This is a genomic window from Gordonia ajococcus, assembly GCF_012974285.1.
GTDB lineage: Bacteria > Actinomycetota > Actinomycetes > Mycobacteriales > Mycobacteriaceae > Gordonia > Gordonia amicalis.
Map to the genome: position 1 here is coordinate 3,278,527 of NZ_CP052884.1, position 57,671 is coordinate 3,336,197.

The following is a 57,671-nucleotide window of genomic DNA, read 5'->3' on the forward strand; positions in this document are numbered from 1 at the left end:
ACGGACGGGTGGGTATACCCGCGGAGCCACTCGTCGCCCCGCACCCGTGCGCAAGACCGGGCGAGATCACGGCAGCAGCACGGCCCGCCACCTGACCAGGGAGCAGTCATGACATCTCGCCACCCATCCCGGCGCCGGCGCCGGCGCACCTCTCGCCTCACCCGGATCGCCGCCGGCGCATCGGCCGCCGCCGTGGCGCTCGGTCTCGCCACCGCCGTCGGCCCCGCCCCCGCCTCGGCCGCGCCGCTCTGTCCGGGAGCCGCTCCCGCACGGCTCGTCGGCGTCGTGCCGGGTGCCGCACTCGAAGGCCTGACGGTCGACGCCAGTGGACGCCTCTACACCACCGATCTCGTCTCGGGGCGCGTGTATCGGCTGTCCGGGCCGGGTGCACCGGCGGTGCCGATCGCCCGCGTGCCCGGTGGGAGCGGGGCGGGTGCACTCGCCTGGACGCCCGACGGGACCCTGCTCGTCGGGTACGGCGCCGATCCGCGCGTGTTCGTCGGCGATGCGCTGCGGCACGCGTCCATCGGCCGTCTGGACGTCAACACACGCGCATTCCGTCCGTGGGTGACCGGCCTGTCCGCGGCGAACGGGATGGATGTGTCCGCGCGTGGAAACGTCTACGCCACCAATGATTTCGGCAACCTCATCGGACGCGTCTCACCCGGCGGTGCCGTGAACGCCGCGTGGGGCGCCCTGCCGAGCGCCAACGGCGCGGTCCTGAGCCGCGACGACCGTTGGCTCTACGTCTCGCGGACATTCGTGAACCCGGGCGTCAGCCGGATCTCCACCGCCGACCCGCGGAACGTGCAGAGTCTGCTCGGCGTCGGTACACCGTCGACTCCCGATGGGCTGACCCTCGATTCCCGGGACCGGCCGGTCGTGCCGTTCAACGCGACCGGCGAGATCGTCCGGATCACCTCTCCCGGACGTCACTGCGTGCTGGCGACCGGTCTGTCGACCTCGAGCGTTCTCTCGTACGGTCGCGGCGACCGCGGGTTCTCCGCCGGGCGCCTGTACCGGGCCGGATTCGACGGACGGATCTACGAGATCCCGGGCGGATTCGATCGGGGCGCGACCGCCGCATTCCCCGCCAGGTAGCGCTCGCCCCACCACACCGCGAGGACTGCCACCGCCGTCGCCCACGCAGTGGCCTGTAACGATCCGAGGATCAGCAGGGTCACGACGGCGGTGGCGATGCCGGCGAGGACGGCGTGAGCCTTGTGGGCGGGCCACTCGATGCCGAAGACGTCGATCGTGCGCGGCGCGCGCCGAACCGGACGGTGCACGTTGATGCCGATCATCGTGGTCATCTGCGAACACTCCCCTCTACGGCTGGGCGCTACTGGACGTGGCGTCGAGTATAGCGCCACAGCGAAGAGAAATGTTCGGTGGACCGAAATCCTGGTGACGGGGACCCTGTCGGTGTTCTGGTCGGGCGGTTTCGACGCGGTGGCTCGCTTCGCTCGCTACCGGCTCAACCAGCAGGACACGCCTCGCCGCCAGCGCTCCTCTGGCTCAACCAGCAGGACACGCCTCGCCGCCAGCGCTCGCTACCGGCTCAACCAGCAGGGAGCGGCTTCACCAGCAGAACACGGCTCGACCAGCAGGTCAGCCCAGGCAGCTCGGTCCCAGCAGCGCTTTCAGGTCGCCCATCAAGGCCGAACTCGGCGCCACACGTAGGGACTCGGTCAGCTTGAGCTGCGTCTGTCGTTTGTCGCTGACGAGCGTCACATGCACGTCCGCCATCCCCGGATGGCGCGTGAGTACCTGCTTGAGCGCCTGGACCCGATCAGGGGTGCAGAGTCGCGCGGACAGTGTCAGTGCGACCGGTTTGGTGGCTCCCGCGGTCTCCAGATCGGGAACGGCCAGGTCGTTGGCGCTGATCATCATGCTGTCCTCACGCAGGTTGACCCGGGCCTTGATCAGCACGATGTTGTCGGCCACGATGTCCATCCCGTACGCCACGTACGCGCGCGGGAAGAAGTAGACCTCGACGCCACCGACCATGTCCTCGAGGGTGACCGCGGCCCACGGCTCCCCCTTCTTGTTCACCCGGCGCGTCACCGACGAGATGATGCCGCCGATGGTGATCTGGGCACCGTCGGAGATGTTGCCTTCCAGCAGCGACGTGATCGAGGTGTCGGTGTGCGCGGCGATGGCGTGTTCGACGCCGGCCAGCGGGTGCCCGGAGACGTAGAGACCCAGCATCTCCCGCTCGATCGCGAGCTTGTGCTTGGTGTCCCACTCCTCCTCGGGCACCTTGACCGCGAAGACCTCGGCCAGTCCGGGATCCGCGGCGTCGTCCCCTCCGCCGAACAGGTCGAACTGACCGATCGCCTCGGCCTTCTTGGTGCCGATGACCGATTCGACGGCCTCGGCGTGCACGAGGAACAGCCCCTTGCGCGGGTGGCCGAGCGAGTCGAACGCGCCGGCCTTGATCAGCGATTCCGTCACCTTCTTGTTGCAGGCGGTGACGTCGATCTTGCCGAGGTAGTCGGAGAAGCTGGTGAACTTCCCCTTCTCCTCACGGGCGTTGATGATCGAGCCGACCACGCCCGAACCGACGTTGCGGATCGCGGCGAGACCGAAGCGGATGTCGGCGCCGACGGCCGCGAAGTTGCGCTGCGACTCGTTGACGTCCGGCGGCAGAACCGTGATGCCCAGCTTGCGGCAGTCGGCGAGGTAGATGGCCGCCTTGTCCTTGTCGTCGCCGACGGAGGTGAGCAGACCGGCCATGTACTCGGCGGGATAGTTCGCCTTGAGGTAGGCGGTCCAGAACGAGACGAGGCCGTAGCCGGCGGCGTGCGACTTGTTGAACGCGTAACCGGCGAACGGCAACACCGTGTCCCACAGCGCGGTGATCGCCGCCTGCGAGAATCCGTTGTTGCGCATGCCCTCCGCGAAGCCGTCGTAGGCCTCGTCGAGGATCTCCTTCTTCTTCTTGCCCATCGCGCGACGGAGCAGGTCTGCCTGTCCGAGCGAGTAGCCGGCGACCTTCTGCGCGATCTGCATGATCTGCTCTTGGTAGACGATCAGACCGTAGGTCTCGGAGAGGATCTCCTTGAGCGGTTCCTCGAGCTCCGGGTGGATCGGCCGGATCTCCTGGAGACCGTTCTTGCGCTTGGCGTAGTCGGTGTGTGCGTTCACACCCATCGGACCGGGCCGGTACAGCGCGAGGACGGCCACGATGTCCTCGAACCCGGTCGGCTGCATCATCTTCAGGAGTTCGCGCATGGCCGCGCCGTCGAGCTGGAACACGCCGAGCGTGTCACCGCGGGCGAGCAGTTCGTAGGTCTTCTCGTCCTCGAGCGGCAACGAGTCGAGGTCGAGGTCGATCCCGCGGTTGAGTTTGATGTTCTCCAGGGCGTCACCGATGACGGTGAGGTTGCGCAGACCCAGGAAGTCCATCTTCAGCAGTCCGATGGCCTCACACGACGGGTAGTCCCAGCCGGTGATGATCGCGCCGTCCTGGGCGCGCTTCCACACCGGGATCGCGTCGGTCAGCGGCTCCGAGGACATGATCACCGCACAGGCGTGCACGCCCGCATTGCGGATCAGGCCCTCGAGGCCGAGCGCGGTGTCGTAGATCTTCTTGACGTCCGGGTCGGTCTCGATGAGCGTGCGGACCTCGGCGGCCTCGCCGTAGCGCTCGTGTTCGGGGTTGGTGATGCCCCAGACCGGGATGTCCTTGGCCATGATGGGCGGCGGCAGCGCCTTGGTGATGCGGTCGGCGATCGCGAACCCCGGCTGGCCGAACTGGACTCGCGCGGAGTCCTTGATCGCGGCCTTCGTCTTGATCGTTCCGAAGGTGATGACCTGGGCGACCTTGTCGCTTCCCCATCGCTCCGTCGCGTAGCGCACCATCTCGCCTCGACGACGGTCGTCGAAGTCGATGTCGATATCGGGCATCGACACGCGTTCGGGGTTGAGGAATCGCTCGAACAGCAGTCCGTGCGGGATCGGGTCGATGTTGGTGATACCCAGCGCCCAGGCGACCAGCGAGCCGGCCGCCGAACCGCGGCCCGGGCCGACTCGGATGCCGACCTCGAGGGCGTGGCGGATCAGGTCGCCGACCACGAGGAAGTAGGCGGGGAAGCCCATCTGGATGATGACGTCGAGCTCGTAGTTGGCCCGGTCGAGGTATTCCTGCGGCACCTCGGTACCGGCGAAACGACGCTCCTGGAGTCCCTTCGCGACCTCCTTGCGCAAGAAGGTCTGCTGGGTCTCGCCGTCGGGCACCGGGAAGACCGGCATGCGGTCGCGGTGGGTGAAGACATCTTTGTAGGACTCGACGCGCTCACCGATCTCGAGCGTGTTGTCGCAGGCGCCCGGGACCACCGAGTCCCACTGCTCGCGCATCTCCGCGGCCGACTTCAGGTAGTAGCCGTCGCCGTCGAACTTGAAGCGGGTCGGGTCGGACAGCGTCTTGCCGGTCTGCACGCACAGCAGCGCCTCGTGGGCGGCGGCGTGTTCCTTGGTGACGTAGTGGCAGTCGTTGGTGACGATCGGCTTGATGCCGAGCTTGCGGCCGATGTCGAGGAGACCGTCGCGCACGCGGCGCTCGATCTCGAGTCCGTGCTCCATCAGCTCGAGATAGAAGTTCTCCTTGCCGAAGATCTCCTGCCACTTCGCCGCGGCTTCGAGGGCTTCACGGTCATGCCCCAGACGCAGACGGGTCTGCACCTCACCGGACGGGCAGCCGGTGGTCGCGATGATGCCCTCGGCGTACTGGGCGATCACGTCGGCGTCCATACGCGCCCACTTGCCGAGCTGACCCTCGATGGAGGCGAGCGAGGACAGCTTGAACAGGTTGCGCAGGCCGGTCGCGTTCTCCGCGACCATCGTCATGTGCGTGTACGCGCCCGAACCGGAGACGTCGTCGCTCTTCTGCTCACGCGTGCCCCACTGGACGCGTTTGGTGTCGAACCTCGAACCCGGCGCGATGTAGGCCTCGATGCCGATGATCGGCTTGATGTCGTTCTTGATCGCGGTGTTGTAGAACTCGCTGGCGCCGAACATGTTTCCGTGGTCGGTCATGCCGATGGCGGTCATGCCCAGCCGCTTGGCCTCGGCGAACAACGGTGACACCTTGGCCGCACCGTCGAGCATCGAGTACTCGGTGTGGTTGTGCAGGTGAACAAACGAGTCCGTCACTGTGCCTCTTCTGTGCTCGCTGGTTGCTGTCTCGCGGGGATCATGCGCACGCTGATCTCGTGCCGCCGGTCGCCGAGTCCGGGTCTACTCTAGGCGCGCCCACCGACACCTCCTGGGAGGCACTCCGGGCGGTGACGAATGGGACAGCTGTGACAGCATGGCCGCCTCGCGCACACCCCGATCCACGTCGGGCTACAGCGCAACGAGAAACACGACGACGATCAGGATCAGCAGCACGGCCGCCACCCCTGCCAGCACCAGGGGCAGGCGGTTCGGGCTCGACGACGGACGCGGACCGCCGGACGACATCGGCCCGCCTGGGAACGGTGCACCACCCGGCGGCCGTCCCATCGGTCCCGACCCCGCGGCGCGGAGATGGTCGTTGGTCTGGCGGTGCGGACCGGACGGTGGGTGCTGCCACACGGCGGGATCGGCTCCGGTGGCCGGACGCGGTGGTGCCGGCCGGTCTCGCGGCTGCCTGTCCCCGGACGGGCGTTCACCGGCACGCCGATCCGGGTTCGGCCGGGGTGCGGCCCGCCGCGTCGCCTCCCCGCCGGGCGGGGCGGGCGGAGGTCCGCCGCGGTACGGACGTCCCGGCGCCGGCGGCGGAACCGCGCGACGTGTGGCCGGCATCGGCCCGGGTTGGTTTCGCGAGGCCTGATGGTTCCCGCCGGCCGGGCGCGGCGAGAGTCCGCGCACGGTGACGGCCTCGGCGTCGGGAACCGACGGTCGAGGCACGTGCCGGAGACTCGCCGTCAGTGCGTCGGCGAACTCGCGGCAGTTCGCGAACCGCTCCTCGGGTGTCTTCGCCATCGCCCTGGTGATCACCGCGTCGACCCCGGTGGGCAACCCGGCGACGAGTTCGGATGCCCGCGGCACCGGGTCCTTGAGGTGTGCGCCGATGACCGCGCCGGTGTCGCGGTCGTCGAACGGCACCCGGCCGGTGAGCAGGTGGAAGGTCGAGGCCGCCAGCGAGTACTGATCGCTACGACCGTCCAGCGTCCGTCCCATCAGCTGTTCCGGTGAGGCGTAGGACAGGGTGGCCAGCACGGTGCCGACCGAGGTGAGGGCCTCGGTCTCGTCGGAGATCTTGGCGACGCCGAAGTCGGTGAGCAACACCCGCTGTTCCTCGACCGTCGAGTCCTCGTCGACCTCGGCGAGCAGGATGTTCCCGGGTTTGACGTCGCGGTGGGTGAGACCCCGGCGGTTGGCGTGGTCGATGCCGCGGGCGACCTGCGACGCGATGTGCGCGACCCGCGACGGTGTGAATCTCCCGATGTCGGCGAGCTCACGGGCACAGTCGGTGCCCGGCACGTACTGCATCGCGATCCACAGCACATCCGACCGACCGGTCTCGGACGCGGTGGGGACCGTCGCCCGGCCGCGATTGAAGACGGTCACGATGTTCGGGTGGTCCAGGGTGGCCGCGACCTCGGCCTCGCGGAGGAATCGGCGCCGGAAGTTGTTGTCGGTCAAGCCTGCCGAGTCCTTCAGCACCTTCAGTGCGTCATACCTGGGGAGCTCCGGGTGCCGGGCGAGGAAGACAGCGCCCATGCCGCCGCTGCCGAGGAGTCGCTCGACGCGGTACCCGGCGATCACCGTTCCAGGCTCGAACACTCTCTCAATCTAGGCGAGTTCACCGACGATGTCGCCGGTTGACGGCCGAACGAATGCAACGCCTCCGGCGAGGCCCGACCCGATGCTCAGGTGGCGCGCAGGACGTCGAGTGCGTGCTGGAGGTCCTCTGGATAGTCCGAGGTGAACTCGACCGTGCGACCGTCCGCGGGATGCGCGAAACGCAGCGTCCGCGCATGCAGCCACTGTCGTTCGAGACCGAGCCTGCGGGCCAGGACCGGGTCCGCACCGTAGGTCGGGTCGCCGCAGCACGGATGGTGCAGCGCCGCGAAGTGGACGCGGATCTGATGCGTACGGCCGGTTTCGAGGTGGACGTCGAGCAACGACGCCGCCGCGAACATCTCGAGGGTGTCGTAGTGGGTGATGCTCGGCTTGCCGTTCGCGGTCACGGCGAACTTCCAGTCGTTGCCCCGATGCCGGCCGATCGGCGCGTCGATGGTGCCCGACGGCGGGTCGAGATGTCCTTGGACGAGGGCGTGGTAGCCCTTGTAAACGGTCCGCTGCTTGAACGCCCGCTTGAGCAGCGTGTAGGCGCGTTCGGAGACGGCGACCACCATGACGCCGGAGGTTCCGACGTCGAGGCGGTGGACGATCCCCTGCCGCTCGTGCGCGCCGGAGGTCGAGATCCGGAACCCGGCGGCGGCCAGCGCGCCGATCACGGTGGGACCACTCCAGCCGAGCGATGGATGCGCGGCCACTCCGACCGGCTTGTCGACGACCACGATGTCGGAATCGTGGTAGATCACCTCGAGGTCCTCCACCGGCGTCGGCTCGACCCGCAGCGGTTCCTCGGGTTCGGGCAGCGTGACGTGCAGCAGGGTGCCCGCGGCGAGCTTGTGTGACTTGCCGACGACGATCCCGTCGACGAGGACGTCGCCGTCCTCGGCCAGGGTGGCCACGACGTTGCGCGACAGTCCCAGCATGCGGGAGACGCCCGCGTCGACGCGCATGCCGTCGAGTCCGTCGGGTACCGGTACGACGCGTGATTCACGCATGGGTACTGCCCCCGTCCTCGTTGCCGTCGGTCTTGTCGGTGCTGCCGGTGTCGTCGGGATGCCGGTCACGCCGGGCCGCCCACCCGGTGCGGCTGCCGTCGTAGTCGAAGCCCAGGGCCGACAGGGCCACCAGCAGGATCGCCCCGCAGACCACGGCGGAGTCGGCCACGTTGAAGACCGGCCACCAGCCCACCGAGACGAAGTCGACGACGTGGCCCTGAAGCGGCTCCGGTGCGCGGAAGATGCGGTCGATGAGGTTGCCGATCGCGCCGCCGAGCACGAGCGCGAGACCGATCGCCCATCCCCACGAGTTCAGTCGACTGCTGTAGCGGATGATGACGGCCACGACGATCAGTGCGATGACGGTCAGGACCCAGGTGTATCCCGAGGCCAGCGAGAAGGCGGCGCCGCTGTTGCGCACGAGTCGCAGCGTGACGACGTCGCCGATGATCTCGATCGGGCGCTGCGGATCGAGGGTGGCGACGGCGATGGTCTTGGTCAGCAGATCGAGCCCGATGACGACGAGCGCGACGCCGAGGAGCGCTGCGGTCACCTTGGAGAAGCGTCGTCCGGGGGTCGCGTCGTCCGATCGGACCTGATCGCGGTCGGCGTCCGGAGAGCGGGCGCCGCGCGGATCCGCGTTGCCGGAATCCGTCAGGGGTTGGTCATCCACAGCCTCATTGTCCACGACCGGTCGAATACGCTGGCTACCCGTGTCCTCGCATCGTCGTTTGTTCCGGTCCGTTGTCTCCGCGTGCGCAGTCGTCACGGCGGTGTCCGTGCTGGTCGCGGGGTGCTCGTCGGACTCCGACGACGACACCGGCACAGGTTCGGCGACCTCGGCCGGCTGTGTGAACGAATCACCCTCCCGGGCAGCCGGAGCGGCGCCGGTGCCGATCTCGCCGGCCACGGTCACGCTGGTCGACGCAGGTGAAGGCGAGCGCCGGGTCGCCTCCCCCGCTCCTGACACCTCCTCCACACAGTCGGTGACCTTGGTGACGACCTCCGAGGTCGCCTCGCCGGGGTCGGCGGACGCCGAGACCGTCGAGACACCGCTGACCGCGCGGTTCTCCTGCACCGACAGGTCGGAGGTGGAACTCGAGCTGGGCACCGTGACCTCGCCGGATGCGTCCCTCAACGGACAACTGCCGGCGATGGCCGGGACGAAGGCCGGACTGACGACGGGTCCCGGGCTCGCACCCGTCGCGTTGCGTCTCGCCCCGCCGGAGCAGGCGGGCGAGGAAGCGCGCCTGGCGGTCGAACAGTCCCTGGTGACGGCGCTGAACACCTCGATCGCACTGCCGACCGAACCGATCGCGGTGGGCGCCAGGTGGCGCACCGAACGCGTCATCTCGGCGGCCGCGACGGTCACGCAGACGATCGACGCACGACTCTCGGCCTGGGACGGCAACCGTCTCACCATCCAGTTCTCCGCGGAGGAGACCCCGGTCAACTCGGTGTTCGCCATCCCGGGCGGCAACGACACGCTCACGATCAGCCGGTTCAGTTCCGAAGGCGGTGGAACCGTGGAAGTCGACCTCACGCGCGGGCTCCCGGTCGGCGGCGAGCTGACCTACACCGGTGCGCGCGAACTCGTCGGGGCGGACCCGTCGCGTCCCCTGGTACAGAAAACCGGGTTGACCGTCACCTGGCGGTGAGGGACAACCCGGTTTCCCCGGGGTCAGCCGAGAGGCCGCCTGCCTAGCTCGCAGGCTTGCACATGGCGCTCTGGACCTGGTACAGGCCGAGCAGGTTGCACACGGTCTCGTTGGACAGCTTCCAGCGGCCGTCGTCGTAGACGATGGTCGACTCGGCGTTGGTCGGCGGGTTGCCTGCGGTCTCGATGCGGACCTTGACGCGGGCCTTCTTCGGGCCGGAGCTGATGACCGGGTTCACCAGGACCCAGTCCACGTCCGAGTTCTCCGCACGGGCCTTGACCAGCTCGTCGAAGATGGCCGGATCCTTCTCCGAACCCTGGACGAGGACGATCTTCTCGTCACGGGGGACCTTCGGGTCCACGGCGGTGGCGACGAGCTCGTTGAGGGCGGCGATCGACGGCGGCTTGTCACCGTTGGTGATCGCGGAGCCGGTGTCACCGCCGGCGGCGGCGTCGGCGGTGCTGGTCAGGGTCGGGGCGGGCGGTGCGTCGCTGTCGTCACCACCGCAGGCGGCGACGCCGGTCATCAATGCGGCCGCGATCATGGTCGCGCCAAGAAACTTCCGATACTTCAACGATCTCCCTCACTATGTCTGTGGACGTGGGCGCGCCGGGGCGCTTTCCCGTGGTTCGCCGATGGGGTCTGCCGGGCGAGCCCGGCGACAGCCCACACCACTATGCCAAACGCAGCCGCGACATCCGGGTTCCACGCCGTGGGCGACGACGCTCGACGGCTCCTGGAGATGCCAGCGGGCTCGACGCGGTCACGGTGCTTGACGGCCCGGCGACGTGCCGTGAGGCTTGACGTCCATGACCGCTAATCCGCCGCCCGCCCGGTCGACCGTGCTGCTCACCACCGGTGGCACCATCGCCGCCCAGACCACCGCCGACGGTGCCGTGCCCGCGCTCGGTGCCGACGACCTGTTGTCGGCGACCGGGGACACCGGCGCGGGCACCGTTCGCAGCGTCGACCTGATGTCGGTGGACAGTTCGGCGATGACCGTCGCCGACCAGTTCGCGGTGGTGCGGTCCATCGCCGAGGCGCTCGCCGACCCCGAGGTCGACGGCGTGGTGGTGACCCACGGCACCGACACGATGGAGGAGACGGCCTTCCTGGCGGATCTCTACTGCCTCGACGAGCGGCCGGTCGTCTTCACCGGCGCGCAGTTGCCGGCCGACCACCCCCACGCGGACGGTCCCCGGAACCTCGGCGCGGCCCTGGCGGCGGTCCGCGACCCGGAGTCGCGCGGTCGCGGCGTCCTCGTGGTCGCCGGCGGCCGCGTCCTGCCGGCCCGCGGGCTGTTCAAGGTGTCGACGACCGACACCGCCGCCTTCGATTCGGTGCGCACCGACCTGCCGCGTCCGGTGCTGACCGACGAGATCCCCATCGGCCGGACCGCGCGAGTCGACACCTTCGCGCTGTATCCCGGCGTGTCGCCCGGGCTGATCGCGGCCGCGGTCGCGCAGAACGCCGCCGGCATCGTGCTCGCCGCGACGGGTTCGGGCAACACCCATCCGGACATCACCGCCGAGGTCGTGCTCGCGGTCGCGCACGGGGTGACCGTCGTGGTGACGAGTCGGGTGCCGTACGGCGAGGTGTCGGCGACCTACGGCGGTGGGGGCGGCGCCGTCGACCTGCATCGTGCGGGCGCGATCGTGTCACCGTGGCTGCGTGCGCCGCAGGCCCGGATGGCGCTGATCGCGCTGCTGACGGCACGCTCGAGCCCCGAGGCCATCGCCGAGTTCTTCTCCGCGTCCGGGACGTGACGCCGCACGAGTGGCCGGCGCGGCGATCACTCCTCGTCGCCGGCGAGATCCCATTCGAGGCTGTCGAGCGGGTCGGCGAGGCGTAGGTCGGGGTCGTCGACGCCGAAGGTGCGCGTCCGTCCGGGCCCGGTGGTCCGTGTCTCGAAGCGGACGGTGACGACGCCGTGCCCACTCCCCTGCACCCACCCGTGACCGAACTCGGGGTGTTCCACATCGGCGCCGGGAGCGAACGGCGCCCGGCTCAGCGGATTGCCGCCGGGAGCGAATCGCACGGGTTCGGGTGATTCGGTGTCGGCGGTGGGATCGTGAACCGTCTCCGACACCTCGACGACGTCACCGGATTCCGGTGACGATCCCGGGGCGGATCCCGCCGACGCGGTGTCGTGGTGCGTCGTCTCGTCGGGCGAGGTGTCGAGGTCGTCGAACAGTGCGTACTGCTGCACCGCCGTGAGACCCGAGAAGCCCACGCCCACAAGCCGTATCGACCCGACCGTCCGCGGGTCGAGAGCGAGGCGCTGGGCGGTGCGCTCGAGGTCGTCGAGATCGGTCGTGGCCGCGGCGGTGGTCGCCGACCGGGTGAGGATCGACATGTCGGAACGTTTGAGCTTCAACACCACCGTGCGCGCGCCGCGCCCGTCCTTGAGCAGCCGACGATGCGCGTCGGCGGCGGCTTTTCGTATCGCCTTGCGCAGTTCGTCGAGGTCGACGATGTCGGTGGCGAAGGTCGACTCGGCGCTGATCTGTTTGGCCGAGGCACGCTCGGCCACCGGTCGGTCGTCGACCCCCTGGGCGAGACGGTGCAGTGCCGGTCCGACCGTGGCGCCGAGTACCGAGGCGACCTCGATCGGCGACATCGCGGCGAGGTCGCCGATGGTGTCGATTCCCAGACGTGCGAGGCGATCCCCCGAGACCGGACCGATCCCCCACAGTTTGCGCACCGGCAGTTCGTGCAGGAAATCGATCTCCCCAGACGGCGGGATCACCATCACGCCATCGGGTTTCGCCATTCCCGACGCGATCTTGGCGAGTTGCTTTCCGCTGCCGAGCCCGACCGAGGCGGCGAGTCCGCATTCGGTGCGGATGCGGGTACGCAACATCTCCGCGAACTCCCGCGCATGCGCGACCGTCGCCCCGGCGAGTTCGGCCGGTTCCGCGAACGCCTCGTCGAAAGAGAGCGTTTCGATCACCGGAACCGCTTCGCGAACAATGCGGAACACCCGCTTGCTGACCTTGCCGTAGACCGCGCCGCGCGGGGGTACGACGACGCCGGTCGGGCCGATGAGGCGTCGGGCCTGATGCATCGGCATCGCCGACCTGGCTCCGAACACCCGTGCTTCGTAGCTCGCCCCGGCCACCACTCCCCGGCCACCGGAACCGCCCACGAGGACCGGGCGGCCACGCAAAGTGGGCCGGGTGAGCTGTTCGACCGAGGCGAAGAACGCATCCATGTCGAGATGCATCACCCAACGGGCCCCGCGCTCGGAGTCGTCGCCCGCCGGCGCGGCACCCGACTGCCCGCCGGACATCCACCGCTCGGGAACCGATGAACCGTCGGCGATCGTCGAGTCGGGATCCGGGCGCACCACTCGTCCGAGTCTAGTGAGCAGGACGGATGACGAAGACGGGGATCGAACCTGCATGGCGCGCGAGGTCGTCGTCGGACGGCTTGGTGCCGAGCCCCTCGGGCAGGAACCGGCCGACCTCCCAGCCCCACTTGCGCAGATACTCGCCGATGATCGGCGGACGCCGGTCCGCGTCGACCTCGGTCAGGGCGACGACGGTCCGCCGGCGGCCCCGGCTGAGTTCGGCCGTTCCGGCGGCGCGCACGTTGCGAACCCACTGGGTGTTGCCGCGCGGCGAGACGAGGTACTCGCCGCCGTCGAATCGCAGGACGTTCACCGGGACGCGCTGCGGATCACCGCTGCGGCGACCGACGACGGTGAGGTTCTGGGCACCGGCCAGGTTGACGCCGTGGTCGGCGAGCCAGCGGACGGTGCGGTTGACGACGTTGTCGAAGCCCTCGGGGGCGCGGTAGTGGGTGGTCGAGGTCATGGTGTCGACGCCTTTCATGGTGGCCGGAAGAATTCGAGAGCACCGCTCTCGTTTCAAGTGTGCACCCGGACGCGGTAGAAATCAAGAGCACTGCTCTCGAATTGTGGAAGGATCGTCGCATGGCGACCGGACGAAGCCGCGCGGAGAACCGCGCGATGATGACCGACGAGATCCGCAGACTCGGACGCGAGCATCTCGCCACCCACGGCGCAGCGGGTCTGTCACTGCGGGCGATCGCCCGCGAGATGGGTGTCGTGTCGTCGGCGGTCTACCGATACGTCCCCAGTCGCGACGACCTGCTGACGATGCTGCTCGTCGAGGCCTACAACGACGTCGGCGATGCGATCGACGCGGCGGTCGAGACGGTCGACCCCACCCGCCGCCGGGAGCGACTGCTCGCCGCGGCCGAGGCCGCCCGGGACTGGGCACTCGCCGACCCCGCCCGCTGGGCACTGCTCTACGGCAGTCCGGTCCCGGGCTACACCGCACCCGGCGACCAGACCATCGAGCCGGGTACGCGCATCCCCGCCCTGCTCCTGCGCGAGTGCGCGGCCGCCTACTCCGAGGGTCTCATCCGGGACGACCTACCTACTCCCGCAATCGAAGTCACCGATGACATGGCCGCCATCCGCGACGAGTTCGGCATCGACACCCCGGTCCGCGTGCTGGCGGCGTCGACCACCCTGTGGGCGGTCCTGGTCGGCGCCATCAGCCTGGAGACCTTCGGCCAGTACGGCACGGACACCTTCGCCCATCCGCGTGCGCTCTTCCGGTCCCAGATCGAACTGACGCTGTCGATGCTGTTCACGTGACAGCGCACGGCCGGTCAGTCGTGCGGTGGTTCGCCGGTGACGAAGTGGTCGGCATGGTTGAGCCCTTCCCGGACGAGGCGTGCGAGGTGTCCGTCGTGAAGGCGGTAGACGATCCGGCGGCCGTCTCTGCGGGTCTCGACGAGGCCCGTGAAGCGCAGCTTGGCGAGGTGCTGGCTGACCGCGGTGCGCGATGCATCGCAGGCTTCGGCGAGCGCGGAGACGTCGGCTTCGCCGTGACTGAGTTGCCACAGGATGTGGAGCCGAGTGGAATCGGCGAGCATCCGGAATGTCCGGGTGGCCGCGTCGAGCCTCTCGGCATCCGGTGGTGTGCGGTGGTCGAGACTAGGCCTCGTCGACGTGAGCGAAGGGGCGGGATCGGCGCCTTCCGTGCCACTGCCCATTCGTGTTCACCTTTCCACACCGGCCATGATGGGCCTCGGGTAAGTAGCCGGCCAGAGTCGTGTGGCCGCCATCGCTGAAAGTGTAGCCAGGGCTGCCAGGATGATGGCGGCAGTGAGCTGGGACACCTGCGCCCCCACCCAGCCGGCAAGCGGGTAGGTGACGAGAAAACACGCATGCGACAGCGAGAACTGCGCGGTGAACACCGCGGGCCTGTTCGACTCGGTGGAGTAGTCGCGCAGCAGACGGGCCGTCGGGGTGCTGATGGCCGACGTCGCCGCGCCGATCACCGTCCACGCAGTGATCAGCCAGACCCATCCGACGACCGGGGACACCGAGGTGGCGAGCAGGATCGCCGTACACACCAGACCGACGACGACGAGCAGCGCGCCGGTCATCATCACGCGCCGATCCGACATCCGTCCGAGAAGTCTCGGCATCGCCAATGCGACGAGCATCGACCCACCGCCGTACGCTGCCAACGCCATGGCGACACCGGCATTGACCCCGCCGAGCAGCGATCGGACATAGACGACGGTGTTGACGACCACCAGGCCGGTCGCGGTGGCGACCACCATATTCAGTGCGAGCAGGCCCCGGAGAGGTGCGTGGCCGACCATCACCCGGGCTCCCTTGGTGATCCGCGTACGTAGTCGCTCGTTCTCGGCGGCCGCGGTGATGCGCGGAAGTCGGGTGGAGATGACCAGCGCCGCGGATACGAGGAACCCGAGCGCCGTGGCGACGAAGAGTTGGTTGTAGGAGATGACCAGCAGCAGTGCGCCGGCGATCGCGGGGCTGGTCAGCGACTCGAGGTCATACGCCAGCCGCGAGAGCGACAGGCCCTTGGTGTAGTCGTCGGTGTGGGTGAGCACGGACGGGATCACGGCCTGGAAGGTAGGAGTGAAGGTCGCCGAGGCGGCCTGCAACACGAAGATGAGCACATAGATCTGCCACGTCGAACCGATGAACGGCAGCATCAGCGCGATCACGGCCCGCACCGCATCGGCCGAGACCATCACCGCTCGCCGCGGCAGACGCTCGGTCACCGCCGTGATCACCGGCGCGACGACGACATAGGCGACCATCTTGATCGCCAGTGCGGTGCCCAGCACCGCCCCGGCGTCCTCGCCGGCGATGTCGTAGGCGAGCAGCCCCAGCGCAATGGTCAACAGCCCCGTCCCCACCAGGGCCACCACCTGAGCGGTGAACAGCCTTCGGTAGACCGGATGGGCCAGGACATCCCACACAGCGTCTCCTCATTCCGCCTGACTACACGATGCAGCCATCCTACATGTGCGCAACTGCGCACATGTAGGTGCATGAGTCGGTCGCGTCAGCGGGCGATCGTGCGCGGCTCCTCCACCCCGACCAGCTTGTCGGGATTGCGCATCGCGTAGATCTGCTCGATCACACCGTCCACGATGTGGAACGTGAAGGCGCCCTGTAGTTTCCCGTCGAAGTACACCAGCATGCCCGGCTCGTGATTGAACACGGCGACCTCGACCCGGTAGTCGTCGATCGTCGCCCCGAGCCGCGCGAAGCCGGTGAGCAGGCGTGCCACCGGCAGGGCGCCCCGGACCGGCCGTTTGACCGCGGTGGCCTTGCCGTCGCTGTCGGCCGTGAACACGACGTCGGGAGACAGCAGCGCCATGAGGGACTCGACCTCCCCGGACTGCGCGGCGGCAAGGAACTCCTCGACGACCGCGCCGGCACGTTGCGCATCGACCGGTTCGAAACGGGGCCGCCGCGACTCGACATGCGACCGTGCCCGATGCGCGATCTGGCGAACCGCAGCCGAGGACTTCGAGACCATCGTCCCGATCTCGGTGTAGGAGAAACCGAACACCTCACGCAGGACGAACACCGCACGCTCGTCGGGGTTCAGGGACTCCAGCACCACCAGCATCGCCGTGGACACCGACTCGGCCAGTACGACGTCGTCGGCGAGATCGCGGTCGTCGAGCAGGATCGGCTCTGGAAGCCACGGGCCGACGTACTCCTCCCGACGCCGCGAGCGGGAACGCAGGGCGTTGAGTGCCTGGCGCGTGACGATCTTCGCGAGGTAGGCCTTCGGGTCGGTGACATCGGCGTCGTCGACCTCGGCCCACCTCAGGTAGCTCTCCTGCAGGACGTCGTCCGCGTCGGCCGCGGACCCGACGATCTCGTAGGCGACCGTGAACAGCAGCGGCCGAAGTTCCGCGAAACGTGTTGCTCGACGGTCGGATTCGCTGCTGTTCACCATCGTGCCTCTCATCGGAGGGCCGGTTCGGTCGTCGTGGTCAGGTCGCCGCCGCGGAACCACCGGAACGCACCGGGGTGGGTGGCCTCATGACGGATGTTCCACACCGTACCGCGGCACACCAACTCCTTGGTCCAGGCCGCGAGACGACCGGTCACCACTGCACGCGCCGGCGAATCGTCGCGACGCGTGAACTGTAGGGTGGCCGCGCGGCGGCCGATGCTGGCGCACTGCGCGACGAAACCCTGGTCGACGGGATTCGGCTGCTCACCGGCGATCCGGGCGAGCACCGCTTCGGCCGCCTGAGCACCCAGCGGCTCGGCGGCCTGGCAGCTCATCCTCAGGGGCATGCCCTCGACCGCGACCGCGTCACCGGCGCCGACGATCCGATCGTCGTCGATGCCGGCCAGGGTCGCGTCGGTGCGCAGGCGGCCGATCTCGTCGGTCGCCAGGCCGCTGTCGGCCGCCAGTTCCGGGGCCTCGAAGCCGGTGGCGAGAATCGTTGCCGCGCTCGGCAGTACGTTTCGTTCGCCGTCGATGTCGACGGTGACGGTCCGCTCGCCGATCTCGACCACGCGGCCCGTGTCCACGACGTCGACGCCGAGTCGGATCAGCTGCTTCTCCGTGGCGCTCCGGGCCCGCTCCCCCACCGATGACGCGATCCCCCTGCCGCCCACCAGACGCACGTCGTGGCCGCGTTCGGCGAGTTCGGCGGCGACCTCGATCCCGGTGAGTCCCCCACCGACGACGGTGATCATCTCGTGTGCGCCGAGACCTTCCACGCGTTCGCGAATCCGTTGTGCGCTCGCCCAATCGGCGATGAACAGGGCATGCTCCGCCCCGGGGATCTCCGGGGTTCGGTGCCGGGTACCGATCGCATAGATCAGGTGGTCGTAGTCGAGGTGCGCGCCCGACGCGAGATGCACACGGCGCGCACCGGCGTCGATACGGGTAGCGGTGTCGACGACGACGCGGATGTCGTCGGCCAGCACGTCGTCGAAGCCGACCAGCGGATCACCGGTTCCCGAGACGAACTGGTGCAACCGGATGCGCTGCACGAAGAACGGTTGCGGGTTCACGACCGTGACGGCGACGGCGGGGTTGCGCCGGAGCCGGTTGGCCGCCATCGCGCCGGCATAGCCCGCGCCGAGGACGACCACGTGCGTCCGTGCGACTACCTGGATTTCCTGCGTGGTGTCGGTGGTGCTCATGGTTCTGCCTTCCGTCGGTGTTCGAGGTGGTCATCCTCGAGACACCGACGGCGGCAGAAATGTGACAGCTACCGCGAAATCGGTGGTAAGCCGGCCTTCGCGACGTCGGCGGTGACCCCGTCACCGAGTTCGACGGACCCCGGCGCGCCCTCCGCGGTGACGTCGAACTCCACGGCGAGAACCTCACCGGCGATGAGTCCGGCGTGGGTCTGCGCCCACTCGAGACGCTCGGCGGGGACGACGAGGCGCACCGTGATGCGATCGGAGACGTCGAGGTCGAGGTTGCGGCGCGCGTCCTGCAGCTCGCGCACACGGTCCTTCGCCCAGCCCTCGGCCTCCAGCTCGGGGGTCACCGCGGTGTCGAGGACGACCAGTCCCCGACCACCGGGCAGCTCCGCGGTGGAATCGGGTTCGACGGCCACGAGCTTCCTGGTGAACTCACCGTCGTGCAGCTCGATGCCGTCGGCGACGACGACCTCGGAACCGTCGGCCCCGGCCTGCACCGACCAGTTGCCCGACTTCACCGCCTTGATGGCGCGCTGCACGTCCTTGCCCAGACGCGGCCCGGCCGCGCGGGCGTTGACCGCGATCTCATAGCGCCCGTACTCGCTGGCGTCGGTGGCGAGCGTGACCGCCTTGACGTTCATCTCGTCCTTGACCAGGTCGACGTAGGGCTCGAGCGCGGCGGCGGTCGGCGACGCGACGGTCAGACCGGGCAGCGGGAGACGCACACGCAGCTTGTTGGCCTTGCGCACGCTCGACGCGACCGAACAGACCGCCTGCACCTCGTCCATCGCGGCGACCAGGTCGGCGTCGGCGGGCAGCTCGTCGGCGGTCGGCCAGTCGGTCAGGTGGACCGACCGTTCGCCGGTGAGCCCGCGCCAGATGGCCTCGGTCGCCAGCGGCAGCAGGGGCGACGCGAGGCGGGAGGCCACTTCGAGCACCGTGTACAGGGTGTCGAAGGCGTCGGTGTCCTCGTCCTGACCGGCCCAGAACCGTGCCCGCGAACGACGCACGTACCAGTTGGTCAGCGCCTCGACGAACTCGCGGAAGGCGTCGCATGCACCCGCGATGTCGTAGACGTCGAGCGCCTCGGTCATCGCGTCCCGGGTGGTCGCGAGCTTCGCCAGGATGTACCGGTCGAGGACGTGCCGGGAGTCGGTCCGCCACGTCGCCGGACGCTCCGCGTACAGCTGCAGGAAGCTGTAGGCGTTCCACAACGGCAGCAGCGCCTGACGCACACCCTCCCGGATGCCGCGCTCGGTCACCACCAGGTTGCCACCGCGCAGGATCGGCGACGCCATCAGGAACCAGCGCATGGCGTCGGAGCCGTCGCGGTCGAAGACCTCGTTGACATCCGGGTAGTTGCGCTTGGACTTGGACATCTTCTGGCCGTCGTCGCCCAGCACGATGCCGTGCGCGGCAACGGTTTTGAATGCCGGGCGGTCGAAGAGGGCCGTCGCCAGCACGTGCATGGTGTAGAACCAGCCGCGCGTCTGTCCGTTGTATTCGACGATGAAGTCGCCCGGGTTGTGCGGCGGGGCGCCTGCCGAGTCCCCACCGTCGAACCAGTCGCGGTTCTCGAACGGGTAGTGCACCTGGGCATACGGCATCGAACCGGACTCGAACCAGCAGTCGAGCACCTCGGGCACACGGCGCATGGTCGACCGCCCGGTCGGATCGTCCGGGTTCGGCCGGGTCAGCTCGTCGATGTGAGGCCGGTGCAGGTTGTCCGGGCGCACGCCGAAGTCGCGCTCGAGTTCGTCGAGCGAACCGTAGACGTCGGTGCGCGGGTACTCCGGGTTGTCGGAGATCCACACGGGCAGCGGCGCACCCCAGTAGCGGTTGCGGCTGATGTTCCAGTCGCGCGCACCCTCAAGCCACTTGCCGAACTGGCCGTCACGGATGTGTTCGGGCACCCAGGTGATCTGCTTGTTCAGCTCCACCATGCGGTCGCGGAACTGGGTGACGGCCACGAACCACGACGGCACCGCCATGTAGATCAGCGGCTGTCCCGACCGCCACGAGTGCGGGTAGGAGTGCTCGATGGTCTCGTGTCGCAGGATGCGGCCGGCCGCCTTGAGGTCCTTGATGATGACCGGGTTGGCGTCGAAGACCATCTGGCCCTCGTACGGCGGGACCTGCGCGGTGAAACGGCCGCCCGGGTCGAGCGGCTGCACGACCTCGATGCCGTTGGCGGTCGCGAGTTCCATGTCCTCTTCACCGAACGCGGGCGCGAGGTGCACGACGCCGGTGCCGCTCTCGGTGGTCACGTAGTCGCCGACCAACACCCGGTGCGCGTTCGGGTGTCCGACGAAGAAGTCGAAGGGCGGTGTGTAGGAGAGGTTCTCGAGATCCTTGCCCAGATGGGTGCCGACCACCTCGGGTTCGGCGATCTCCTTGGCGTACGCGCCCAGCAGCGCCTCGGCCAGCAGGTACTGACGGCCGTCGGCGGCCTTGACGTGGACGTAGGTGACCTCGGGGTTGACCGCGATCGCGAGGTTCGAGGGCAGCGTCCAGGGCGTCGTGGTCCAGATCAGTGCGTTGACACCGTCGAGCGAGGCCAGCGGACCCTCGGGCACCGACAGCGGCATCAGAACGGTCACCGCCGGGTCCTGACGCATCCGGTAGGCGTCGTCGAGCTTGGACTCCTGGTTCGACAACGGCGTCTGCTCGTACCAGCTGTAGGGCAGCACGCGGTAGCCCTGGTAGATCAGGCCCTTGTCGTAGAGCGCCTTGAACGCCCACATGACCGACTCCATGAAGTCGAGGTCGAGCGTCTTGTAGTCGTTGTCGAAGTCCACCCAGCGCGCCTGGCGGGTGACGTAGTCGCGCCACTCGCCGGTGTAGCGGAGAACCGAGTCACGACAGTACTCGTTGAACTTCGCCATGCCCATCTTCTCGATCTCCGACTTGTCGGTGATCCCGAGCTGCCGCTCGGCCTCGAGTTCGGCGGGCAGACCGTGTGTATCCCAACCGAATCGGCGATCGACCTTCTTGCCACGCATGGTCTGGTACCGCGGTACCACATCCTTGACGTAGCCGGTCAGCAGATGGCCGTAGTGGGGCAGGCCGTTGGCGAAGGGCGGGCCGTCGTAGAAGACGAACTCCTCGGCGTCGGCACGGTTGTCGATGGAGGCGGCGAAGGTCGAGTCGTCGTCCCAGTATTTCAGGACGTTCTGCTCCACGGACGGGAAATCGGGGGCGCTTCGCCCCGTCCCACCCGTCATGTCGACTTTGGGGTACACACGCCCGGTCGCATTCGCGCCCGTCTCGTTGGCGTTGGTCACGGCTCGTCTCCTCGTGCCTGGTGATGTCGCTCCTCGGCACGGGGACGCACACCGTCAGGTCTGCGCGGTACCACCCCGCTTGCGCCGGAACTCCGGCGCCACTCATCGGATCGCGCGGGTCACCCCGTACGGTCCTGTGGCTGTAACGGGCCACGCCCGCCCGGTTCTACTGAGCGCCTCACGGTGCCGTTCTTCCGGGTGCTCCCCGGTGATGGCCGGATCAACGCGTCAACCAGTGTAACGACGCACCGCCCGAACGGGCGAATCGCCTATCGCCGTCCGGGCGGTGCATCGTCGCGAGAATCAGATCCTCGTATGAACAAGATCAGTCGATCGGCGGACGCCAGTTCGGGTCGAGCGGATCGAAGTCCGGCGCGCGTCGCCGTCCCGGCCTCGGTTCAGGGGATTCGGTCTGTTCCCCCGGCGGCCGTTCGCCGGCCTGTGCCGGATCGGATCGCGGGGAGTCCTGCCCCCACCCCGGCAACTGTCCGGAAGGCCCCTGCCCGTACTGCGGCTGGGGACCCGAAGTCGGCGCCCCGTACTGCGGAGGACGTGGACCGGGCTGGGACGGACCGGACCGGAAGGGACCGGATTGCGGCGAGCGGGGAGCCTGGGGTGGCCGGCCCCCGGACTGCTGCGGACCCGCCGTCCGCTGGGGCGCACGCGGCGGCGGCCCCGATGGCGCCCGGCCAGGGGCCGCCTGTCCACCCGGCGTCGGACCCGGTGACGGCGTCGGGCCGGAGTCGGCTGCGGGGCCGACGGGCTCGCCGACCGACCGCAGGTAGTCCTCGAGGTTGCCCTCGCGACGTTCCGGCGCCGGACGACTCTCGGGTGACGCCGGCCGAGAAGCCGACGGTCCCGACGGTTCGGCCATCCCGGGTTCGAAGGACGGAGGCTCGTAGGCAGCCTTTTCGCGATCGGCGTTGTCGTCGGTCTCGTCCTCGCGTCCGACTCCCGGGACCATGTCTTCCAGAGATCGCGCGGCGTCCCGGTTACGACCCGAGAACACATCGACGAGCAGGAAGGCCAGGCCGAGGAGACAGATGACGATGCAGGCAACGGCAAGCCACACGGTCCCGGTGATGAGACCGAGGATGAGCAGCACGAACCCGATGAGGGTCGCGCCCAGGGCCAAGCTCAGCACATCACCAGCCTAGGGTGCATGACCGGCGCGCGGTCAGCTCGGCGAGTAGCTGCTGAAACCGCCGCTGCCCGGGTCGTTCGAGAACGACTGATCGGGACGACCACCCTCGACCGGTGCCGCGCTGCCGCGCTGCTGCAGCTCCTCGAGCTGCGATTCGAGGTAGGTCTTCAGGCGGGTGCGATACTCACGCTCGAACGTCTTGAGCTGCTCGATCCGACCCTCGAGCACACCACGCTGCTGGTTGATCGTGCCCATGATCTCGCTGTGCTTGCGCTCGGCATCGCTCTGCAGTGCGTCCGCACGCTCCTGCGCTTGCCGCAGCTGCGCCTCGGAACGGGTCTGCGCGTCGGCCAGGATGGCCTCCGAACGCTGACGCGCGTCGGCAAGCATGGCATCGGACTTGCTCTGCGCCTCCGAAACCATCGTGTCGGCGCGGGTCTGCGCATCGGCCAGCATCGCGTCGGCATCGGCGCGTGCGCTGCCGGTCAGGCGATCCGCGGTGTCCTGCGCCAGCGCGAGGACGCGGGCGGCGCGGACGTTGGCGTCGTCGTTGGCGGCAGGCGCGGCGGGCTGCTGGACGGGAGCGGGCTGCTCCTGCACCGGCGGCTTGGCGAACATCTGGGTCCGCTCTTCGGCGGGGGCGGCGCCGGCTCCCGACCGGGCGTCGGCGAGCTCACCCTCGAGCTCCTCGACGCGCTGCTTCAGGTCGGTGTTCTCTTCGATCAGCCGGGCGAGCTCGGCCTCGACGAAATCGAGGAACTGATCGACCTCATCCTCGTTGTAGCCGCGCTTACCGATAGGCGGTTTGCTGAACGCGACGTTGTGCACATCAGCTGGAGTCAGCCGCATGTCGGTTCCCCTCGTGTCTGTGGTGGAGCTTGTGTTCAATTGGCGTGCCGTCCAACCCGGATCGCGCGACGTGAGTCGTTCGACCAATACAGGTTGTCACTAACTATTCATACCAGTCAAAAATAGTAACTGGCGTCCAATCCTGTCACATGCGAACCGTAGGTTGCACCCTTGATCTTCGGCCGGATCGAAACTGTCCGATTCGGCAGGGACATCTGAAGACGACCACCAACGGTAGTTCATCGCCGTACCTCAAGGTACTCGGGTCGGAGGGGTGCCGGGGGCCGAGCCGCGGGCGGACTAGGAGCGGGTGAGAACCAGTGCGGCGGCCAGCGACTCGGCGACCGCGTCGGCGCGGAGACCATTGACGACATTCATGGCGATGATGACGACGAGCATGACGATCATCAGCGACAGATCCAGGCGGATCGGACCCAGCGGGATCGGCGGCAGGATGCGGCGCAACGCCTTGATCGGCGGATCGGTCAGGGTGAACACCGTCTCGATGATCACCACCGCCACCCCGGTGGGTCGCCACTCACGGGCGAACGTCCGCACCAACTCGACGACGAGCCGACCCAGGAGAAGCAACCAGAAAACCAACAGGACGTAGTACAGGACGCCCAACAAAATCGCAGCCACGCGTCAAGATTGCCTGAAGAGCACCGAACGATGCGAACCGAGGGCGCCCACCTGCATCAGGCGTGGTTGTAGAAGCCGGTCTCGGCGATCTTGCGCCGATCCTCGGGCGACACGTCCACGTCGGCCGGCGACAGCAGGAAGACCTTGGTCGCGACCTTGTCGAACGAACCGCGGAGCGCGAAGGCCAGGCCCGCGGCGAAGTCGACGAGACGCTTGGCGTCGTCGTTGGTCATGTCGACGAGGTCCATGATGACCGGGTTGCCGTCGCGGAAGCGCTCACCGATCGTGCGGGCCTCGCCGTAGTCCGAGGGACGCAGGGTGGTGATCTTCTGCAGCGGGCCGTCGGCGAAGACACGCTCGAGTTCCCGGTGCTCGGCACTCATCGGTCGCGACGAGGCGGCACGCAGGGCGGCACTCGACGAACGCTGCAGCGGCTCGAGGCGAGCTGCCGAACGCATCGGCGCCTCGGGGGCGGGTCGCGGTCCGGCGTAGGCGAATTCGGGGGCGAAGTCGCCGGCGAGTTCGTATCCGCCGTCGAAACGACGGTCGTCGTAGGCCATCTCGTCGCGGTAGCCGGCGTCGCGGAAACCGACATCGCGGAGCGACGGCTCGTAGCCGGGGTCGTAGGAGGAGTCGCCGTAGTAGTCGTCACGGTAGGCGCGCTCACGCGACGGGACACGCAGCGCCGAGCCCGACTCCTCGAGGTAGTCGTCCTCGTACTCGCTGGGCGGCACCATGCCGAAATACGCCTTGAACTTCTGCATCGTGGTCATTGTCGGCCTCTCTGTCGTGCGACGCCGGTGTGTGCAACCCCGCCGGATGGTGCATCTGATGTCACTGAGCTTGTTGAGATGTCTGTGTCACTTGGTTCTGGTGTTACCAATGTGATTACTGAGAGAGTAGCGGCCGCTCGCCCATGATCGCGGTTCCGACACGCACGCATGTCGACCCGGCTTCAATCGCATCTTCCATGTCACCGGACATTCCCGCGGACAGTTCGACGGCGTCGGCGTACTGCTCGCGAAAAGCGTTGTGGATACGGGCGGATTCGGCCATCCAGTGCTTCCGCTCGCCACTGAGCGGAGCGATGACCATGAGGCCGCGCAGCGTCAGCGCATCGTCGTTCGACACCTGTTCGGCGAGTGCCGGAAGACCGACCTCGACGACTCCACCACGCTGCGGGTCTCCGTCGAGACTCACCTGGAGCAGCACGCCGAGAGGCTCGGCCCGCTCCCCTTCGTCGAGCGCGGCGCGCGCGGCCCGACCGAGGGCGTCGACCACCTTCGGACGGTCCACCGAGTGCACCGCACGCGCCCAGCGCGCGATACTACGGGCCTTTTTCGACTGGACCGTGCCGATCATGTCGAACACCGGTACGTCGGCCACATCGGCCGGACTCCAGTCGGCGAGCACCTCGGCGACCTTCCGCCCGGCCTCGGGTTCACGGGACTCGCCGAACAATCGGACCCCCAGCGTCAGCAACCGCCGGACGTCGTCGGCCGGGAAGTACTTGGTGACGACCATGAGCGCACACGAACCCGCCGGACGGCCCGCGGATGCGACGGCTGCGTCGAGTCGCCCGCGCACCGCGTCGAGACGCCCGGAGAGCTCGGCGGTGCGTGCGTCATCGAGAGAGTCGTTCATGTCCCCCATCATTCTCCGCGCGGAGCACCGGGGGCCTACTCCCCGTCCGGCGCACTCTCGTCCATCCAGATCACCGATGCCAGGCGGCCGGTCGGCGCGCCACGCCGGTGGCTGAAGAGGCTCGTATCCGAGATCGTGCAGCGCGGGTCCACCGCGACCCCGGCGACCCCGGCCTCGAGGAGCTGGCGGCGCAGGCCCGCCCGGAGGTCGAGGCCCGTGGTGCCCTTCTTGGTGCGACTGGCACTTCCGGGCAGATGCTTTTCGACGTCGGCCTGCATCGCCGGGGGCACCTCGTACTGCTCACCGGAGGCCGCCGGCCCGAGGAACGCACCGATCGACTCGACGCGCGCACCGAGTTCGACCATCACCTTCAGGGTCTCGCGCACGATGCCGACGCGAGCGCCCATGCGGCCGGCGTGGACGCCGGCGATCACCCCGGCCTCGTCGTCGCTGAGGAGCACCGGCACGCAGTCGGCCGACAGCACCGCGAGCGCGAGACCCGGCGTGGTGGTCACGAGCGCGTCGGTCGCGGGGACCGGCTCGTCGACGGGTCCCTCGACCACGGTCACATTCCGGCTGTGGATCTGTTCCATCCAGACGACCGACGATGCGGGCAACCCGATCTGCTCGGCCAGACGATTCCGGTTGGCGGCCACCGCCGCCGGGTCGTCTCCGACGTGGTCACCGAGATTGAACGAGTCATACGGTGCCACCGAGACGCCGCCGGCACGCGTGGTGACCACACGACGAACCCGCATGCGGGTCAGCGCTTCATGAAGGACGGCACGTCGACGTCGTCGTCGTCGAGGTGCACGGTGTTGCGACGCGGGGGCTCCGGCTCACGCTCGCCACCGAAGGGGTCACCCGAGCCCTTCGGCATGTCGCCGAAGAGCGGGTCGTTCTTCGGCGGCGCCGAGACCGCACCGGCCTGTCCCTGGCCGACGGCCGTGCGACCGGACGCGGCCGGGACGTCGGAACGCTTCTTCGGGGTGCCGCCGTCGAATCCGGCGGCGATGACGGTGACGCGGACCTCGTCGCCGAGGTTGTCGTCGATCACGGTGCCGAAGATGATGTTGGCGTCCTCGTGGGCCGCCTCCTGGACCTGGGTCGCCGCGTTGTGGATCTCGAACAGTCCGAGGTCGCTGCCGCCGGCGATCGAGATCAGCACGCCCCGGGCGCCTTCCATCGACGCCTCGAGCAGCGGCGAGTTGATGGCCGACTCCGCCGCCTTCTTGGCGCGGTCCTCGCCGCGGGCGGAACCGATACCCATCAGCGCGCTGCCGGCGTCACTCATGACGCCCTTCACGTCGGCGAAGTCGACGTTGATCAGACCCGGGGTGGTGATGAGATCGGTGATGCCCTGGACACCGTTGAGGAGCACCTCGTCGGCGCTGCGGAACGCGTCCATGAGGCTCACCTGGGCGTCGCCGAGCTGCAGCAGGCGGTCGTTCGGGATGACGATGAGCGTGTCGCAGGATTCACGCAGGGCGGTGATGCCCGCCTCGGCCTGTCCCCCGCGACGCTTGCCCTCGAAGGAGAACGGGCGGGTGACCACACCGACGGTGAGCGCGCCGAGTTTGCGGGCGATCTGCGCGACGACCGGAGCACCGCCGGTACCGGTGCCGCCACCCTCACCCGCGGTCACGAAGACCATGTCCGCACCCTTGAGGAGTTCCTCGATCTCGTCGCGGGCGTCCTCGGCGGCGCGTCGGCCGACCTCCGGGTCGGCGCCGGCACCCAGGCCACGGGTGGAGTCGCGACCGACGTCGAGCTTGACGTCGGCGTCGCTCATCAGCAGGGCCTGCGCGTCGGTGTTGATCGCGATGAACTCGACTCCCTTGAGCCCCTGCTCGATCATGCGGTTGACGGCATTCACGCCGCCGCCGCCGATGCCGACGACCTTGATGACGGCCAGGTAGTTGTGCGGTGGCGTCATGCGCTCGCCTTCCTCGTAATGGATCGTGCTCTGTGTTTCGGGTGCTGATTTCTCAGCACCAGGTGCTGGCAAAACCCTAAACCTGAACCATAGATTTAGAGTTATGTCAAGTAGTTCGTTGTGGAGATGACGCTAGGCATCGCGGGCCCCGGTATCCACAACAGCGCCCGGCGTGTCGGGAAGTCGCACCCGAATTTCGGTGAATCCGGCCGATCGTCAACGAATCTGGCGCCGCTCCGGCCGACGGAGACCGCCGGGATCACTTGTACGCCGGGAATTCGGGACTCGACACGTTGTACATCTTGGCGTCGCGGCTCAACAGGTACGTGAGGGTTCGCGCCTTCTCCGCTCCCCGGTCGCTGTCCCCCCACACGACCCGCCGGTTCTCGGTGAGGATGAACTCGATGTCGACCGGCGAGGTCGCCGTCACCCGGATGACCTGCCGCGCCAGCGATTCCGGGAGTCCGGCGACCGCGGCGATCGCCTCCCGGGTGGTGGGATCGGCCGGGCCGGGATTCGGGGTCTCGAGCACGGGGAGCTTGAGCACCTCGGGCGGCACGCCCTGGGCGCGGACATAGTGGAGGAAGGACACCCCCGAACGATCGAGGACGTGGACCTCGTCCCCGCTCGTCACGATCACCACCGGCATCCGCTCGACGACGGTGATCGTCAGCGACGACGGGTAGGACCGCTGCACCCGGACCGATTCGACCGACGGGATGGTGGCGACCCGCTGCGCGACGGCTCGGGTGTCCACCTGGAGCAGCGGGGTGCCCGGTGCGACGGCGGCGGCGCGGAGTATCTCGTCGGCCGGGACCGAACCGTTGTCCCGGATGTCGGTGTTGCGCACCGACATCAGCGGGGTCAGATAGGCGATCAGGACCAGCCCGACCCCGGCGGCGACGACCATGAGGGTGCCGAGGATCAGGCGCGACCGGCGGCGGGTCGGCCAGCGGATCACGGCACTCCCGTGAGGTCCCCGTTTCCGGAGCCCTCACCGTTCTCGTGCACGGCGTCGTTCCCGGTGCTCCCGCCGAGGGCGGCGAGGATCTCGGGTCCCTGCATGGTGATGTCGCCGGCGCCCAGGGTCAGCACGATGTCGCCGGGCCGGGCGAGTTCGGCGACCTGACCGGCCAGACGCGACAGATCCGGTGCGAACACCGACGGCGAGGTGAGCTGGTCCGCGATCGTCCGCCCGCTCACACCCGGGATCGGCGCCTCGCGGGCGCCGTAGACGTCGGCGACGACCACGGTGTCGGCGAGGTCGAGAGCGGTGGCGAACTCGTCGGCGAATTCGAGAGTGCGGGAATACAGGTGGGGCTGGAAGACCGCGATGACACGGCCGCGCGGCGCGTCGGGTCCGACCCGTGCGGCCATCATCGCCTGGGCCGCAGAGAGCACCGACCGCACCTCGGTCGGATGGTGGGCGTAGTCGTCGATGACCTCGACGCCGCCCCGGCGTCCGCGGAACTCGAAACGGCGATGGACGCCGCCGAATGCGCCGATCCCCGCGAGGACTCGGTCGAGGGCCCCGACCAAGTCGGTGCCGGTGTCGGCACCGTTCATCCGGACGGCGCCGATCACCGCGGCGATGGCGTTGAGCGCCATGTGTTCTCCCGGAAGCGGGAGCACGAGTTCACGGTCGACGACCGTGCCGGCCTCGTCGGCGGGGCCGGTCACCGGCGTCGTGAACCGGACCCGTGCCGCTCCCCCGGTGCCGCGCGGCTCCCAGGACAGCAGCGTCGCCACGTTGGGCACCACCGGCGCCAGCCCGGCGTGGGTCCCGCGGCCGTAGCCGACGGTCGTGACCCCGCGCGCGGCCAGGGCGTCGGAGACACGTCCGGCCAGTGCGGCCGATCCGGGGTCGTCGAGGCACACCACGAGGGTGCCGCCGGTCCGGATACGTTCGGTGAACTTGTCGAACACCTCCACATAGGCCTCGATCGACCCGAAGAAGTCGAGATGGTCGGCGTCGATGTTGGTGACGACGACGACGTCGGGGGTGTATTCGAGCAGCGAACCGTCGCTCTCGTCGGCCTCGGCCACGAAGACGGGGTCGCCGCCGTGATGGGCGTTGGTGCCGGACTCGTTGAGCTCGCCGCCGATGGCGAACGACGGGTCGCTGCCGGCGTGCTGGAGCGCGACGACGGCCATCGAGGTGGTCGAGGTCTTGCCGTGGGTCCCGGCGAGCAGCAGTGTCCGGTCGCCCTCCATGAGCTGGGCCAGCACGCGGGGGCGCAACAGGATCGGGATGCCCCGCGAGCGGGCGGCCACCAGCTCGGGGTTGGTCTTGGGAATCGCGGCATGCGTGGTCACCACCACCGACGGCCCGCCCGGGATCTGGTCGAGTGCCGACGGATCGTGCCCCACCTGGACGCGGGCTCCACGGGTGCGGAGTTCGAGGATTCCGCGGCTGTTCTTGGCATCGGAGCCCGACACCTGACCACCGCGGGCCAGCAGGATTCGCGCGAGCCCGGACATCCCGGCGCCGCCGATGCCGACCATGTGCACGCGGGCCAGCTGCGGCGGCAGTCCTCCGGTTCCCACGGTCGTCCCCTCGCTCATGTCGTCACCTCCCGCACCGTCCCGTCCGATTGTCACTGTTCGACGGCCGATCGGTGGGATCGAAACGCCCTGCGCGACGGCCTCCGGCCCGCACGGAACCCGCGGGCGAGTTCGAGAGCGGCGTCGGCCACGGCCGCGGCGGCATCGCGATGACCCGTACCCGCGGCGGCCGCCGACATCTTCCGCAGCCGCTCCGCGTCGTGCAGCAGTGCCGGCACCTCACGTGCCACCCACTCCGGGTTCACCGCCGAGTCCTCGATGATGAGTCCACCGCCGGCCTCGACGACGGGTAGCGCATTGAGCCGCTGTTCGCCGTTGCCGTGCGGCAGCGGCACGTAGATCGCGGGCAGACCGGTCGCCGAGACCTCCGCGACGGTCATCGCCCCGGACCGGCACATCACCAGATCGGCTGCGGCGTAGGCGAGATCCATCCGCTTGAGATAGCCGACACCGCGGTACGGCGGCGCGCCGTCGACGATCACCGGATCGATCGAGTTCTTGGGTCCGTACGCGTGCAGGACTCCGACGCCCGCTTCACCAAGAGCCTCGGCCGCCCCCGACACCGCATCGTTGAGACGTTGCGCGCCTTGGGATCCACCGAAGACAAGCAGGGTCGGGGCGTCCTCGTCGAGGCCGAAGTAGTGCCGGGCCTTGGCACGCAGGGCCGGGCGGTCGAGTTCGGTGAGGACACCGCGGACGGGCATGCCGACGACGGTCGCATCGAGTCCCGAGCCGTCGACGGCGGCCAGGACGCGGTCGGCGAACCGGGCGCCCACCTTGTTGGCGATGCCCGCCGAGGCGTTCGCCTCGTGGATGACGATCGGGATGCGGTTGCGTCGCCGCAGGTGCATCTGCGCGGCGAGGTAGGCCGGGACCGACACGTACCCGCCGAAGCCGATGACGACGTCGGCGTCCACGTCGGCGAGCACCCTCCGGGTCGCGGCGACCGAGGACACGAGCCGGCCGGGGGTCTTGGCGAGATCCATCCCGGGCTTGCGCGGCAACGGGACCGGCGGGATCAACCGGAGGTCGTATCCCCGCTCGGGCACCAGGTCGACCTCGAGTCCGCGGTTGGTCCCGAGCGCGGTGACGAGGGCCGTGGGGTCGATACGGGTGATCGCATCGGCCACGGCGAGCGCGGGTTCGATGTGGCCGGCGGTCCCGCCGCCGGCGACGACCACCGACAACGGCCGGCCACCCGGGCCTCCGGTCGTATCAGATTGTGCTGCACCCGAATTCACCGGCGTTGTCACTCCATCTCCAGCCACTGTGCACGTCTGTCCCGCGCAGCGAGATCCGTACCGCGAACACCGGATCAGCGGCGTCCCACACGGCCGTGTGTCGGCCGATCGCGCCCGGGATCGGCGGACCGCGGCGTACGCGGCTGATGCGCGCCCGCCCGCCATCCCGGTGACGCCGAGCGACGTGCACTGCCGGCGCCGGGATACCCGCCACGGTAGTCGACGCCCGCTCGTGTCGACGGCGCAGGTCGGGTGCGGCCACCCGTAGCAGGGCGCCGCGTCGACGCACCGCGTGCGGGTGCCGGTTCGGCGGACTTCGCCCGTTTCCACGGCATCGTGAAACGACCCCGGCTCGGAGCCGGCTCGGCCGGTCGTCCGCGACGGTTCGGCGCCCCGGTTCGTCCGGTCGCCCGAGGCCGTCCCGACGCACCCGGATGTCCGGCCGTCCGGCCGCCCGACGACCGGCGCTGGTCGAGACGATCGCGCAGGGTCTCCGCTCGCGACTGCCGGTAGCCCACCGGTGTCGGGAGCCGCAGTACACGGGCCAGCCGGCCCGGTGTTCCGGCGGTGAGCGCCGCGACCGCCTCCGGCTCGTGTCGTGCGGCGTTGGCCAGGAGACCGAGCATTGCGAGCACGGTCAGGGTCGAGGTACCGCCGGCCGAGATGAGCGGCAGCTGGATACCGGTGACCGGCAGCAGGCCGATCACGTAGCCGATGTTGATGAACGCCTGCGCGAGGATCAGCACGGTGATGGTCGCCGTCATCAGGCGCAGGAACGGATCGGTGGAGCGGTGCGCGATACGGAACCCGATGTAACCCAGCAGGACGAAGAGGAACACCACCAGCAGCCCGCCGAGGAGGCCGAGTTCCTCGCCGATGATGGCGAAGATGAAGTCGTTGTGCGCGTTGGGCAGATAGTTCCACTTGGCGCTCGACTGACCGAGGCCCACACCGAACACTCCGCCGTTGGCCAGGGCATAGGTCGCCTGGCGCGCCTGGTAGCCGGCACCCTGAGGATCGTCGATGCCGCCGAGGAAGCTCATCACGCGCTGCGACCGGTACCCCTCGGCGAGGGCGAGGATCACCGCGAGGATCACACCGGACACGGCGAACGCCGAGAAGACCTTGATCGGCAGACCGGCGAACCAGAGCATCGCGCCGACGATGATCGCGATGGTGATCGTCGTCGAGAGGTTCGGCTCGAGGATGATCAGCACGCAGACCAGCATCGCGACCGGAACCAGCGGGATCAGGAGTTCCTTGATCGACGCGTTGTCACGTCGCCGCGACGCCAGCAGGTGCGCACCCCAGATACACAGCGCCACCTTGACCAGCTCCGAGGGCTGCACCGACACGCCGGAGATGACGAACCAGCGCCGCGCGCCCTGGCTGAGCGTGCCGACACCGGGAATGAGCACCAGCCCGAGCAGCAGGATCGCGATGGCCATCGACGGCGCGGCGAAGCGCCGGAGCAGTCGGACGGGGACCCGCAGCATCAGATAGAAGACGATGAGACCCAGCCCGGCGAAGATGACCTGCGTCGTGAAGAGCCCGTAGGACGATCCCTCTTGCGAGTACCCCTCGACCGACGACGCCGACAGCACCATCACCAGACCGAAGGCCGTCAGCATGAACGCCATCGTGAGGACCAGCTGATATGAGGCCAGCGGTCGGGCCAGGAGGCTCCGGACGGCGTCGATGATCAGCGCCGGCAGCGAGGCGGTGACGGAGGCGGCGGTCGAGGCCGCCGCCGAGACGTCCGCGCCCGGCCTCGACCGTGCCGACGCGCGCTCCGACGCCGTGTTCCGCGCCGCACCGGACGGGTTCTCGCCGTCGGTCACGTCGTCCGTCGCATCGTCGAGGTCGCCGTCGTCCACCGCCGCGGCGTCGACCGAGGTCTTGTCGCTGCTCACGCGACTCACCGCGAGGACGAGGAGGTGCCGGCGATGTCCCGGGCGGCGTGCGCGAACGCGTCACCGCGCCGGCCGTAACCGGCGAACATGTCCAGCGAGGCCGCGGCGGGTGCGAGGAGCACCGCGTCGGGCGTCGGGTCACTCGCTGCGGCGAGCTCCCATGCCTCGGCGACCGCCCGGTCCATCACGGCGACGGCGCTGTCTGACTCCGAGGCTTCTGCCGACGACGAGAATGGTGTCGACGAGAGGACGGGTTCGGTCTGACCCTGGCGATGCACGTTCACCGTGCCATCGTCCCCTGTGAATACTGTGACTGTTGGGACTTCTGGGGCGTGTCGCACGATCGCTTCGACGACCAGGTCACGATCCCGCCCGATGGCGACCACCCCGGCGAGCCGATCGCCGACCGCGGTGAGCATCCCGTCCATCGACGCACCCTTGAGCAGGCCGCCGGCGATCAGCACCACGCGGTCGTAGGCGGCGACCGCCGCCTGGGCGGCATGGGGGTTGGTGGCCTTCGAGTCGTCGACGAAGAGGACGCCGTCGCGGGTCGCCACCACCTCGCCGCGGTGGGCGGCCGGCCGGAAGTCGGTCAGCGCCGCCTCGACGGCGTCGCGCCCGACACCGATCGCGAGGGCGAGTGCGGAGGCGGCGAGGGCATCGGACACACCTGATGGACCGGCCGGATGCACGGCGTCGGCGGGCAGCAGGCGACCGGCACCGAAGGCACGGTCGACGAGATGGCCGTCCTCGACCCCCAGCTGACCGTCCTGCGGCGCGCCGAGAGTGAAGCCGACACGGCGTCCCGCGCCCGGCAGGCCCGACGCGACCGGGTCGTCGAGACCCACGACCGCGATGTCGCCGCGCAGCGCGCCGGCCTTGGCGATCGCGTAGGCGTCGAAGGTGCCGTGCCAGTCGAGGTGGTCCTCGGCGACGTTGAGCACCACCCCCGCGGCCGGGCGGACCGACGGCGCCCAGTGCAGCTGGAACGACGACAACTCGGCGCACAGCACGTCGACGCGGGGCGTCGCCCGCATGGCGTCGAGGACCGGCAGGCCGATGTTGCCGCATGCCGCGCCGGCGCGGCCGGAACGCTCGACGATGTCGGCGAGCATCGAGGTGGTCGTGGTCTTTCCGTTGGTGCCGGTGACGACCAGCCAGGTGCGCGGCTCGCCGAGCAGTCCCGCGGCGTCGACACGCCAGGCCAGTTCGACCTCACCCCACACCGGTACGCCGCCCGCCGCGGCCTGACCGACGAGGTCGTGCGTGGGTGCGAACCCCGGTGACACGATCACGACCGCGGCGTCAGCGGTCCACGACGGGTCCGCGAGCAGATCGGCGATCGCGACCGCCTCCGCACCCTGCGAGAGCAGATCCGCGACCCCCGCCACCGCACGCACGGCCGCTTCCCGGGCGGCGGTCTCGGCGTTCCGCGAGGCGAACCGGTCGTCGGCGAGCACGATGTGGACGTCGCGGGTCACCAGGTACCGGGCCGCGGACATGCCGGCGGTACCCGCCCCGCCGACCACCACGGTCCGGCCGGTCAGCCCCAGCGGGTCGCTGCCCGGCGTGGGGTTCTCGGCGGTGAGCGGATCAGCCATTGGTGGTCAGGAACTCTCCGTAGAACAGGGACAGTCCCAGCGCACAGGCGATGGCCGTGAGCAGCCAGAACCTGATGATCACCGTGGTCTCGGCCCATCCGCCGAGTTCGAAGTGGTGGTGGAAGGGCGCCATCCGGAAGACCCGGCGGCCGGTGGTGCGGAAGAAGGCGATCTGGATGACCACCGACATGATCTCCGCCACGAACAGCGCGCCGATGACGACCGCGAGGAGTTCGGTGCGGGTCGTGATGGACAGACCGGCGAGCATGCCGCCGAGCGCCAGCGAACCGGTGTCACCCATGAAGATCTTGGCCGGTGCGGCGTTCCACCACAGGAAGCCGAGGCACGCACCGCCGCCGGCGACCGCGATGATCGCGAGGTCGAGTGGGTCGCGGACCTGGTAGCACCCGGTCGGGATGTCGCTGGGCGGCTTGGCGCCGCCGGCGCAGGCGTTGACGAACTGGAAGAACGTCACGAGGACATAGGACCCGAGGACCATCGCCATCGAACCGGCGGCCAGGCCGTCGAGTCCGTCGGTGAAGTTCACCGCGTTGGACCAGGCGGCGACCACCAGCCAGCAGAAGATCACGAAGACCACCGAGCCGAGGCCGATGGCGTTGATGTCGCGCACATAGCTGAGGTGGGTGCTGGCCGGGGTGAGGCCGTAGTCGTTGCGGAACTGCAGCACGAGGATGCCGAACAGGATCGCGGCGATGAACTGCCCGATCGACTTGGCGGTCTTGTTCAGTCCCAGGTTGCGGTGCTTGCGGATCTTGATGATGTCGTCGAGGAAGCCGACGATGCCCAGCGCGGTCGCCAGTCCCAGCACGAGCAGACCCGACGCCGTGGGGCCGTTGCCGGCATCGGTGAACAGGCCGACCAGGTGCGAACCGAAGTAACCCGCCCACAGCGCGGCCAGGATCGCGACGCCGCCCATCGACGGTGTGCCGCGCTTGGTCTGATGGCTCTGGGGACCCTCGACCCGGATCTCCTGGCCGAATCCCTGACGGGAGAACACCTTGATGAGCACGGGGGTCAGCAGGATCGACACCGCGATCGCGATCGCACCCGCGAGAAGGATCTGGGTCACCGTGTTGCCCTCGTGTTCGCTCGTCCGTTCCGGGCCACGCTCTTCTCTCCGACTCTGTTCGATGTTCTCGGCCGGCACGCCTTGTCGCGCGCCCTCATGGTGCGGTCCCTTCGTCCGCGGGACCGCCGCTCGTCTCCTCGCGGATCTGCCATCCGCAGCTCGTACCCCAGGCGGTGATCACCGAGTCCAGGTCGGCGCTCGCGGCCGCGAGGAGAATGACATCACCGGCGGCGGGACGCCAATCGGGGTCGGTGTCGACGAGCGCCGCGGCGTCCTCGACCGATTCGACGATGCGCGCCTCGTCACCCCAGGAACCCTCCATGACGGCGCCCTGGTGCAGGGCGCGCACCGATCGGGAGTCGCCCACGCAGAGAGTCTTGTCGACGGCCAACCGGACGGCCAGACGTCCGAGGAGATCGTGTTCGACGACACGCTGATTCTCGGCGCTCCCCTCGGGGGTGGCGACCTCGGCGATGATCGCCCAGGTGCGCGGCCGATCCCCCGCGGCGTCGCCGCGCATCTCCACCGAGGTGCTGCCCCGCATCGCACCGGCGTGCTCGGCGAGCCGGCGGATGAGCAGACGTGCGTCGTCGACCGTCACCGGCGTATCCCCGCGGATCACCGTGACGAACGGTCCGGTCATCGATCACCCTCCGCGGCCACCGAGCCGGCGGGTGCGCTCTGCGGGGTCGACGATTCCAGCGCTCGGGCGACGACGTCGCGGTCGTCGAACGGATGCTTCACGCCGTTGATCTCCTGCCCTGCCTCGTGTCCCTTGCCCGCGACGAGCACGATGTCGCCGGGACCCGCCCAGGCGATGGCCTCGGCGATCGCGGCCGCGCGGTCGGCGACCTCGCGTATCGGTTCGGCAGCCACCGGACGTTCGGCGGCGTCGACCGCACGCGCGCCCGCGAGAACCTCGGACCGGATGGCGGCCGGCTCCTCCGACCTCGGATTGTCGTCGGTGACGATGACGAGTTCGGCACCGCGTGCCGCGGCCTCCCCCATCAGCGGGCGCTTGCCCGCGTCGCGGTCTCCGCCGGCACCGATCACGATGGCCACGCGACCGGGTCCCTCGCCGAGCTGACCCCGCAGGGTCGCCAGGACAGCCTCGACGGCGCCGGGTTTGTGGGCGTAGTCGACCAGCGCGAGGAACGGCTGTCCACGATCGACGCGCTGCAGGCGTCCCGGGACACTCACCGACGCGACCGCGTCGAGGGCGGTGGAGATCGGCACCCCCGCGGCATGCGCCACGGCGACGGCCAGCAGGCCGTTCGCCACGTTGTAGCGGCCCGGCAGCGGGATGACGAGAACGTGGTCGCCGTCGGGTTCGGTGAAGGGGGTGTGCGAGGTGCCGTCGCCGACGAGATCCGACGGGCCGGCGTGCCAGTGTGCGGGCGTCGCACCGGTCGACACCGTCACCGGCTGCAGGTGCGCCGCCTCCCCCGGCCGGCGCGCGAGATCGGCCATCCGCCGACCCCACTCGTCGTCGACGCACACCACGGCGCGCACCGCATGGGTGGGCGACGACGGCACGAACAGCTGCGCCTTGGCGTCGAAGTAGGCGCGCATCGTCCCGTGGAAGTCCAGATGATCCTGCGAGAGATTGGTGAAGGCCCCGATCGCGAAGTGGGCGCCGTCGACGCGTCCGAGCGACAGCGCGTGGCTGGACACCTCCATGACGACGACGTCGACGCCGTCCTCGAGCATCGCCGCCAGCAGGGCCTGCAGGGTGGGCGCCTCGGGCGTCGTCAGCGAGCTGGGCTGGGCGACGCCGTTCACGCGGGTCTCGACGGTCCCGATGAGTCCCACCGAATGACCGGCGGCGAGCAGGGCCGCCTCGACGAGATACGACGTGGTGGTCTTCCCCGAGGTGCCGGTGATCCCGATCAGCTTGAGCCGCTGCGAGGGATTGCCGTACACGCGGGCGCTCACCGTGCCGAGCACGGTCCGCGGGGCCGGGTGGATGAGCACCGCGACTGCGGTCTCGGGCGGCAGGACGCGGCTGAGTTCGACCCGGCCGGCCGGGTCGGTGAGGATCGCGGTCGCACCCGCGGCGACCGCCTGGTCGGCGAAACGCGCACCGTGGGTGGCCGCTCCGGGCAGTGCCGCGAACAGGTCGCCCGGCTGCACGTCCTGGGCGCGCAGGGTCACGCCCTGCACGCTGGTGTCGCGGTCGGCGCCGCCGACGAGGTCGAGCCGGGCGCCGGTGGCCGTCGACAGGACGGTCGCCGATGTCGGCGCGACCTCACGCGGACGACCGGGGAGCTTCTTGCCCTTGCGCCTACCGGCCGACCCCTTGCCCGTGGAACCACGAGACGTCATGAGTTCGCCTCCTCGGTTCTTCCTGTCGGTGTACGTGCAGTCTGTCGGTCGGTGGTCGTGATCGGCGCAGAATTGCACTCACGATACCGACCGGGGATCGGCGATCGGGACGCGGTGCGCCGACCATGGCGGTCGTGATCAGTTGGCGGTGAGGGTCAGCCTCGGCGCCGGCGCGGAGAGCGGGACCTGGGCGCGTTGCAGCATCCACGACGCGATGGTCGAGAAGAGCGGACCGGCGGACTGTCCCCCGGAGCCGTCGGAGCTGCGCCGCGGGTTGTCGAGCATGATCCCGATGACGTAGCGGGGGGCGTCGGCCGGGGCGATCCCGGCGAACGTGATGTTGTACCGCGAGTTCGAGTAGCAGCCACAGGACGGATCGACCTGCTGGGCGGTGCCGGTCTTGCCGGAGACCTGATAACCGCTGACGGCGGCCTTGGTACCGGTACCCATCTGCACGCCCATCGGATCGTCCTGCACCACCGAACGGAACATGTCGCGAACGGTCCGCGCCGTCTGCTCGCTGACGACCCGCACCGGCTCCGGACGGGCACGCCCCTCCCGGGTACTGCCATCGCGCTCCTCGGAGACGAGGATGCGCGGCGGGACACGCAGACCGTCGTTGGCGATCGCCTGGTACATCGCGGTCATCTGCAGCAGCGTCATCGAAAGCCCCTGGCCGATGGGCAGATTCGCGAACGAACCGCCCGACCACTGACTCAGGGCGGGAACCTCTCCGGCACTCTCCGCCGGGAGTCCGACACCGGTGCGCTGGCCGAGTCCGAATCGCTTGAGCATGTCGGCGAAACGTTCCTCGCCGATCCGCTTCGCGAGCATCAGCGTGCCCACGTTCGACGACTTCCCGAAGATGCCGGTGGTCGTGTACGGCTCGACACCGTGCGGCCAGGCGTCCCGGACGGTGACACCGGACATCTGAATGCTGCCGGGCACCTGGTGGACGGTGTCCGGCCGGGTGAGGCCGTACTCGATTGCGGCCGAGGCCGCGACGAGCTTGTTGACCGAGCCGGGCTCGAACGGGGAGGTGACCGACGGGTTGCCGAGTTCGGCCTTCGGCTGATCCGACAGCGGCAGCGAGGCGTTGAACGTGCCGTCGTTGGCCATCGCCAGCACCTCGCCGGTCTTGGCGTCGAGCACCACCGCCGAGGCGGCGCGTGCACCGGATGCCTGTTTGGCCTTGATGACCTGGCTCTGGACGAACCACTGGGTGTCGGAGTCCAGGGTCAGACGAACGGTGGAACCGTTGATCGCCGGGTGCACGTTGCGCGTGCTGCCCGGGATGATCGCGCCGTCAGATCCGCGGTCATAGGTACGGGAACCGTCGCTGCCGGAGAGGATCGCGTCGAGCGAGGCCTCGAGACCGATGAGGCCGTTGCCGTCGTAGTTGACATCGCCGATGACGTTGGCCGCCAGGGAGCCTCCGGGGTAGAGCCGAATGCTCTCCGGGTCGGCGCCGACCTCCGGGAACTCCTCGGTGATGCGCTTGGCGACGTCCGGGCTGACCGCCCGCGCCAGGTACACGAAGGGCTCGTCGCCGGTCACCTTCCCGAGTAGGTCCTCTTCGCTGATCGAACCGCCGAGTGCGACCGACACGCCCTTGGCGATCTCTTTGAGCCGCTCGTCGACACCGGGCAGTTCGGCGTTCTTGCGGTGTTCCTCCTCGATCGACTTGCGAACCGCCTTGGGCAGGAACGTCAGTGACCGGGCCTCGTCCGTGTAGGCCAGCGGACGTCCGTTGCGATCGAGGATGGAACCCCGCTTGGCCGTGAGGACCTGGGTGTACTCGCGTTGCTGGGCGGCCTCGGCCGAGATGGACCCGGCCTGGACGGTGTGGACGACGATCATCTTGGCCGCCACCGCGAGGACCACGAGCAGCACGACGACACCGGCCACCCGCGTCCGGAAACCGAAGCTGTGCAGCCCCCCGCCCTTGCGCGGGCCGCCCTTGCCCGGCCCGCGGCCACGCGGGCCGCCGGCGGCGCTCGATCCCCGGCCCGGACGAAGTCCCGGGCCAGACGGCCCATGGCCCGGACGAGGTCCCGGGCCAGACGGCCCGTGGCCCGGACGACGTCCCGGGCGAGACGGCCCATGGCCGAGTCGCTCGAAGGTCGCACGTGTCATGGTCGTCAATTGTTCACCGCTTCAAGGTCGTGACAGGGATTTGGCATCGGCGGGTTGCAGATCGATGGGAGCACTGTGACGGCCCCCACGGCCGGCGAGCACCTCACGTACGGGGCACGACATTCGGTGCCGGGACCGGTGTCGAGGGCGACGGCTGAGGTGTTGTCCCCGGATCGGTCGACGTCGACGGACCCTCTCCCTGACCAGGTGTCGCCGATGGATTCGGTTGGGCCGGATCCGGATCGGGTTGCGTCGGGCTCGGTTGCGTCGGGCTCGGTTGCGTCGGACTCTGCTGCGCAGGCGGGTTGGGTGTGCCGGCGGCACCACCGCCGAGCCCGATCGAGTCGTCCACCTTGCGCGGATCGATGGTCTCGGTGGGGTCGGGCTTCGGCTCGGGGTTGAGATCGGCCATCGGCTTCCCCGATGCCGGTGCCGGCTTCCCGACGATACGGGGCCGTCGCGGGTCGTCGACGATCATCCGCGCCGGATTGTCCGCCGGGATCATGCCGAGACGCGTTGCCTCCCGGGACAGTTCGGGAGCAGAGTTGCCGGATTCGTAGCTTCGCTTCAGCGCATCCCGCTGATCGATGAGCGACTGGTTCTCCGTCCGCTCGATGCCGAGCTTGTAGGAGTCCTGGGCCGACTTGGTGGACAGCCACAGGCTCAGACCGAGACCCAGGACGAGCAACGCGATCACCGGGACCACGAAAGGCGTGTGCTGCAACCGTTCCCGGAACGAGACGCCGGACATCGACAGACCACCACGGACCGCGCGGGGTGCGCTCGTACCGGCCGCCATGCGCTTGTGACGGCGATCCAGCGCACGCTGGGCCGCCCGCGAGCGCGTCGCCCGCTCGGATTCGATGCGCGCCCTCCGCGACCGCCGGGTGTCGCGTTCCTCCTCGGAACGTCCGGTGTCGGAACGCCTGCCGCCGGAACGTCCGGAGCCGGGACGATTGGGGGCCTCGTGCAGGATCGTCATGATCAGCCCTTCTTCTCGACTCTTTCGACCGCCCGGACTCGCACCGGTGCCGATCGCGGATTGGTGGTCAGTTCTTCCTCGTCGGGACGCTCGGCGCCGCGGGTCAGGAGGCGGAACTCCGCGGCGGTTCCCGGCAACTCGACGGGCAGACCGGGCGGCGAGGTCGAGGTCGTGCGAGCCGCGAACTCCCGCTTGACGATTCGGTCCTCGAGCGACTGGTAGCTCATCACCGCGACGCGTCCGCCGACCGTGAGCACGGAGAGTGCTGTCGGCAACGCCTCGCGGAGGACGTCGAGCTCGTGGTTGACCTCGATGCGCAACGCCTGGAAGGTCCGCTTCGCCGGGTGACCACCCGTGCGCCGCGTCGCCGCCGGGATGGTGGCGTAGAGCAGCTCGACGAGGCGTGCGCTGGTGGTGAACGGTTCCTTCTCCCGCTCGCGCAGCACCGCCGAGGCGATCTTGCCGGCGAAGCGCTCCTCCCCGTATTCGGAAAGGACCCGGGCCAATTCGCCGTGGCTGTAAGTGTTGAGCACGTCCGCTGCGGTGAGCGGGTCGTCGGGGTTCATCCGCATGTCCAGCGGGGCGTCCACCGAGTAGGCGAATCCCCGGCCGGCCTGGTCGAGCTGCATCGACGAGACACCGAGGTCGAACAGGGCGGCGTCGATGGATTCCTCACCGGCCTCGTCGAGGACATCGGCGATCTCGTGGAAGGTGGCCTGGTGCAGCGAGATCCGGTCCGCGTGCGGTTCGAGTCTGCGTCGAGCGATCTCCAGGGCCGAGGCGTCGCGGTCGATGCCGACGAGGTGCACGTTCGGGAACGTGTTCAGGATGAGTTCGCTGTGTCCGCCGGCACCGAGCGTCGCATCGAGGAACACGCGTCGGTCTTCGGATTCCAGTGCCGGGGTGAGCAATTCGACGATCCGCCGGCCCATGACCGGGATGTGGCCGAACTCGCCGGAGCGGCGAGTGTCGTCACCAGTGTCATCCACGGAGGGCCCCCATCGGCGTGTCGGCCATGTCGGTCGGCAGAGTCGGCGTTTCGGTGCGAAAGGACTTGTCGGAGTGTCGTGTCGCGGACGGTGGACTCTCGCCTCGTGCCGCGCCCGGATGGAGCGAGGTCCCGACCCGATCACGCACCTGGCGTTGGGGAAGTACGCCAGGGTCGGACCGGATCGGGGCCTCGTGCCACCCGAAGCCCGTGCACCGCTTCCGCCTCGTCCCCTCTCGGCTACAAGACCGCGTTCAGCGCGGCCGAGTTCGCCGCCGAGAAGTTCTCCTCGTGCTGCGACTGGTACTCGTCCCATGCGGCCGAATCCCAGATCTCGAGGTGATCGAAGCTGCCGAACACCACGCATTCCTTGGACAGTCCCGCGTAGACGCGATGGTCGGAGGACAGGCTGATCCTGCCCTGGCCGTCCGGTCGCTGTTCTTCCGAACCGGCGAAGAACGTCCGCTGAAACGCACGCAGGTCAGGGTCGTTGCGTGACGCCTCGACGATCCTCGCCGCGATCGCGTCGAACTCTTCGGTCCGGTACACCGACAAGCTGTGGTCTTGGCCCTTGGTGACCACTACCCCTCCTGCCAGTGCGTCGCGGAACTTGGCGGGCAACGTGAGTCGCCCCTTGTCGTCCAATTTCGGCGTGTAGGTGCCGACAAATCGCACGGACATGTCGACACCTCCTGCCCCTGGGTTCCACGCTCCGGATCGCCTCACCCAGTGATGCCACAGTACCCCACTTTCCTCCACTTTCCACCCCAGAGGCCCACACCAGCTCCCACGATCAGCAAATTCGCAGTTCAGGCACGCAAAATATTTGGAGCTACCTGCGTGTCCACGGCGATCCGCGTCCGCTGGACGTCGGTCAGGCGTGTGACAGACGCGTTGGATGAGGCGCCAGATACCCGTGCGACCTGCGTCTCCGCGCCGGTGGGGCAAGGTGGGGTGCCCGGGTGGGGGAAAGTGGGGCCTCCCTGTGGGGGAAGGTGGGGAACCCCGGTTGGAGGAAGGGGCCGGGAGTGGGTCACGGCGGGGAGAGCCGAGGGGAGGACAGACAAAAGAGCCGCGCACCCCGTGGGGTGCGCGGCTCTTCTACGAGTTGTGCCCGTCAGGCCGGCGGAAACCTACTCCTGCTCGAACCGACGGTTGAATCGTTCTTCCATCCGCTCCGACAGCTTGCGCTTGGAGCCCGATGACCCGGACTGTTTCTTGCCTCCCCCGCGTGGCGAGGACGTCGCGGAGTCGCCGAGGTCGTCACCCCAGAGGGCGAAGAGGCCGGCACCGAACATCACCAGGAAACCCAGGAGGCTGACGATCGGAAATCCTCCGATGTCGATCTTGACGATGAGACCGCCGACGAGCATCACGAGGCCGACGACGAAGATCGCCACCGCCTGTAGGCGACGACGGCCACTCGACTTGCCCAGCCGACGACGCTTGACACTGGACGCAAACTTGGGGTCTTCCGCGTACAGAGCGCTCTCGATCTGTTCGAGCATGCGTTGCTCGTGCTCCGAAAGTGGCACCGACCCTCCTTCTCCCTGATCCGCGACGCCGACGACGGTCAACCACGACCAGTGAGGCGTCTGCGCCTTATTCTCCCATGATACGAGGTGAAATCTGCCGCGACCACCATTACTCGCTGTTGCAGCGCCGGATGCACATACCGGTACGACAACGGAACGCCGAAAGTGTGTCCGGCCTCACGCTGTTCGCCCGATTTGGGGGTCCTCTGTCCCGAATTTGCCTTGCTCGTAAGCGATGACCAGGGTTTCGACCCGACGAAGGAAGTCGAGGACGAGGAGTCGCATGCCGGCGACACTGTCGGGGTCGAGCGTTCGGATGATCCCCGACTCGATCTTCATCCGCACGGGCGACAGCGCGGCGAAGCGCGCCGCCAGCGGCGCGAGTTCAGGGGCGACCACACCAATCCGGGTCCAGGCGTTCGACGTCTTACGGCGAGCGGGACCGATCGGTTCACCGATCGCGAGCGCGGCTCCGGCGGCACGGAGCGCGGCAAGATAGAACTGACGAAATCGCTCGGCGTCGTCCTCGACCCCGTCGGCATTGTCGAGTAGGAGATGTGCGCGCTGGAGGAGGTCGCGCGCGCGTCCGACCATCACCGGGTCGACGGGGGCGGACCGGCGGGATGTGGGCCGACCGGGCATGGCATCCTCCTCACTCGCGGACGACGGTGGCCGGTGGCAGACGCTTCCCTCGTCCGCCACCGGACCGTCATGTCGTCGGGATGAACGCGAACAGCTTGCGGAGGCACATTCATCGAACACCCGTTCGACACGTTCAATATAGCTAGCGGCACGCGTCTCTTCAAGGCGTGGGTCCGCGACCCGCACCCTTCTACAACACCGCGTCCCGCGACCCGATTCCGCCGAGTCCGCCGCACCGAGAGGACAGTCACACCAGATGGTCGGAGAACGCTTGGCCGGGTCGGTGCGGGCCCGCACGGCGAGCCGGAAGACGACCCGCCGGTGACCGTCCGCCTGGTGAACCTCAGTGGTCAGGACTCCCGCGTGTGGCTGGAGCCCGCGCTCGACGTCTACGTGACCGCGATGGGATATCCCCGTGGGACCGAGGTGCACCGAGCCGCCCTCTGGCGCGAGCACATCGCCCGGCCGGGCTGGCGCGCGATCGGCGCGATCGCCTCGCTGCCCCCGCACGAGGCGCAGGCGATGCCGACCGCCCGGCGTCGGGTCGGAACGCCCGTCGGCTCAGGTCCCGACGACGTTCTCGTGGGCATCGCCTACGGGTACACGGGGGCGACCGGCCAGTGGTGGAATCAGCAACTCCGGCTCGGGCTGCGGCAGACCGGACGCTCGCCCGCGGAGATCGAGATGATCGCCCGCGACTACTTCGAGCTGACCGAACTGCACGTACACCCGACCGCACAGGGACGCGGCATCGGCCAGTTGCTGCTCGCACGCCTACTCGCCGACCGGCCCGAACGCCACGTCCTGCTGTCGACCCCGGAGATCCCGGCCGAGCAGAACCGCGCGTGGTCGCTGTACCGGCGGATGGGGTTCTCCGACGTGCTCCGGCATTTCACGTTCACCGGCGACCCGCGGCCGTTCGCATTCCTGGGCCGCCCGCTCCCCCTGGAACTCCAACCGCCGTCGGCTGGTCCAGCACGACCCGCAGGATAAAGGACATGGCACACCCGGAAACGATCGCGCACGGCACAGGACCCGCATGAGCGGGCACGGCGAGCGGCGCGACGCGGTGATCGTCGGCGCCGGTCACAACGGCCTGATCGCCGCGGCGTATCTCGCGCAGGCCGGGCGGGACGTCGAGGTGCTCGAACGCGACGAGATCCCCGGCGGCGCCGTGTCGACCGTCGAGCGCTTCCCCGGTCATCGGATCGATCGCGGTTCCTCGGCGCACCTGATGATCCGGCACTCCCCCGTCCTCGACGACCTCGACCTCGCCGCGCACGGACTGCGCTACGTCGACTGCGACCCCTGGGCTTTCGTCCCGGCGACCGCGACCGCACCGGCGATCGTCTTCCGCACCGACCTGGAGGCCACCTGCGCCTCCATCGAACGGGCCTGTGGCGCGAAGGATGCCGCGGCGTACCGACAGTTCGTCGAGACGTGGACGCCGCGGTCGGCGGCCGTCATGGACGCGTTCTACCGGCCGGCGACCATGCGGCAGTTCGGCCGGGCGTTCAGAGGTCTCGGTTCGACCGCCAGCACCGAACGCACCGGCCTCATCGGACGCCGCAGCGGCGCGATGATGAACCTGACCGCCGAGCTCATGGCCTCGGGCGACTCCCTCCTCGACCGCTATTTCGACTCCGAACAGCTCAAGGCGGGACTCGCCTGGTTCGGCGCCCAGTCGGGACCGCCGATGAATGCACCCGGTAGCGCTCCGATGGTCGGGTTCGCCGCGCTGATGCACCGCATCCCGCCCGGCCGGGCGATCGGTGGCAGCGGCGCGTTGACCGACGCGCTCGTCCACCGCATCGAGGCCGACGGTGGGCGGATCGCGTGCGGGGACCCGGCCGTCTCGATCACCCGGTGCGGGAACCACTGGCGGGTGCAGACCGCATCCGGCGAACGTCGGTGCGCGCCGACGGTGATCAACGCCTGCCACGTGCTGACGACCCTGGACATGTTGGCGGCGGGCGGTTTCGACGCCGGGACCCTCGACCGCTGGCGACGGGACATCGTGGTCGGTAGCGGGATCGGGATGGCGGTGCGCCTCGGTACGACGGCACTGCCCGCATATCGCGACCTCCCCGACGACCTGCCCGCGCACGGCGTCCACTCGGCCCTCGGGCTGCTGGTCACCGATCGCGCGCACCTGGTCGGCGCGCATGCGGCCGCGGCGGTCGGCGCACTGCCGCCGCGGCCCGCCGTCGTTGCGATGAGCTTCTCGGCGATCGATCCCACCCTCGCCCCGGAGGGTCGGCACGCGATCAACCTGTGGGCGCAGTGGCATCCGTATCGGCTCGCCGAGGGCGACTGGTCGACACTGGGCGCGCAGGCCGCAGCGGCGGTCTGCGCCGAGGTGGACCGTCACGCACCGGGTTTCGCGGAGTCGATCGCCCATCGTCATGTGCAGACCCCGGAGGACCTCGAATCCGAACTGGGCCTGATCGGCGGCAACATCATGCACGTGGAGATGTCGATCGACCAGATGTTCATGTGGCGTCCGACCCCGGACCTGGCGGGCCACCGTGTCCCCGGTGCCGACGGTCTCCTCCTGGCAGGTGCGTCGACACATCCCGGTGGCGGGGTGACCGGTGCGAGTGGATACATCGCCGGCCACGCCGCACTGCGTCGGAGACGTTTGTTCGGCTGAGACGTTTGTTCGGCTGAGCGTCGGAGACGTTTGTTCGGCTGAGCGTCTGGCACGATGAGCAGCGTGCGATCGTCGATTCCCGAGCAGGGTGCACCTGAGTCCCTCCGCGATCAGTCCCGACGCCGCCGGCTGATGCCGGTGGCGGTGGTGATCGTGGCGCTCCTTCTGTCCCCGCTGATGGCCGGTTGTCTCGAGCGATCGACGACGGTGGGTGACCGGTATTCCGGCAGCGTCATCGTCGCGACGTCGCCGGACAATCCTCGTGGCGCGCCGCAGCTGGATCTCCCCGAATCGATGTTGGGGCAGGTCTCGGTGACCGAGTTCAAGGAGACGCCGGAGGAGAGTGCGGAGTCGGCCGCGCCGTCGGGGTCCGCGGGAGACGACAACGAGGGCTCCGGTGACAAGCCCGGCGAGGCGGTCACGCGCGTCGGCAGCCGCGCGAGTTTCACCGATCTCACCGCCGGCCAGTTCGGGCAGCTCGGCGACATCATCGCCGACGCGTACGGCGAGACCTCGCTGACGATGGACCTCACGGCCAAGCGCAGCGGCGAGGTCGTCCGCTTCCGCGGTGACACCGACCTCTCCGACCTCACCCCGGTCCGCGACTTCGTGCAGCTGACGGTCACGTTCGGCGGGCCGGTGACGGCCACCAACGGCGACCAGGTCGGCGAGTCGACGGTCACCTGGACCCCGGCGCCGGGCGAACCGTCGGATTTCAGCGCCGACGCCACCTACCCGGATCCGGCGACCGCCGCAGTGAGCAGTTGGTCGTGGTTCGTAGCCATCGTCTGCCTGATCGCGGTGCTGGTCATCGTGCGGATCGCCTATTCGAAGCGGTACCGCGGCCCACGGCCGGGACGACCGGTTTCCACCAACACCGCACCGTCGACCCTGTCCGGCGAGGGACTCTCGGCAGCCGCCGACCCGACGGCGGCGACTACGCCCAAGGAGAGCTGAGAGCCGTCTGCCCGGACCGGCCGCCAGGCGGGAACGCTCAGGCCGGCACGTGCAGCGCCGCGTCGACGTCCACGCCGAGCCGGGCGAGCACCTCGCTGGTCGCCTTGGCGAAGTTGAGGCTGCAGAAGTGCAGGCAGGGTGCGCCCTCGGCGATGAGTCGTTCCGCGGTCTCGGTCGCGAAGTCGATGCCGACCGCGCGCACGGCGGCCCGATCCTCCTCGGGTCCGTCGCCCGCAGCCCTGGCGAACCGTTCCACCACCTTCGGCGGGATCACCGAACCGGACAGCTCGGCCATGCGCTTGATGCTGGCCAGCGAGGTCACCGGCATGATGCCCGGGATGATCGGCTTGGCGCCCTGCTCGGGGTCGGCCGCCTGCACCCGGTCACGCAGCCGCAGGTAGTCCTCGACGTCGAAGAACATCTGGGTGATGGAGTACTCGGCGCCCGCGCGCAGCTTGTTCACCAGGTTGCGGGTGTCGTGTTCGAGGTCCGGGGCACGGTGGTGGCCCTCCGGGAACGACGCCACGCCGACGTGGAAGTCGCCGAGGGTGCCGATGAGACGGACCAGTTCCTCCGCGTATTCGACGCCGTCGGGGTGCTTGATCCACTCTCCGAGCGGATCGCCGGGCGGGTCGCCGCGGAGCGCGAGGATGTTGGTGATGCCCTGGTCGGCATATGCACCGACGAGCGCGCGCAGTTCGGCGACGCTGTGGTTGACCGCGGTCAGGTGCGCCACCGGTAGCAGGGTGGTCTGGGCGGCGAGCTCACCGGTGATGCGGACCGTGCGGTCGCGCGTCGACCCGCCGGCGCCGTAGGTCATCGAGACGAACGCCGGGGACAGCCGCTCGAAGATGCGCACCGCGCGCCACAGACGGGCCTCGCCCTCGGCGTCGCGCGGGGGCATGAACTCGACGGAGAACGGCACCGGTCCACGGTGCGGGGCGGACAGGCGTTCGACGATCGAGGGTGCCGGAGCGGTTGGGGTCACCCGAACAGTGTAGAGAGCGATTCGCATAGCCTGGCAGGGTGACCTCCGCCTTCCCCACGCCGACCTCGCTCGATGCGGTCCCGGCGGCCGTCGAGACCGAATTGCGCAATTTCTTCGACGTCGCGGTACCCGCTGCGTCCGACATCGCCCCGGTGGTCGGCACCGCAGCGGAGCTGGTCCGGGATTTCGTGCTGCAGGGCGGGAAGCGGATCCGGCCGGTCTTCGCCTTCGCCGGGTGGCGGTGCGGCATGAGCGAGTCGGGGCGCGTCGACCCCGATGAGGCGTCGACCGTCGGCCGCGAGGCCCGCGACGCGCTGCGGGTGGGCGCGGCCCTCGAACTCGTGCAGGCCTGTGCCCTGATCCACGACGACATCATCGATCGGTCCGACACCCGGCGCGGACAGCCGACGCTGCACCGTGTGTTCCAGTCGCGGCATGCCGCGGCCTCCTGGGCGGGTGACCCCGCCGACCACGGGGTGGCCGCGGCGATCCTGGCCGGCGATCTCGCACTCGCGTGGGCCGACGACCTCGTGCACGATCACCGGCCGGGGGTTTCGACAAGCTCAACCAGCAGAGAAACAAGCTCAACCAGCAGAGAAACAAGCTCAACCAGCGGAGAGACAAGCTCAGCCACCCCCGAGTACCGTCCCCTGCCGCCCGCCGTCGGCGCCACCTGGGCTGCGATGCGCACGGAGGTGCTCGGTGGCCAGTTCCTGGACATCGTGAACGAGGCCAGCGGCGACGACTCCGCGGCCGCGGCCTATCGCGTGATGGAGTTCAAGACCGCCGCGTACACGGTGGCCCGCCCGCTCGAACTCGGGGCGCGACTCGCCGGCGCGTCGGAGGATCTGGTCGCGACGCTGCGGAAGATCGGACACGACCTGGGCATCGCCTTCCAGTTGCGCGACGACCAGCTCGGCGTCTTCGGCGACCCCGAACGGACCGGCAAACCGTCCGGCGACGACCTGGTCTCGGGTAAGCGCACCGCCCTGCTCGCCACCGCGCTGCGACGAGCGGACGACTCCGACCCCGCACTCGGGAGCCGCCTGCGCACGTTCATCGGCCGCCCTCTCGACGACGACGAACTGGGTTCCGCGCGAGCACTTCTCGTCGATGTCGGCGCGGTCGCCGAGATGGAGGGCAAGATCGACGACCTGCTCGGCGCCGCTCTCGCCGCACTCGACGCCGCCGACATCGGCGACGACATCCGCACCGAACTCACCGCGGTCGCCCACCGGACCGCACATCGCGAGGCGTGAACCCCGGCGTGGAAGCACCAACTGCGACGCCCACGCCCGCGGGCGGACGCGACCGTCCCGCACGTGGCGATCTGATCATCGGCGCGATCGGCTCGATCCTGGTGTGCGTGGGCAGTTTCGGAGTCGGTGATCCGCCCCGCAACAGCACGACGCTCACCGACCTGGGGCTGAGCTGGATCACCTACGGCCACGGCAAGAACCTCTTCGGGACCTTCTTCTGGCTCGGGGTCTTTCTGATGGTCTTCGCCTGGGTCCGGCTGGGTCGCCGGGTCGCGACCGGTTCCGCGAACTCCCCGTCCACTCGGACCCTGCAGCGGTGGCTACTGGTCTGGGCAGCGCCGCTGCTCGTGGCCGTTCCGGTCTACAGCCGTGACGTCTACGCCTACCTCGCCCAGGGTGCGGTGTTCGGTGCGGGGTTCGATCCGTACGCCGACGGTCCGGCCCACCATCCGGGCCCACTCGTCGACAGCATGGCCACTGTCTGGGCCACCACCACGGCGCCGTACGGACCGTTCACCATGGGACTGCTGCGTGTCGTCACCGAGATCACCGGTGACCATGCCGTCGCCGGCGTCCTGGCCGTGCGGCTCGTGCTGCTGCCCGGGCTGTTCCTGTCGCTGTGGGCGATCCCGCGACTCGCGCGCCACTTCGGCGCCTCGCCGCAGGCCGGTCTCTGGCTCGCACTGTTCAACCCGATGGTCCTCATCCATCTCGTCGCGGGACCTCACGTCGAACTCCTCATGGCCGGGGTGCTCACCACGGGTCTCGTCCTGGTCGTGACCGGCCGGCACGTCACCGGCACCGCGGTGCTGGCCCTCGCGGTGTCGATCAAGATCACCGCGGGGATCGCGATCCCGTTCGTGTTGTGGATCTGGCTGTCCCACATACGGTCCCGCCGCCCGGTGACCGCCCGCGACGTCGTCGGCGTCTTCGCCGCGATCGTGGGTGTCTCGCTCGCGGTGTTCGGCGTCTGGACTCTGCTGGTCGGTCTGGGATTCGGCTGGCTGACGGGTCTGGGCTGGGCCGACGTGATCATCAACTGGTTCACGCTCCCCACCTTCGTCGCCCATCTCGTCACGTTGGTCGCCGCCCCGTTCGCCGCTCTCAATCTGCAACCGGTGCTCGAGATCACGCGCGCGATCGGTTCGGTGATCCTCGCGGTCACACTCGTCGCGTTGTGGTGGCGTCACCGGCACGACGCCCGGCACGCGGTCGCGGGTATGGCGTGGGCGATGCTGGCCGTGCTCCTGCTCGAACCGTCCACGCTCCCCTGGTATTACACGTGGGTGCTGGCGATCGCGGTGGCGTTCACGCTGCCGCCGTGGGCACGGGCGAGCGTGGTCGGGGTCTCGGCCTTCATGCTGATCGTGTTCCAGCCAGACGATGCGATCGTCTTCTACAAGCCCGTCGAACTCACCCTGGCGTTCCTGCTGGCCGGACTCGCCGCCTGGTCACTGCTGCGCCCAGACCCGTTGCGGCTCGGCCGGTTCGGGCGATGGGCGTGGGGGTCGGACCGGACCGGCGCAACGGACGAGCCGGCGGCCGAGGAGGACGCGGTCAGAAGGCCTGAGCCTGCGCCCGGCGGATGACCTCGCGGGCGAAGTCGGTGTGCAGGGCCGCGGCGGGATGCAGATCGAGGTCTTCCTGCACGGTGAACAGCCAGGTCATCGCTTCGTCCCGGGTGTAACCCCCGTCGAGCAGGACCCCGACGAGGCCGTAGAAGTGTTTGACGACGCCCTCGTCGTCGAAGAACAGCGCCGGGATCACCGGATGTCCACCGCGGGAGACGGCGAGCAGATTGTGGTCGCGGATGAGTGTGCGCACCCGGTTGGTGGACACCGCGAGCCGGTCGGCGACCTCGTCGACCGACAACATCTCGACATCTGCGGACAGGGTGTCAGGCGACAACGGTATGGAACCCACGGGAAGAAGCGTAGCGGTACTTCCGGGTCCGGTGAAACCGCCGATCCCCGCCTGCCCGCCCGAGGTCCGACACCGACCGCAGCTCACACGCGCCGATGACCCCGACGGTACGGTGCTGCAGGTAGATTCAGCGGGGTGAACTCCCCCGTCGACCCGATGCTCGGGACCGTCCTCGAGGACCGGTACCGCATCGACGCTCCCATCGCGCGGGGTGGCATGTCGGCGGTCTACCTCGGTGTCGACCTCCGGCTCGGCCGCGACGTGGCGGTCAAGGTGATGGACTCGCGGTACTCGGGCGATCCGCAGTTCCTGCGCCGCTTCGAGTTCGAGGCGCGCGCGGTCGCCGGCCTCAAACACCCGGGTCTCGTCGCGGTCTACGACCAGGGCATCGACAACGGCATCGCCTTCCTGGTCATGGAACTCGTCGACGGCGGAAGCCTGCGTGAGCTGCTGCGCGAGCGCGGACCGATGCCCCCGCACGCCGTGGTGGCCGTCGCCGAACCCGTACTCGGCGGTCTCGGGACCGCCCACGCCGCGGGACTGGTCCATCGCGACGTCAAACCCGAGAACGTGCTGATCTCCGACGCCGGTGAGGTCAAGGTCGCCGACTTCGGACTGGTGCGCGCCGTCGCGGAGGCAGGGGTGACCTCGGCCAGCGTGATCCTCGGTACCGCCGCCTACCTCTCGCCCGAACAGGTCGAGTCCACCCACGCCGACGCGCGTAGCGACGTCTACTCGATGGGCGTGATGATGTTCGAGATGCTGACGGGCCGAACACCTTTCCACGGCGACTCGCCGCTGTCTCTCGCCTACCAGCGACTCACCTACGACGTCCCCGCGCCGGGCGACGTGATCGCGGGTGTCCCCGCGGAATTCGACGAGATCGTGCTGCGGGCGACCGAACGCAACCCCGCCGACCGGTACGCCGACGGTTTCGAGATGCAGCGCGCCCTGCTCACCGTTGCCGACGACCTCGATCTGCCGCCGTTCACCGTGCCCGCGCCGAAGCGGTCGCGCGAGCGCGAGATGAAATCGCGCTACCGCGCGGCCGGACCGGGCGGTCACGGAACGCGGATCCAGTCGGCACCCGGCCCGTATGAACCGGGCGCCTCGTCACCGGACTCCCCCGCGGCACCGGTCCGACCGGTCGTCGAACCCGCCGACGATCGGCCCGTCCCGCCTGCCCGCGAGCGGAACGATCGACCGGGATCGCGCGGGCGGGACGCCGCCGACACGCGCGACCAGGCCCCGCTCGAACCCGAACTCGTCGGGGGCGGACGCCTGGGCGCGCTGCTGTGGATTCTCCTGGTGCTGCTGATCGCCGTCGGTCTGGGTGCTGCCGGGTTCTGGGTCGGCAGCACCTATCTCACGATCGGCTGACCTCGATACGGTCGGCGGAGAGAACCGCTGGTCGAGTAGCCGAGGAGCCTGCGACGAGCCCCACGACCGCCGGTTGAGTAGCCGAGGAGCCTGCGACGAGCCCCACGACCGCCGGTTGAGTAGCCGAGGAGCCTGCGACGAGGCGTATCGAAACCACTCGCCCCGTCGCCGGAAAGTGTCAGCCGCGCAGCATCTCCGCGACGAGGAACGCCAGCTCGAGCGACTGCTGGGTGTTGAGGCGCGGGTCGCATGCGGTCTCGTAGCGGCCGGCGAGGTCGAGGTCCGAGATCTCCTGTGCGCCACCGAGACACTCGGTGACGTTCTCACCGGTCAGCTCGACGTGCACGCCGCCCGGATGGCTGCCGAGCGCACGGTGGACCTCGAAGAAGCCCTGCACCTCGTCGACGATGCGGTCGAAGTGCCGCGTCTTGAAGCCGGTCGAGGCCTCATGGGTGTTTCCGTGCATGGGGTCGCACTGCCAGATGACCTTGTGACCGGTCGCCTCGACGGCGGCGACGATCGCCGGGAGCACCTCGCGCACCTTTCCGTTGCCCATCCGGGCGACGAGGGTCAGGCGGCCCGGAACGTTGTGCGGGTCGAGTCGTTCGACGTACTCGACGGCCTGCTCGGGCGTCGTCGTCGGTCCGATCTTCACGCCGATCGGGTTGTTGATCAGCTCGGCGAACGCGATGTGCGCGCCGTCGAGCTGACGGGTGCGCTCACCGATCCACAGGAAGTGTGCCGAGAGGTCGTAGAGGACCTTGTCCCCGCTCTTCGCGTCGGCCGCGGGGTCGTCGGCCAGTCGCAGCATGGCGCGTTCGTAGTCGAGGACGAGCGCTTCGTGCGAGGCGTAGATCGACGCCGAGTGGAGGCTCGAATCGGTGACGCCGCAGGCGTCCATGAACCGCAGACCGCGGTCGATCTCGGCTGCGAGTGCCTCGTACCGGGCGCCGGCGGGCGACGTCCGCACGAATTCGCGGTTCCAGTCGTGGACCCGGTGCAGGTCGGCCTCGGCCTGGGTGAGCGCACGGACCAGGTTCATGGCCGCGGCGGCGTTCGCGTAGGCGCGCACCAGACGCGACGGATCGTGGGCACGCACGGCCTCGTCGGCCGGGAAGCCGTTGACCATGTCGCCGCGGTACGACGGCAGGCCGAGGGCGTCGACGTTCGACGACCGCGGCTTGGCGTACTGGCCGGCGATGCGCGCGACCTTCACCACCGGAAGGCTCGCGCCGTAGGTCAGCACGACGGCCATCTGCAACAGCGTGCGGATGTTCGCCTTGATGTGGGGTTCGGTGTTGTCGGCGAAGGTCTCCGCGCAGTCACCGCCCTGCAACAGGAAGGCCCGTCCCTCGGCGACGTCGGCAAGCTGCGACGACAGCGACTGGACCTCGGCGGGCATGCAGATCGGCGGCACCGACTCCAGGACGGTGCGGATCTTGCGTGCCTCCTCGGCGGGCCAGCTCGGCTGCTGCAGCGCGGGGCGGCTCATCGCGTCGTCGAAACGCTCCTGGAGGCCACCGGGCAACGGCGGCAGCTCGGGGAGTTCGTCGATCGGAACGTCTACGGTCCAGTTCACCACTTGTCCAGCGTAAAGCAGACGCGCCCGCGATTTGCGCCGGGTCAGCCGGCCATCTTCCGCCGGGCCTCCTCGATCGCCTCCCAGCGGCGCAGGTTGTGCCGCGCGTCGCTCAGTGCGTCGTGGGCGTCGGAGGGCGCCGGCGGGAGTGCGGGACGGCCGGCGGCGTCCCAGTGCTGCCGGAGTTCCCGGGTGAAACGCGGGATGGGACGCGGCAGCGCGGTCATCGGACCCCACATCTGACACAGGACGACGTGGTCGTAGGCACCCACCCACGCCCACAGTTCGATGTCGGTCCCGTCGGCGGTGAGGAACTCGAGGAGGTCCTCACGGATCCGGCGGCGGTCCTTCCACACCGGCGACGACGGGGACGGCAGTTTGGGCAACACGTTCGCGCGCACCCAGTCACCGGCGCGGCCGGGATCGAACTCGGTGGACACCGCATAGAACTCACGGCCGTCCTCGCCGACGACCCCGATCGAGACCAGCTCGATGGTGTTTCCGTCCTCGATGAACTCCGAGTCGTAGAAGAACCGCATGGGGACAGTTTCACACGCCGTTTTTCCACGTCCCGGGACACCCTCGGACGGGACCCGCACACGCGCCCGGGCGATGTACGTTTCGCCATTGCCGTCGTTTGCTGGCTACCCTGGTAATTCGTGCGCTCCAGGTCTGTGCTGGCGACCGCTCTCCTGGCGGCGTCGATCATCGCGCGGCTCGTCTGGGACACGCTGACCGTGAACGGCAGGAACTTCGTCGACCTGCATGTTTACCGCGACGGTTCGGCGGGTCTCGCCGACGGGTCGCTCTATTTGTTCACCTATTCCGGTGAGACGGACTTCGCGCTGCCCTTCACCTACCCACCGTTCGCCGCGGTGGTGCTCTATCCCCTGTCGCTGATCCCGTGGGACATCGTGGCGATCGGCTGGCAGCTCGCGACCTTCGCCGCCCTCTACGCCTGTGTGGTGCTCGCGCTCCGACTGTGCGGCCGGTCCACCGACGTCCACGCGCTCGCGGCGCTGTGGACCGCACCGGCCATCTGGTGTGAGCCGGTCCGGGTGACCCTGGACTACGGCCAGATCAACGTCTTCCTGATGCTCGGCACCCTGATGGCGATCTCCTGGGCGCGTCGAGCCGACGGGACCCCGAGCGAGCGCGGTGTGCTCGCGGGCGGCGCACTGATCGGCCTCATGGCCGGCATCAAGCTCACCCCGGCCATCAGCGGCCTCTGGTACCTCGCCGTCCGCAAGCCGTGGGGTGCACTGTCGGCGGCGTTCGCCTTCGTGCTCACGGTCCTCGGCTGCCTGCTGCTCTTCCCGGAGGTCACCCGGACCTACTACGGCACCCTGTTCGGGGACGCCGAACGCATCGGCCCCGTCCAGGCGGTCATCAACCAGAGCCTGCGCGGGACCCTCTCGCGGTTCGTCGGCTTCGATGTCGGCACCGGTTGGATCTGGTTCCTCGGCGTCCTGGTCGCCACCGTCGTGGCCGTGTTCACCTGGCGCGCGGTGTCCGACGCCCTCGGCGTCCTGCTCGTCGTGCAGTTCTTCGGCCTGCTGATCTCGCCGATCTCCTGGGTCCACCACTGGGTGTGGGTGGTGCCCCTGGGCGTCTGGCTCGTACACGGCGCGGGCGCTCGACGCCCCGGCGCCCGCGCGATCCTGGGCATGTGGGTGGTCGTCGCCGGGCTCGGCATCCCATGGATCCTGCGCGTCCTCATCGAATACGGACCCGAGCCCCAGGCTGCCGTCGAGGCCGTGTTCGGAGCGGCCTGGTCGATCGCCACCTTCGTCACGATGGGCTGGCTGATCGCCACCCGTGCGGCGCGCGGCGCCCACCGAACCGACGACCGCCCGCAGGATGTGGTGGCAGCGGCCATCGTCGACGACGGTCGGGTTCTGCTCGCCCAGCGCGCACATCCGGCCGAGCTCGCCGGCAAGTGGGAACTGCCCGGTGGCCGAGTCGAATCCGGCGAGACCCACGCGACCGCTCTCACCCGCGAGATCCGCGAGGAACTCGGGGCCGAGATCGAGGTGGCGGCGCGTATCGGGGCGGAGGTCACCCTCCCCAACGGCCTGATGCTGTACGCCTACCGCGCCCGCCTACATTCCGGAACCCCGGCCGCCCTGGAACATCTGGACATGCAGTGGTTCTCGGCCGACGAACTACGCCGGCTCGATCTCGACGACGTCGTACCCGCCGACCGTGACTGGATTCCCGAGCTGTGCGCCGTCCTCGACGACGCGCGGGTGGGCGAAGCGGGTTAGCACCCCGGTCGTCAACGCTTTCCGCGCGTGGGTTGACCGCCGCTTCGCGCACCTCAGTGGCCGCGGTCGGCCGGCCGGGCCGTCGTGAAGGACGAGAGACTCTCTCGGCCGGACAACGCGTCACCGATCACGCGCGAGGGGTTCGGCGCGTCGGATGAGCGAGTGCGAAATGACGTCGCGTGCGACATCGCTGCAACTGTAGGAGCTCGGTCGACGTC

General features: G+C 69.2%; 49 protein-coding genes. 11 read left to right on the plus strand and 38 right to left on the minus strand.

Going from position 1 to position 57,671, the window contains the following annotated elements:
* Positions 1-108 precede the first annotated feature (108 nt).
* Positions 109-1,101 (plus strand): SMP-30/gluconolactonase/LRE family protein, encoded by a 993-nt coding sequence (locus tag GAA2_RS14865; protein WP_040005062.1) that lies wholly within the window; start codon positions 109-111, stop codon positions 1,099-1,101.
* On the opposite strand, the gene GAA2_RS14870 is transcribed toward GAA2_RS14865, so the two are convergent.
* The 5 genes from GAA2_RS14870 to lspA form a co-directional block, all read right to left on the minus strand.
* A complete protein-coding gene (locus tag GAA2_RS14870; protein ID WP_040005061.1) occupies positions 1,044-1,313 on the minus strand; it encodes a hypothetical protein in 270 nt (89 codons plus the stop codon). The genes GAA2_RS14865 and GAA2_RS14870 overlap by 58 nt on opposite strands.
* A gap of 298 nt (positions 1,314-1,611) precedes the next feature.
* Positions 1,612-5,157 (minus strand): DNA polymerase III subunit alpha, encoded by a 3,546-nt coding sequence (gene dnaE / locus GAA2_RS14875; RefSeq protein ID WP_096274086.1) that lies wholly within the window; start codon positions 5,155-5,157, stop codon positions 1,612-1,614.
* A 192-nt stretch (positions 5,158-5,349) separates the two neighbouring features.
* Entirely contained in the window at positions 5,350-6,774 is a 1,425-nt protein-coding gene (locus GAA2_RS14880; RefSeq protein ID WP_096274088.1) for a serine/threonine-protein kinase, read from the minus strand.
* Positions 6,775-6,860: 86 nt separating this feature from the next.
* A complete protein-coding gene (locus tag GAA2_RS14885; RefSeq protein ID WP_006438690.1) occupies positions 6,861-7,787 on the minus strand; it encodes an RluA family pseudouridine synthase in 927 nt (308 codons plus the stop codon).
* A complete protein-coding gene (lspA, locus tag GAA2_RS14890; RefSeq protein ID WP_051995453.1) occupies positions 7,780-8,460 on the minus strand; it encodes a signal peptidase II in 681 nt (226 codons plus the stop codon). Before lspA ends, GAA2_RS14885 begins: the two co-directional genes overlap by 8 nt.
* A 40-nt stretch (positions 8,461-8,500) precedes the next feature.
* Between lspA and GAA2_RS14895 the strand changes: the two genes are divergently transcribed.
* Entirely contained in the window at positions 8,501-9,445 is a 945-nt protein-coding gene (locus GAA2_RS14895) for a hypothetical protein (protein ID WP_006438688.1), read from the plus strand.
* Between the two features lie 43 nt (positions 9,446-9,488).
* Here GAA2_RS14895 and GAA2_RS14900 read toward each other — a convergent pair whose 3' ends face one another.
* Positions 9,489-9,971: a hypothetical protein gene (locus GAA2_RS14900; protein WP_191835012.1), complete on the minus strand. Its 483-nt coding sequence runs from the start codon at positions 9,969-9,971 to the stop codon at positions 9,489-9,491.
* Between the two features lie 283 nt (positions 9,972-10,254).
* Here GAA2_RS14900 and GAA2_RS14905 point away from each other — a divergent pair, with 283 nt between their 5' ends.
* On the plus strand, positions 10,255-11,211 hold the full coding sequence (locus tag GAA2_RS14905; protein WP_096274092.1) for an asparaginase: 957 nt from the start codon (positions 10,255-10,257) through the stop codon (positions 11,209-11,211).
* A 26-nt stretch (positions 11,212-11,237) separates the two neighbouring features.
* Here GAA2_RS14905 and GAA2_RS14910 read toward each other — a convergent pair whose 3' ends face one another.
* Positions 11,238-12,737, minus strand: coding sequence for a DNA polymerase IV (locus tag GAA2_RS14910; protein ID WP_051995454.1), 1,500 nt, complete (start codon positions 12,735-12,737; stop codon positions 11,238-11,240).
* A 70-nt stretch (positions 12,738-12,807) separates the two neighbouring features.
* Complete coding sequence (locus GAA2_RS14915; protein WP_006438684.1) at positions 12,808-13,263, minus strand: nitroreductase family deazaflavin-dependent oxidoreductase; 456 nt, start codon at positions 13,261-13,263, stop codon at positions 12,808-12,810.
* A 119-nt stretch (positions 13,264-13,382) separates the two neighbouring features.
* On the opposite strand from GAA2_RS14915, the gene GAA2_RS14920 reads away from it, so the two are divergent.
* Complete coding sequence (locus GAA2_RS14920) at positions 13,383-14,075, plus strand: TetR/AcrR family transcriptional regulator (protein ID WP_006438683.1); 693 nt, start codon at positions 13,383-13,385, stop codon at positions 14,073-14,075.
* Positions 14,076-14,089: 14 nt separating this feature from the next.
* Here the strand turns inward: GAA2_RS14920 and GAA2_RS14925 are convergent, their stop codons facing one another.
* From GAA2_RS14925 to GAA2_RS15050, 26 genes are all read right to left on the minus strand, one after another.
* On the minus strand, positions 14,090-14,476 hold the full coding sequence (locus tag GAA2_RS14925) for an ArsR/SmtB family transcription factor (protein WP_096274094.1): 387 nt from the start codon (positions 14,474-14,476) through the stop codon (positions 14,090-14,092).
* Positions 14,477-14,482: 6 nt separating this feature from the next.
* Positions 14,483-15,721, minus strand: a complete 1,239-nt coding sequence (locus GAA2_RS14930; RefSeq protein ID WP_006438681.1) for an MFS transporter — start codon at positions 15,719-15,721, stop codon at positions 14,483-14,485.
* 86 nt (positions 15,722-15,807) lie between these two features.
* Positions 15,808-16,716 carry an RNA polymerase sigma-70 factor gene (locus GAA2_RS14935; protein WP_006438680.1) on the minus strand — a complete coding sequence of 303 codons (909 nt, stop codon included), beginning with the start codon at positions 16,714-16,716 and terminating at the stop codon, positions 15,808-15,810.
* Between the two features lie 8 nt (positions 16,717-16,724).
* Positions 16,725-17,924, minus strand: coding sequence for an NAD(P)/FAD-dependent oxidoreductase (locus GAA2_RS14940; protein ID WP_006438679.1), 1,200 nt, complete (start codon positions 17,922-17,924; stop codon positions 16,725-16,727).
* Positions 17,925-17,992: 68 nt separating this feature from the next.
* Positions 17,993-21,154, minus strand: a complete 3,162-nt coding sequence (ileS, locus tag GAA2_RS14945) for an isoleucine--tRNA ligase (RefSeq protein WP_210737828.1) — start codon at positions 21,152-21,154, stop codon at positions 17,993-17,995.
* Between the two features lie 385 nt (positions 21,155-21,539).
* The gene (locus GAA2_RS14950; protein ID WP_006438677.1) at positions 21,540-22,358 is read right to left on the minus strand and encodes a hypothetical protein; all 819 of its coding nucleotides are present in this window, start codon (positions 22,356-22,358) and stop codon (positions 21,540-21,542) included.
* Between the two features lie 33 nt (positions 22,359-22,391).
* Complete coding sequence (locus GAA2_RS14955) at positions 22,392-23,207, minus strand: DivIVA domain-containing protein (RefSeq protein WP_006438675.1); 816 nt, start codon at positions 23,205-23,207, stop codon at positions 22,392-22,394.
* A 300-nt stretch (positions 23,208-23,507) separates the two neighbouring features.
* Complete coding sequence (locus GAA2_RS14960; protein WP_006438674.1) at positions 23,508-23,849, minus strand: YggT family protein; 342 nt, start codon at positions 23,847-23,849, stop codon at positions 23,508-23,510.
* 56 nt (positions 23,850-23,905) lie between these two features.
* The gene (locus tag GAA2_RS14965) at positions 23,906-24,622 is read right to left on the minus strand and encodes a cell division protein SepF (RefSeq protein ID WP_096274097.1); all 717 of its coding nucleotides are present in this window, start codon (positions 24,620-24,622) and stop codon (positions 23,906-23,908) included.
* A 115-nt stretch (positions 24,623-24,737) separates the two neighbouring features.
* On the minus strand, positions 24,738-25,502 hold the full coding sequence (locus GAA2_RS14970; protein ID WP_035761022.1) for a YggS family pyridoxal phosphate-dependent enzyme: 765 nt from the start codon (positions 25,500-25,502) through the stop codon (positions 24,738-24,740).
* A 26-nt stretch (positions 25,503-25,528) separates the two neighbouring features.
* Positions 25,529-26,251: a peptidoglycan editing factor PgeF gene (pgeF, locus tag GAA2_RS14975; RefSeq protein WP_024500371.1), complete on the minus strand. Its 723-nt coding sequence runs from the start codon at positions 26,249-26,251 to the stop codon at positions 25,529-25,531.
* Positions 26,252-26,256: 5 nt separating this feature from the next.
* On the minus strand, positions 26,257-27,429 hold the full coding sequence (gene ftsZ / locus GAA2_RS14980) for a cell division protein FtsZ (RefSeq protein WP_024500372.1): 1,173 nt from the start codon (positions 27,427-27,429) through the stop codon (positions 26,257-26,259).
* A gap of 259 nt (positions 27,430-27,688) precedes the next feature.
* On the minus strand, positions 27,689-28,390 hold the full coding sequence (locus GAA2_RS14985; protein WP_024500373.1) for a cell division protein FtsQ/DivIB: 702 nt from the start codon (positions 28,388-28,390) through the stop codon (positions 27,689-27,691).
* Positions 28,387-29,994 carry a UDP-N-acetylmuramate--L-alanine ligase gene (gene murC, locus GAA2_RS14990; RefSeq protein WP_024500374.1) on the minus strand — a complete coding sequence of 536 codons (1,608 nt, stop codon included), beginning with the start codon at positions 29,992-29,994 and terminating at the stop codon, positions 28,387-28,389. Before murC ends, GAA2_RS14985 begins: the two co-directional genes overlap by 4 nt.
* Positions 29,995-30,026: 32 nt before the next feature.
* Positions 30,027-31,235 (minus strand): undecaprenyldiphospho-muramoylpentapeptide beta-N-acetylglucosaminyltransferase, encoded by a 1,209-nt coding sequence (murG, locus tag GAA2_RS14995; protein ID WP_035761002.1) that lies wholly within the window; start codon positions 31,233-31,235, stop codon positions 30,027-30,029.
* 74 nt (positions 31,236-31,309) lie between these two features.
* Positions 31,310-33,157 carry a putative lipid II flippase FtsW gene (gene ftsW / locus GAA2_RS15000; RefSeq protein ID WP_024500376.1) on the minus strand — a complete coding sequence of 616 codons (1,848 nt, stop codon included), beginning with the start codon at positions 33,155-33,157 and terminating at the stop codon, positions 31,310-31,312.
* Positions 33,154-34,749 (minus strand): UDP-N-acetylmuramoyl-L-alanine--D-glutamate ligase, encoded by a 1,596-nt coding sequence (gene murD, locus GAA2_RS15005; protein ID WP_024500377.1) that lies wholly within the window; start codon positions 34,747-34,749, stop codon positions 33,154-33,156. The genes ftsW and murD overlap by 4 nt, the downstream gene beginning before the upstream one ends.
* Positions 34,742-35,839: a phospho-N-acetylmuramoyl-pentapeptide-transferase gene (gene mraY / locus GAA2_RS15010; protein WP_024500378.1), complete on the minus strand. Its 1,098-nt coding sequence runs from the start codon at positions 35,837-35,839 to the stop codon at positions 34,742-34,744. The genes murD and mraY overlap by 8 nt, the downstream gene beginning before the upstream one ends.
* A 94-nt stretch (positions 35,840-35,933) precedes the next feature.
* Positions 35,934-36,482, minus strand: a complete 549-nt coding sequence (locus tag GAA2_RS15015; protein ID WP_024500379.1) for a hypothetical protein — start codon at positions 36,480-36,482, stop codon at positions 35,934-35,936.
* On the minus strand, positions 36,479-38,164 hold the full coding sequence (locus GAA2_RS15020; protein ID WP_024500380.1) for a UDP-N-acetylmuramoyl-L-alanyl-D-glutamate--2,6-diaminopimelate ligase: 1,686 nt from the start codon (positions 38,162-38,164) through the stop codon (positions 36,479-36,481). Before GAA2_RS15020 ends, GAA2_RS15015 begins: the two co-directional genes overlap by 4 nt.
* Positions 38,165-38,302: 138 nt before the next feature.
* Positions 38,303-40,300 carry a peptidoglycan D,D-transpeptidase FtsI family protein gene (locus GAA2_RS15025; RefSeq protein WP_024500381.1) on the minus strand — a complete coding sequence of 666 codons (1,998 nt, stop codon included), beginning with the start codon at positions 40,298-40,300 and terminating at the stop codon, positions 38,303-38,305.
* 103 nt (positions 40,301-40,403) lie between these two features.
* Positions 40,404-41,282: a hypothetical protein gene (locus tag GAA2_RS15030; protein WP_024500382.1), complete on the minus strand. Its 879-nt coding sequence runs from the start codon at positions 41,280-41,282 to the stop codon at positions 40,404-40,406.
* Positions 41,283-41,284: 2 nt separating this feature from the next.
* Positions 41,285-42,271, minus strand: coding sequence for a 16S rRNA (cytosine(1402)-N(4))-methyltransferase RsmH (gene rsmH, locus GAA2_RS15035; RefSeq protein ID WP_024500383.1), 987 nt, complete (start codon positions 42,269-42,271; stop codon positions 41,285-41,287).
* Positions 42,272-42,510: 239 nt separating this feature from the next.
* Complete coding sequence (gene mraZ, locus GAA2_RS15040; protein ID WP_006434990.1) at positions 42,511-42,951, minus strand: division/cell wall cluster transcriptional repressor MraZ; 441 nt, start codon at positions 42,949-42,951, stop codon at positions 42,511-42,513.
* Positions 42,952-43,403: 452 nt separating this feature from the next.
* On the minus strand, positions 43,404-43,805 hold the full coding sequence (locus GAA2_RS15045; RefSeq protein ID WP_006434989.1) for a DUF3040 domain-containing protein: 402 nt from the start codon (positions 43,803-43,805) through the stop codon (positions 43,404-43,406).
* A 177-nt stretch (positions 43,806-43,982) separates the two neighbouring features.
* Positions 43,983-44,447 (minus strand): SAV_6107 family HEPN domain-containing protein, encoded by a 465-nt coding sequence (locus tag GAA2_RS15050; RefSeq protein ID WP_006434988.1) that lies wholly within the window; start codon positions 44,445-44,447, stop codon positions 43,983-43,985.
* A gap of 321 nt (positions 44,448-44,768) precedes the next feature.
* Between GAA2_RS15050 and GAA2_RS15055 the strand changes: the two genes are divergently transcribed.
* Genes GAA2_RS15055 through GAA2_RS15065 form a run of 3 tightly spaced genes read left to right on the plus strand, consistent with a single transcriptional unit; the run spans position 44,769 to position 48,057 of the window.
* Entirely contained in the window at positions 44,769-45,440 is a 672-nt protein-coding gene (locus GAA2_RS15055; protein ID WP_024500384.1) for a GNAT family N-acetyltransferase, read from the plus strand.
* 46 nt (positions 45,441-45,486) lie between these two features.
* The gene (locus GAA2_RS15060) at positions 45,487-47,100 is read left to right on the plus strand and encodes a phytoene desaturase family protein (protein ID WP_024500385.1); all 1,614 of its coding nucleotides are present in this window, start codon (positions 45,487-45,489) and stop codon (positions 47,098-47,100) included.
* Positions 47,101-47,154: 54 nt separating this feature from the next.
* Positions 47,155-48,057, plus strand: coding sequence for an LppM family (lipo)protein (locus GAA2_RS15065; RefSeq protein WP_024500386.1), 903 nt, complete (start codon positions 47,155-47,157; stop codon positions 48,055-48,057).
* A gap of 37 nt (positions 48,058-48,094) precedes the next feature.
* Here GAA2_RS15065 and metF read toward each other — a convergent pair whose 3' ends face one another.
* On the minus strand, positions 48,095-49,072 hold the full coding sequence (gene metF / locus GAA2_RS15070) for a methylenetetrahydrofolate reductase [NAD(P)H] (protein WP_024500387.1): 978 nt from the start codon (positions 49,070-49,072) through the stop codon (positions 48,095-48,097).
* 11 nt (positions 49,073-49,083) lie between these two features.
* On the opposite strand from metF, the gene GAA2_RS15075 reads away from it, so the two are divergent.
* Together GAA2_RS15075 and GAA2_RS15080 are read left to right on the plus strand one after the other, a co-directional pair.
* On the plus strand, positions 49,084-50,304 hold the full coding sequence (locus tag GAA2_RS15075) for a polyprenyl synthetase family protein (RefSeq protein WP_024500388.1): 1,221 nt from the start codon (positions 49,084-49,086) through the stop codon (positions 50,302-50,304).
* The gene (locus GAA2_RS15080) at positions 50,301-51,893 is read left to right on the plus strand and encodes an alpha-(1->6)-mannopyranosyltransferase A (RefSeq protein WP_024500389.1); all 1,593 of its coding nucleotides are present in this window, start codon (positions 50,301-50,303) and stop codon (positions 51,891-51,893) included. Before GAA2_RS15075 ends, GAA2_RS15080 begins: the two co-directional genes overlap by 4 nt.
* Here the strand turns inward: GAA2_RS15080 and GAA2_RS15085 are convergent.
* Entirely contained in the window at positions 51,862-52,227 is a 366-nt protein-coding gene (locus GAA2_RS15085) for an Rv2175c family DNA-binding protein (RefSeq protein WP_024500390.1), read from the minus strand. The genes GAA2_RS15080 and GAA2_RS15085 overlap by 32 nt on opposite strands.
* A 135-nt stretch (positions 52,228-52,362) precedes the next feature.
* On the opposite strand from GAA2_RS15085, the gene GAA2_RS15090 reads away from it, so the two are divergent.
* Entirely contained in the window at positions 52,363-53,607 is a 1,245-nt protein-coding gene (locus GAA2_RS15090; protein ID WP_024500391.1) for a protein kinase domain-containing protein, read from the plus strand.
* A 178-nt stretch (positions 53,608-53,785) separates the two neighbouring features.
* Here GAA2_RS15090 and GAA2_RS15095 read toward each other — a convergent pair whose 3' ends face one another.
* Positions 53,786-55,189 carry a class II 3-deoxy-7-phosphoheptulonate synthase gene (locus GAA2_RS15095; protein WP_024500392.1) on the minus strand — a complete coding sequence of 468 codons (1,404 nt, stop codon included), beginning with the start codon at positions 55,187-55,189 and terminating at the stop codon, positions 53,786-53,788.
* Positions 55,190-55,230: 41 nt separating this feature from the next.
* Positions 55,231-55,725 (minus strand): polyadenylate-specific 3'-exoribonuclease AS, encoded by a 495-nt coding sequence (locus tag GAA2_RS15100; RefSeq protein WP_006434978.1) that lies wholly within the window; start codon positions 55,723-55,725, stop codon positions 55,231-55,233.
* Between the two features lie 135 nt (positions 55,726-55,860).
* Here GAA2_RS15100 and GAA2_RS15105 point away from each other — a divergent pair, with 135 nt between their 5' ends.
* Positions 55,861-57,453, plus strand: coding sequence for a glycosyltransferase 87 family protein (locus GAA2_RS15105; protein ID WP_024500393.1), 1,593 nt, complete (start codon positions 55,861-55,863; stop codon positions 57,451-57,453).
* The last annotated feature ends 218 nt before the right edge of the window (positions 57,454-57,671 follow it).

Bases quoted from the DNA above. Each gene is read 5' to 3' on its own strand.
- mraZ (WP_006434990.1), bottom strand. From the start codon at position 42,951: ATGTCCGTGCGATTTGTCGGCACCTACACGCCGAAATTGGACGACAAG.
- GAA2_RS14910 (WP_051995454.1), bottom strand. From the start codon at position 12,737: ATGTCCGGCGGGCAGTCGGGTGCCGCGCCGGCGGGCGACGACTCCGAG.
- GAA2_RS14870 (WP_040005061.1), bottom strand. From the start codon at position 1,313: ATGACCACGATGATCGGCATCAACGTGCACCGTCCGGTTCGGCGCGCG.
- GAA2_RS14900 (WP_191835012.1), bottom strand. From the start codon at position 9,971: ATGACCGGCGTCGCCGCCTGCGGTGGTGACGACAGCGACGCACCGCCC.
- murC (WP_024500374.1), bottom strand. From the start codon at position 29,994: ATGAGCGAGGGGACGACCGTGGGAACCGGAGGACTGCCGCCGCAGCTG.
- GAA2_RS14925 (WP_096274094.1), bottom strand. From the start codon at position 14,476: ATGGGCAGTGGCACGGAAGGCGCCGATCCCGCCCCTTCGCTCACGTCG.
- GAA2_RS14965 (WP_096274097.1), bottom strand. From the start codon at position 24,622: ATGACCACGATGCAGAAGTTCAAGGCGTATTTCGGCATGGTGCCGCCC.
- ftsZ (WP_024500372.1), bottom strand. From the start codon at position 27,429: ATGACGCCACCGCACAACTACCTGGCCGTCATCAAGGTCGTCGGCATC.
- GAA2_RS14970 (WP_035761022.1), bottom strand. From the start codon at position 25,502: ATGGGGGACATGAACGACTCTCTCGATGACGCACGCACCGCCGAGCTC.
- metF (WP_024500387.1), bottom strand. From the start codon at position 49,072: ATGCGAATCGCTCTCTACACTGTTCGGGTGACCCCAACCGCTCCGGCA.
- GAA2_RS15100 (WP_006434978.1), bottom strand. From the start codon at position 55,725: ATGCGGTTCTTCTACGACTCGGAGTTCATCGAGGACGGAAACACCATC.
- GAA2_RS14885 (WP_006438690.1), bottom strand. From the start codon at position 7,787: ATGCGTGAATCACGCGTCGTACCGGTACCCGACGGACTCGACGGCATG.
- murD (WP_024500377.1), bottom strand. From the start codon at position 34,749: ATGGCTGATCCGCTCACCGCCGAGAACCCCACGCCGGGCAGCGACCCG.
- GAA2_RS15015 (WP_024500379.1), bottom strand. From the start codon at position 36,482: ATGACCGGACCGTTCGTCACGGTGATCCGCGGGGATACGCCGGTGACG.
- GAA2_RS14905 (WP_096274092.1), top strand. From the start codon at position 10,255: ATGACCGCTAATCCGCCGCCCGCCCGGTCGACCGTGCTGCTCACCACC.
- pgeF (WP_024500371.1), bottom strand. From the start codon at position 26,251: ATGCGGGTTCGTCGTGTGGTCACCACGCGTGCCGGCGGCGTCTCGGTG.
- GAA2_RS14920 (WP_006438683.1), top strand. From the start codon at position 13,383: ATGGCGACCGGACGAAGCCGCGCGGAGAACCGCGCGATGATGACCGAC.
- GAA2_RS15020 (WP_024500380.1), bottom strand. From the start codon at position 38,164: ATGACGTCTCGTGGTTCCACGGGCAAGGGGTCGGCCGGTAGGCGCAAG.
- GAA2_RS14940 (WP_006438679.1), bottom strand. From the start codon at position 17,924: ATGAGCACCACCGACACCACGCAGGAAATCCAGGTAGTCGCACGGACG.
- GAA2_RS15030 (WP_024500382.1), bottom strand. From the start codon at position 41,282: ATGACGATCCTGCACGAGGCCCCCAATCGTCCCGGCTCCGGACGTTCC.
- GAA2_RS15025 (WP_024500381.1), bottom strand. From the start codon at position 40,300: ATGACACGTGCGACCTTCGAGCGACTCGGCCATGGGCCGTCTCGCCCG.
- GAA2_RS14955 (WP_006438675.1), bottom strand. From the start codon at position 23,207: ATGCGGCTGACTCCAGCTGATGTGCACAACGTCGCGTTCAGCAAACCG.
- GAA2_RS14935 (WP_006438680.1), bottom strand. From the start codon at position 16,716: ATGGTGAACAGCAGCGAATCCGACCGTCGAGCAACACGTTTCGCGGAA.
- GAA2_RS15050 (WP_006434988.1), bottom strand. From the start codon at position 44,447: ATGCCCGGTCGGCCCACATCCCGCCGGTCCGCCCCCGTCGACCCGGTG.
- GAA2_RS14915 (WP_006438684.1), bottom strand. From the start codon at position 13,263: ATGACCTCGACCACCCACTACCGCGCCCCCGAGGGCTTCGACAACGTC.
- GAA2_RS14865 (WP_040005062.1), top strand. From the start codon at position 109: ATGACATCTCGCCACCCATCCCGGCGCCGGCGCCGGCGCACCTCTCGC.
- GAA2_RS15065 (WP_024500386.1), top strand. From the start codon at position 47,155: ATGAGCAGCGTGCGATCGTCGATTCCCGAGCAGGGTGCACCTGAGTCC.
- ileS (WP_210737828.1), bottom strand. From the start codon at position 21,154: ATGACGGGTGGGACGGGGCGAAGCGCCCCCGATTTCCCGTCCGTGGAG.
- GAA2_RS15060 (WP_024500385.1), top strand. From the start codon at position 45,487: ATGAGCGGGCACGGCGAGCGGCGCGACGCGGTGATCGTCGGCGCCGGT.